This is a genomic window from Pelagicoccus sp. SDUM812002, assembly GCF_031127835.1.
Lineage (GTDB): Bacteria > Verrucomicrobiota > Verrucomicrobiia > Opitutales > Opitutaceae > Pelagicoccus.
Genome location: NZ_JARXHX010000006.1, coordinates 230687 through 286864, shown reverse-complemented (window position 1 = coordinate 286864; position 56178 = coordinate 230687). Strand labels below are relative to the sequence as shown.

At 54.3% G+C, this 56178-nt stretch carries 53 protein-coding genes, 1 tRNA gene and 1 pseudogene (1 of these 55 running past the window's edge); 29 read left to right on the top strand and 26 right to left on the bottom strand.

The genetic code is table 11. The features are described from left to right. The 3 genes in view from QEH53_RS11650 to QEH53_RS11640 are tightly spaced (at most 20 nt apart) and all read right to left on the bottom strand, a layout consistent with a single transcriptional unit that may run on beyond the window. Positions 1-421 carry the 5' portion of a LysM peptidoglycan-binding domain-containing protein gene (locus tag QEH53_RS11650; protein WP_309023367.1) on the bottom strand. Its footprint begins 641 nt before the window's first position, so the window shows 421 of its 1062 coding nt (coding positions 1-421); its start codon is at positions 419-421; the stop codon falls past the left edge of the window. A 10-nt stretch (positions 422-431) separates the two neighbouring features. Then, positions 432-1007, bottom strand: coding sequence for an SET domain-containing protein-lysine N-methyltransferase (locus QEH53_RS11645; protein ID WP_309023366.1), 576 nt, complete (start codon positions 1005-1007; stop codon positions 432-434). Between the two features lie 20 nt (positions 1008-1027). Then, positions 1028-1312 carry a DUF167 domain-containing protein gene (locus QEH53_RS11640; RefSeq protein ID WP_309023365.1) on the bottom strand — a complete coding sequence of 95 codons (285 nt, stop codon included), beginning with the start codon at positions 1310-1312 and terminating at the stop codon, positions 1028-1030. A 72-nt stretch (positions 1313-1384) separates the two neighbouring features. Here QEH53_RS11640 and QEH53_RS11635 point away from each other — a divergent pair, with 72 nt between their 5' ends. Next, a complete protein-coding gene (locus QEH53_RS11635; RefSeq protein ID WP_309023364.1) occupies positions 1385-1879 on the top strand; it encodes a hypothetical protein in 495 nt (164 codons plus the stop codon). Positions 1880-1928: 49 nt separating this feature from the next. Here QEH53_RS11635 and QEH53_RS11630 read toward each other — a convergent pair whose 3' ends face one another. Together QEH53_RS11630 and QEH53_RS11625 are read right to left on the bottom strand one after the other, a co-directional pair. After that, complete coding sequence (locus tag QEH53_RS11630; RefSeq protein WP_309023363.1) at positions 1929-2756, bottom strand: HDOD domain-containing protein; 828 nt, start codon at positions 2754-2756, stop codon at positions 1929-1931. Between the two features lie 187 nt (positions 2757-2943). After that, a complete protein-coding gene (locus QEH53_RS11625; RefSeq protein ID WP_309023362.1) occupies positions 2944-4515 on the bottom strand; it encodes an HDOD domain-containing protein in 1572 nt (523 codons plus the stop codon). A gap of 246 nt (positions 4516-4761) precedes the next feature. Between QEH53_RS11625 and rny the strand changes: the two genes are divergently transcribed. Further along, a complete protein-coding gene (gene rny / locus QEH53_RS11620; protein WP_309023361.1) occupies positions 4762-6297 on the top strand; it encodes a ribonuclease Y in 1536 nt (511 codons plus the stop codon). Between the two features lie 69 nt (positions 6298-6366). On the opposite strand, the gene QEH53_RS11615 is transcribed toward rny, so the two are convergent. Both QEH53_RS11615 and QEH53_RS11610 read right to left on the bottom strand, forming a co-directional pair. After that, entirely contained in the window at positions 6367-6789 is a 423-nt protein-coding gene (locus tag QEH53_RS11615) for a hypothetical protein (RefSeq protein WP_309023360.1), read from the bottom strand. Positions 6790-6806: 17 nt separating this feature from the next. Then, positions 6807-7571: an inositol monophosphatase family protein gene (locus QEH53_RS11610; RefSeq protein WP_309023359.1), complete on the bottom strand. Its 765-nt coding sequence runs from the start codon at positions 7569-7571 to the stop codon at positions 6807-6809. A 96-nt stretch (positions 7572-7667) separates the two neighbouring features. Between QEH53_RS11610 and QEH53_RS11605 the strand changes: the two genes are divergently transcribed. From QEH53_RS11605 to QEH53_RS11595, 3 genes are all read left to right on the top strand, one after another. Continuing rightward, positions 7668-8357 carry a 3'-5' exonuclease gene (locus tag QEH53_RS11605; RefSeq protein WP_309023358.1) on the top strand — a complete coding sequence of 230 codons (690 nt, stop codon included), beginning with the start codon at positions 7668-7670 and terminating at the stop codon, positions 8355-8357. An 88-nt stretch (positions 8358-8445) separates the two neighbouring features. Continuing rightward, complete coding sequence (locus tag QEH53_RS11600; protein WP_309023357.1) at positions 8446-9318, top strand: SMP-30/gluconolactonase/LRE family protein; 873 nt, start codon at positions 8446-8448, stop codon at positions 9316-9318. Positions 9319-9490: 172 nt separating this feature from the next. Continuing rightward, positions 9491-9826 carry a hypothetical protein gene (locus QEH53_RS11595; protein ID WP_309023356.1) on the top strand — a complete coding sequence of 112 codons (336 nt, stop codon included), beginning with the start codon at positions 9491-9493 and terminating at the stop codon, positions 9824-9826. Between the two features lie 66 nt (positions 9827-9892). Here QEH53_RS11595 and QEH53_RS11590 read toward each other — a convergent pair. Further along, positions 9893-9969, bottom strand: a tRNA-Ile gene (locus QEH53_RS11590). A gap of 345 nt (positions 9970-10314) precedes the next feature. Between QEH53_RS11590 and QEH53_RS11585 the strand changes: the two genes are divergently transcribed. From QEH53_RS11585 to QEH53_RS11575, 3 genes are all read left to right on the top strand, one after another. Then, entirely contained in the window at positions 10315-11700 is a 1386-nt protein-coding gene (locus QEH53_RS11585) for an FMN-binding glutamate synthase family protein (protein ID WP_309023355.1), read from the top strand. 587 nt (positions 11701-12287) lie between these two features. Further along, positions 12288-12710: a response regulator gene (locus tag QEH53_RS11580; protein ID WP_309023354.1), complete on the top strand. Its 423-nt coding sequence runs from the start codon at positions 12288-12290 to the stop codon at positions 12708-12710. A gap of 85 nt (positions 12711-12795) precedes the next feature. Beyond that, the gene (locus tag QEH53_RS11575) at positions 12796-17964 is read left to right on the top strand and encodes a chemotaxis protein CheB (protein ID WP_309023353.1); all 5169 of its coding nucleotides are present in this window, start codon (positions 12796-12798) and stop codon (positions 17962-17964) included. A gap of 30 nt (positions 17965-17994) precedes the next feature. Here QEH53_RS11575 and QEH53_RS11570 read toward each other — a convergent pair whose 3' ends face one another. The 3 genes from QEH53_RS11570 to QEH53_RS11560 form a co-directional block, all read right to left on the bottom strand. Then, positions 17995-19116: a hypothetical protein gene (locus QEH53_RS11570; protein WP_309023352.1), complete on the bottom strand. Its 1122-nt coding sequence runs from the start codon at positions 19114-19116 to the stop codon at positions 17995-17997. Positions 19117-19436: 320 nt separating this feature from the next. Continuing rightward, positions 19437-20249, bottom strand: coding sequence for a BON domain-containing protein (locus QEH53_RS11565; protein WP_309023351.1), 813 nt, complete (start codon positions 20247-20249; stop codon positions 19437-19439). 447 nt (positions 20250-20696) lie between these two features. Next, positions 20697-21653, bottom strand: coding sequence for a hypothetical protein (locus tag QEH53_RS11560; RefSeq protein WP_309023350.1), 957 nt, complete (start codon positions 21651-21653; stop codon positions 20697-20699). Positions 21654-22109: 456 nt separating this feature from the next. Between QEH53_RS11560 and QEH53_RS11555 the strand changes: the two genes are divergently transcribed. From QEH53_RS11555 to tal, 5 genes are all read left to right on the top strand, one after another. Next, positions 22110-22502 carry a hypothetical protein gene (locus QEH53_RS11555; protein WP_309023349.1) on the top strand — a complete coding sequence of 131 codons (393 nt, stop codon included), beginning with the start codon at positions 22110-22112 and terminating at the stop codon, positions 22500-22502. A 56-nt stretch (positions 22503-22558) separates the two neighbouring features. Then, positions 22559-23050: an MgtC/SapB family protein gene (locus tag QEH53_RS11550; RefSeq protein ID WP_309023348.1), complete on the top strand. Its 492-nt coding sequence runs from the start codon at positions 22559-22561 to the stop codon at positions 23048-23050. 128 nt (positions 23051-23178) lie between these two features. Continuing rightward, positions 23179-23733, top strand: a complete 555-nt coding sequence (locus QEH53_RS11545) for a type 1 glutamine amidotransferase domain-containing protein (RefSeq protein WP_309023347.1) — start codon at positions 23179-23181, stop codon at positions 23731-23733. 81 nt (positions 23734-23814) lie between these two features. Continuing rightward, positions 23815-24189: a hypothetical protein gene (locus tag QEH53_RS11540; RefSeq protein WP_309023346.1), complete on the top strand. Its 375-nt coding sequence runs from the start codon at positions 23815-23817 to the stop codon at positions 24187-24189. A gap of 1 nt (position 24190) precedes the next feature. Next, complete coding sequence (gene tal / locus QEH53_RS11535; RefSeq protein ID WP_309023345.1) at positions 24191-25348, top strand: transaldolase; 1158 nt, start codon at positions 24191-24193, stop codon at positions 25346-25348. Here the strand turns inward: tal and QEH53_RS11530 are convergent. The 4 genes from QEH53_RS11530 to QEH53_RS11515 form a co-directional block, all read right to left on the bottom strand. After that, positions 25345-26238, bottom strand: coding sequence for an SDR family oxidoreductase (locus tag QEH53_RS11530; RefSeq protein WP_309023344.1), 894 nt, complete (start codon positions 26236-26238; stop codon positions 25345-25347). The genes tal and QEH53_RS11530 overlap by 4 nt on opposite strands. A gap of 91 nt (positions 26239-26329) precedes the next feature. Continuing rightward, positions 26330-26536, bottom strand: a complete 207-nt coding sequence (locus QEH53_RS11525; protein ID WP_309023343.1) for an LPXTG cell wall anchor domain-containing protein — start codon at positions 26534-26536, stop codon at positions 26330-26332. A 20-nt stretch (positions 26537-26556) separates the two neighbouring features. Further along, complete coding sequence (locus QEH53_RS11520) at positions 26557-27003, bottom strand: hypothetical protein (RefSeq protein ID WP_309023342.1); 447 nt, start codon at positions 27001-27003, stop codon at positions 26557-26559. 376 nt (positions 27004-27379) lie between these two features. Next, positions 27380-27838, bottom strand: coding sequence for a CFI-box-CTERM domain-containing protein (locus tag QEH53_RS11515; protein ID WP_309023341.1), 459 nt, complete (start codon positions 27836-27838; stop codon positions 27380-27382). Positions 27839-28081: 243 nt separating this feature from the next. Between QEH53_RS11515 and QEH53_RS11510 the strand changes: the two genes are divergently transcribed. Further along, the gene (locus QEH53_RS11510) at positions 28082-29398 is read left to right on the top strand and encodes an NAD(P)/FAD-dependent oxidoreductase (protein WP_309023340.1); all 1317 of its coding nucleotides are present in this window, start codon (positions 28082-28084) and stop codon (positions 29396-29398) included. Positions 29399-29419: 21 nt separating this feature from the next. Here the strand turns inward: QEH53_RS11510 and QEH53_RS11505 are convergent, their stop codons facing one another. Next, complete coding sequence (locus QEH53_RS11505) at positions 29420-31786, bottom strand: phosphoketolase family protein (protein ID WP_309023339.1); 2367 nt, start codon at positions 31784-31786, stop codon at positions 29420-29422. Between the two features lie 202 nt (positions 31787-31988). Here QEH53_RS11505 and QEH53_RS11500 point away from each other — a divergent pair, with 202 nt between their 5' ends. Both QEH53_RS11500 and QEH53_RS11495 read left to right on the top strand, forming a co-directional pair. Beyond that, entirely contained in the window at positions 31989-33011 is a 1023-nt protein-coding gene (locus tag QEH53_RS11500; protein ID WP_309023338.1) for a TolC family protein, read from the top strand. 60 nt (positions 33012-33071) lie between these two features. After that, a pseudogene (locus QEH53_RS11495) lies at positions 33072-33986 on the top strand (efflux RND transporter permease subunit). Here the strand turns inward: QEH53_RS11495 and QEH53_RS24180 are convergent. Continuing rightward, positions 33983-34381, bottom strand: a complete 399-nt coding sequence (locus QEH53_RS24180) for a DCC1-like thiol-disulfide oxidoreductase family protein (protein ID WP_345785716.1) — start codon at positions 34379-34381, stop codon at positions 33983-33985. The pseudogene QEH53_RS11495 and the gene QEH53_RS24180 sit on opposite strands and share 4 nt — an antisense overlap. Before the next feature lie 82 nt (positions 34382-34463). Here QEH53_RS24180 and QEH53_RS11485 point away from each other — a divergent pair, with 82 nt between their 5' ends. Continuing rightward, positions 34464-34997, top strand: coding sequence for a hypothetical protein (locus QEH53_RS11485; protein ID WP_309023336.1), 534 nt, complete (start codon positions 34464-34466; stop codon positions 34995-34997). Positions 34998-35076: 79 nt separating this feature from the next. After that, positions 35077-35682: a superoxide dismutase family protein gene (locus tag QEH53_RS11480; RefSeq protein WP_309023335.1), complete on the top strand. Its 606-nt coding sequence runs from the start codon at positions 35077-35079 to the stop codon at positions 35680-35682. A gap of 195 nt (positions 35683-35877) precedes the next feature. On the opposite strand, the gene QEH53_RS11475 is transcribed toward QEH53_RS11480, so the two are convergent. Next, a complete protein-coding gene (locus QEH53_RS11475) occupies positions 35878-36366 on the bottom strand; it encodes a ferritin-like domain-containing protein (protein ID WP_309023334.1) in 489 nt (162 codons plus the stop codon). A gap of 376 nt (positions 36367-36742) precedes the next feature. Between QEH53_RS11475 and QEH53_RS11470 the strand changes: the two genes are divergently transcribed. From QEH53_RS11470 to QEH53_RS11450, 5 genes are all read left to right on the top strand, one after another. Beyond that, positions 36743-38500 carry a thiamine pyrophosphate-dependent enzyme gene (locus QEH53_RS11470; protein WP_309023333.1) on the top strand — a complete coding sequence of 586 codons (1758 nt, stop codon included), beginning with the start codon at positions 36743-36745 and terminating at the stop codon, positions 38498-38500. Positions 38501-38600: 100 nt separating this feature from the next. Then, complete coding sequence (locus tag QEH53_RS11465) at positions 38601-39773, top strand: hypothetical protein (RefSeq protein WP_309023332.1); 1173 nt, start codon at positions 38601-38603, stop codon at positions 39771-39773. A 22-nt stretch (positions 39774-39795) separates the two neighbouring features. After that, the gene (locus QEH53_RS11460; RefSeq protein WP_309023331.1) at positions 39796-40851 is read left to right on the top strand and encodes a hypothetical protein; all 1056 of its coding nucleotides are present in this window, start codon (positions 39796-39798) and stop codon (positions 40849-40851) included. Between the two features lie 261 nt (positions 40852-41112). Then, the gene (locus tag QEH53_RS11455) at positions 41113-42918 is read left to right on the top strand and encodes an L-fucose isomerase (protein ID WP_309023330.1); all 1806 of its coding nucleotides are present in this window, start codon (positions 41113-41115) and stop codon (positions 42916-42918) included. Positions 42919-43050: 132 nt separating this feature from the next. After that, complete coding sequence (locus QEH53_RS11450) at positions 43051-43455, top strand: ACT domain-containing protein (protein ID WP_309023329.1); 405 nt, start codon at positions 43051-43053, stop codon at positions 43453-43455. Here QEH53_RS11450 and QEH53_RS11445 read toward each other — a convergent pair. Next, positions 43439-44491 carry a lipid A deacylase LpxR family protein gene (locus QEH53_RS11445; protein ID WP_309023328.1) on the bottom strand — a complete coding sequence of 351 codons (1053 nt, stop codon included), beginning with the start codon at positions 44489-44491 and terminating at the stop codon, positions 43439-43441. The two genes, QEH53_RS11450 and QEH53_RS11445, sit on opposite strands and share 17 nt — an antisense overlap. A 225-nt stretch (positions 44492-44716) precedes the next feature. On the opposite strand from QEH53_RS11445, the gene QEH53_RS11440 reads away from it, so the two are divergent. Further along, on the top strand, positions 44717-44998 hold the full coding sequence (locus QEH53_RS11440; RefSeq protein WP_309023327.1) for a hypothetical protein: 282 nt from the start codon (positions 44717-44719) through the stop codon (positions 44996-44998). 93 nt (positions 44999-45091) lie between these two features. On the opposite strand, the gene QEH53_RS11435 is transcribed toward QEH53_RS11440, so the two are convergent. Together QEH53_RS11435 and QEH53_RS11430 are read right to left on the bottom strand one after the other, a co-directional pair. Then, positions 45092-46519 (bottom strand): alanine/glycine:cation symporter family protein, encoded by a 1428-nt coding sequence (locus tag QEH53_RS11435; protein WP_309023326.1) that lies wholly within the window; start codon positions 46517-46519, stop codon positions 45092-45094. 73 nt (positions 46520-46592) lie between these two features. Beyond that, positions 46593-47042 carry an OsmC family protein gene (locus tag QEH53_RS11430; protein WP_309023325.1) on the bottom strand — a complete coding sequence of 150 codons (450 nt, stop codon included), beginning with the start codon at positions 47040-47042 and terminating at the stop codon, positions 46593-46595. Positions 47043-47153: 111 nt separating this feature from the next. Between QEH53_RS11430 and QEH53_RS11425 the strand changes: the two genes are divergently transcribed. Together QEH53_RS11425 and QEH53_RS11420 are read left to right on the top strand one after the other, a co-directional pair. Beyond that, positions 47154-47639: a UvrB/UvrC motif-containing protein gene (locus tag QEH53_RS11425; protein ID WP_309023324.1), complete on the top strand. Its 486-nt coding sequence runs from the start codon at positions 47154-47156 to the stop codon at positions 47637-47639. 120 nt (positions 47640-47759) lie between these two features. Continuing rightward, positions 47760-48155 carry a response regulator gene (locus tag QEH53_RS11420; protein WP_309023323.1) on the top strand — a complete coding sequence of 132 codons (396 nt, stop codon included), beginning with the start codon at positions 47760-47762 and terminating at the stop codon, positions 48153-48155. 234 nt (positions 48156-48389) lie between these two features. Here the strand turns inward: QEH53_RS11420 and QEH53_RS11415 are convergent, their stop codons facing one another. Then, positions 48390-49634, bottom strand: coding sequence for a class I SAM-dependent RNA methyltransferase (locus tag QEH53_RS11415; protein ID WP_309023322.1), 1245 nt, complete (start codon positions 49632-49634; stop codon positions 48390-48392). A gap of 124 nt (positions 49635-49758) precedes the next feature. Between QEH53_RS11415 and QEH53_RS11410 the strand changes: the two genes are divergently transcribed. The 3 genes from QEH53_RS11410 to yidD all read left to right on the top strand — a co-directional run bounded on the left by QEH53_RS11410 (position 49759) and on the right by yidD (position 51066). Beyond that, entirely contained in the window at positions 49759-50187 is a 429-nt protein-coding gene (locus QEH53_RS11410) for a SufE family protein (RefSeq protein ID WP_309023321.1), read from the top strand. Between the two features lie 62 nt (positions 50188-50249). Beyond that, a complete protein-coding gene (locus tag QEH53_RS11405; protein ID WP_309023320.1) occupies positions 50250-50705 on the top strand; it encodes a bifunctional diaminohydroxyphosphoribosylaminopyrimidine deaminase/5-amino-6-(5-phosphoribosylamino)uracil reductase RibD in 456 nt (151 codons plus the stop codon). A 43-nt stretch (positions 50706-50748) separates the two neighbouring features. Continuing rightward, the gene (yidD, locus tag QEH53_RS24175; protein ID WP_345785715.1) at positions 50749-51066 is read left to right on the top strand and encodes a membrane protein insertion efficiency factor YidD; all 318 of its coding nucleotides are present in this window, start codon (positions 50749-50751) and stop codon (positions 51064-51066) included. A gap of 26 nt (positions 51067-51092) precedes the next feature. Here yidD and dcd read toward each other — a convergent pair whose 3' ends face one another. The 4 genes from dcd to QEH53_RS11385 form a co-directional block, all read right to left on the bottom strand. Further along, positions 51093-51629 carry a dCTP deaminase gene (gene dcd, locus QEH53_RS11400; protein ID WP_309023319.1) on the bottom strand — a complete coding sequence of 179 codons (537 nt, stop codon included), beginning with the start codon at positions 51627-51629 and terminating at the stop codon, positions 51093-51095. A gap of 43 nt (positions 51630-51672) precedes the next feature. Beyond that, positions 51673-53238 (bottom strand): GNAT family N-acetyltransferase, encoded by a 1566-nt coding sequence (locus QEH53_RS11395; RefSeq protein WP_309023318.1) that lies wholly within the window; start codon positions 53236-53238, stop codon positions 51673-51675. 45 nt (positions 53239-53283) lie between these two features. Further along, positions 53284-55116 carry a hypothetical protein gene (locus QEH53_RS11390; protein WP_309023317.1) on the bottom strand — a complete coding sequence of 611 codons (1833 nt, stop codon included), beginning with the start codon at positions 55114-55116 and terminating at the stop codon, positions 53284-53286. A gap of 92 nt (positions 55117-55208) precedes the next feature. Next, the gene (locus QEH53_RS11385; RefSeq protein ID WP_309023316.1) at positions 55209-56174 is read right to left on the bottom strand and encodes an ATP-grasp domain-containing protein; all 966 of its coding nucleotides are present in this window, start codon (positions 56172-56174) and stop codon (positions 55209-55211) included. Positions 56175-56178 lie beyond the last annotated feature (4 nt).

The following is a 56178-nucleotide window of genomic DNA, read 5'->3' as shown; positions in this document are numbered from 1 at the left end:
AGCGGACCTTGTATTCGATAATCGTGGAAGCGACAGGGGCGGTATTGCCTTCGCTTGGTAGAGGGATCTTGATTACCTGCCCGACGCTGATGCGGTTGGCGTTGCCGATGGCGTTGAGGGCTGTGATGGAGCGAAGCGTAACGCCGTGCTCCTTCGCTATGTCGGATAGGTTGTCTCCGGTTCGGATCTTATATTCGGTGAACTGGGGGGCAGGAGCGGGTATGTTGAGCTTTTGGCCGATAGAAAGGGTGTTGGCGTTGCTCAGGTTATTGGCATCTTTGATCTCCTGTACGGAGACCTTGTAGGCTTGGGCAATTTCGGTGAGGGTTTCGCCTCTGCGTACGCTGTGTACCGTCGCGGCCTCGGCAGTCGTAGTGACTGAGAAGAGGAGGAAGGCTGCGTATACAAAAAACTTATACATCACTGAGCGCTTAGGCTTTCTTGTTCTTCAAGCGTTTCTTGAGCTTCTTTAGTTTGCCCCAATCTTCTTTTCGCACGATGTGGCCCACGCAGTTGTCAGAGCCGCAGAGACAGGGGTGGTCCTTCCAATGTTCCAAGGCATAGCCGTAGTCGAAGGTGATCTCCTCGCCTTCCTTGATATCGCGCAGTGAAACGAGCCAGATTTCGCCGTCCACGTTTTGAGCTTCGCAGTTGGGAGAACAGGAGTGGTTAGCGAGGCGGGCGATATTCCAATCGAAGTTTCCGTCGATGTCCGTCTTGTCGTCCAACTCGAAGATGTAGACGGCTCCGACGTCTTCGACGAGCGAGAGGTCGTGCTGGTCGTTGGCCCGAGCGGTGGCAGTTTTCTTTTTCACCAACTCTCCGAGATACTGGATGACGTAATCGTCTTCAGGGATGTTTTGGGCGGCGAAAAGTCCGTGGTTGTGTATAGCGGAGGAGGAGGTGCGAACGTAGGGGAAGTCGGGAGGATTTCCGTCCTTGTCCAATCCGATGTACTTCGGCGCCTTTTTCTTGGAGGGTTTCTTGGATTTGGAATCTTTGCCCATGTGGTCAGAATTTGCGAGGATCAGGGGCGGGGAAGGTTTGCGAATTGGCTAGAGGAGAGGCGCTCGAAGGCAATCAATTTCTGTTTGCTGGTTTCGCCCCGAGCGATGCTTATCTGGTTTTTGGATACGCCGACCTGCTTGGCGAGAAAGGCGATGAGAGCTTTGTTGGCCTTGCCGTCTTGGGCGGGCGACTGGATGCGGATCTTGAGGGTGGACTCGTCTAGCCAGCCGGCGAATTCGCTTGTCGCTGCGTTGGGCACAACCTTGACAGAGAGAGTATGCTGACCTGTAGGGGAACTTGGCATGCTGCGGGCAGTCCTTATTGGGCGCTTGCGTTTAGGCTGCGAAGCAATTCTTAAAGGGGAGAGGGTTTTGATATGTTGAATCAGAAGAACAGAGAACCGAATTTTATCGAGAAGCGGAGAGCTGAGCCAAATTTCATCGAGAAACGGCGTCAGTGGAAGAGCAAGATGGAAAAGCCGCTTTCGCGCCGGACCTTGATGATGGTGCTACCGGCCCTCGTTTTGAGCGTTTTTGTCATGTTGTCAGCTCCCTACTTGAAGTTGATCATGGAGGAGTTTCTCAAGAAGGGTACCGAGATGAGCATGCCGATGGAGCTGAATCTCGAGGAGGTAGAGATGAAGGAAAAGGCGGGGCCGCCGCCTGATCCCGAGGCGGTGTTGCGTGAGGAATATCGCAAAATGCTGGAGGCTGAAGGCTTCGACTGGCGGCAGAAGCCGGAAATCGATGGTCCAGACCTGCGCTTCGCGAAGGAACGGAGCCTGGAGGTAAAGCCCGTCGATGTTGAGTTGCCAAACACGATGACGGAGCTTCGAGCAGCCTCGCAAGGCGCTGAAACTCCGTCAGATTAGTGTGTTTCCAACAAGATCCGGCGTGACGGCCGGGAAAGTTTTTCTGCGATTAGCAGGGGCTATAGTTGCCCAAGAGAATCGAGTCGGCGACGTGTAGGCTATCGCTCACGTCTGTAACGAGGTTCCAGAGCGTTTGCTCGCCTTCGCCGAGAAGGTTGAGCACGAGGAGGTCCGGTCCGAGTGCTTGGTCCGGGAGCTCGTCTACCTCTCGAATGACGCCAGTGATCCACTTCGCGAGATTGAGCAGGCAAGCCATCTTACCGGTGGTCTGGCAATCGAGGGGGGAGTACTGGAAGCGTATCGGGTCGGTGATGGCGCTGGGCATGCCCCAGTCGCTGAGAAGGTTAAAGCAAAGGCCTGATTGATTGAACTTCTGGAGGCGATTGTTCAGCTGGCCGATGTTGGTTCGTTCGTTGCTTTCGTCTGTTCCTGTTTCGAGGACTGCCTCTGCCAGGGAGTGGATCAGGCCGATGGTGTAAGCGCGCTTTTTGTCGATGTGGTGTTTCTCGGCAAGCGTTTCCATGCAGACGGCGCATGTAATGGCGCGTTTCCAGTGCTCGGAAGAGTAGGAGAGCTCGTCGCCCTTGGGAGGGTAAGAGTAAAGGCCCAACAAGTCGTACATGCGTTGGAAGCCGATCGCGGTGATGGCTTCTTCGATGCTGAGATAGCCCTCGGGCTTCTTTTCTGCCATCAGGTTCGCTTCTCGCAGAATACGGGTGGCGAGAAGGGGCTCGAGACGGATGAGGGGAAGGATCTCGTCGGGGTTTACGTTGCCCTCAGCCACGAGGCTGCGGAGGCTTTTTCCGATGCGGGATGCTGGGGCTAGGAGTTCGAACTGTCGCTGCAGGTCGTTGACTGTAGGATTGACTGGGTCCATGCCCAGCTTTTCGCCTCAGATCGGTCCACGTTTAGCGAGGGGTTCTAGTTTCGGTAATCGAGCTCAGCGGCCAACGAATAGCGCTGGATTTCCCGATAGGTGGCCGTGGTGTCTATTCTCTACCGCATTGCCGTGCCTAGCGCTTAGAGGACGGATTCTGAAAATAGCGACGGTCTTGCGTCCTTGGCTAGACTGCGATGACCGTCTGGGAATCGATCAGTCCGTACAGGAGGGAAATGGAGGAGCGGATGGAGCGGAGGTGCTTCAAATCGGTTTCGGATAGGTCGATTTGCCGGCCATTTGAAACCGTGCCGACTATGATGGAACGCAGCTGCTTGTCGAAGTTGACGGGGAGTATGATCAAGGAGCTGGTTTCGCCTGCTGCGTGAATCCACTCAGGGATGACTTTGCTGATCTTGCCAGCGTTGGTGTCCTGGATCAAAATATCTTCTTTGCGTGCGAGGCAGATGGAAAAGATGTCCTGTTTATCAGGACCGAAGATGGGACGGTTTTTGACTTTGCCGAAGAGTCCGCCCGAGCCGTAGCGAGCTGAGAGATTCTTCGGGTCGAATTCTTCCCGTGTGAACACGAGGCAGTTTTCGAGGTTCGCAGCCTCGCTGAAGGCGGTGCAAACCTCGTTGAACATTTCGTCAAGTTTCACTTTGGAACCAGGTACTAGGGCTGCTTCGATCTTCTTCTCGGCCGCAGCGAAGGTCTCGTTTGAGTAGGTCGTTCGTTCTGCCTCGCTCATCTCGAGGAGTGGCTTGTTTTTTAGCTGTGCCTGGATCTTGGCGTGGTCTGGGGGATCGGGAAGATGAGCCGAGTTCAGCCGTGCGCGAAGTTTGACGGAAGTGGGGGAGTTTTTCTCCGAGATCCCCACCGCGCGATTGAGGTCACTGATATTCTGGTCAACTTGTAGAAGAGCTTCGTTGACCGCCTCGATGCTGAGCGGGTAGCTGGCGGCGAATTCGGAGAGAACGCTGCTAAGCGCGTGGTTGAAGTTTTCCGGCGAAACATTTCCGTCGAAAACGACAGATGTGAGGGAAACTGCCAACTCGGACAGGATCAGAGCTTCGTCCTGAGAGGAGTAGGGCGGTCGAGACTTGGTTTCCTTGGATAGTTTCTGCAAGGCAGCCATGATCGACTTGGGCAGGTTGGTTTGCTTAAGGATAGCTTCGCCGAGGGAGAGCGGCGTTATCCCGAACACGAGTTCAAACGCTTGGTCTTCTGTCATGTCGAGTGCGTGCGAGCGGGCCAGCCGGTACTCCTCGAGCTTGAAGGTGGAAAGCAGCAGCCGCCCATAGTTTCGCAGCGAGGCGCAAACGAATAGTAGCTCCGACTCTTCCCCTTTTCCGGGGCTTTGGCTCAGCTGCTTGGCAAGCATGCCGCTGCAGATGCAGCGGGCTGCTGCCTGACGCTGTTCGTAGGAGTTGGCACCGTGGCTCGCGTTTTCCGCCAGCATGAGAGTAATTGCGAGATTCCGGATTTTTTCGAAGCCGACGGTGTGAATGGCGTCTGATATCGTGCTGACGGGCTGTACGCTGGGATTATAGCCGAGAGTGTTCGCTGCACTGATTACTTTTGCCGTTACGGTGGGGTCCCTTCCGATCAAGTCAGAGAGCTCGCTGATCGAGATGCTGAAAGCCTTGGAAGCCAGATTTTGGATTATCTGGATGATCTCGCTGATTGCGGTCGTCTTCTTGTCAGCCAGGGCCGATTCGATATCGATAATGGTTCTACGTGCGAGGGAGGGAGGCATTTAGGTTTTGAAACTACTATCTGAGGGTTCGTTATGGATAAAACAGCCCAGCTCTAGGAGAATAGCAACCCACTCAACTGGGGCGGTCAGCGTTTGGGGCGCTCTTTTACACCTGATTTGCAACAACTTGGATAACAGTGTAGTGGATAAGTTCTAAGGAACTTGTTGTTGCCTTGTTGTTGAAAATTATTTGGCTTCGGAGCGTCAAGAGACCCCTCCTTGGGAGTCTCTCTTTTTTTTCACGAAATGAGCAGTAGCATTTGGATCGGGCTGGCAGCTCTTGGAGCTGGATTCGCCGCAGCGTATTTCACTCTCAGGTGGTCCATGCGTAGGCTGCGGCAACAGGCTCAGGCAGAGGCGGACTCGGAGCTGGATCTAGCGCGCCGCAAAGCTGAGATCGAGGCCCTCGAAAGTCGGGCCAAGGTGGAACGTGAGATCGAAGGTTTACGCAGCGATTTCGAACGAGCCGAGCAACGAGCCGAGCTCGAAATAGAAATGAAGCTCAAGGAAATCCGCTCCCATGAGGAGTCGATTGGCCTGTTGGACCATCAGTTGCAGCTACGCCAGAAGCAGATCGAGAAGGAGCTCGAGGAGCTGAAGCAGAATCGAGACAGCCTTTCCCAAATGTCAGCCAACATGCAGCGCACGATGGCCAATCTCGCTTCGATGGACGTTTCAGAGATCAAGGAATCGCTGCGCGAGCAGGTTCGCCTCGACTGTCGTGACGAGCTCAAGAAACTTCGCAAGGAAGTGCTCGAACGCTCGGAGGCGGAGATCCAGCGCGAGGCTCGTCGGACCATGCTGGCCGCCATGCAACGGATAGCCAGCAAGCCGAACAACGATATCACCGCTGCCATCGTGCAATTGCCGAACGACGAAATGAAGGGCCGCATCATTGGCCGCGAGGGGCGCAATATCAAATGCTTCGAGACAGCCACCGGCACGACTTTGCTTATCGACGAATCGCCTAGCATGGTGATGGTTTCTTCCTTTGATCCGGTTCGCCGGGAAATCGCTAAGACCGCTCTCGAGCGCCTCGTGAAAGATGGCCGTATCCATCCTGCGACGATCGAAGAGTTTGTGGGCGACGCTCGCAATGACGTCGACCAAATCGTCGAAAACGCAGGGGATGCAGCGGTCGAGCACCTGAAGATTTCGCGCCTTCACCCGGAGATTATCACCCTGCTCGGCAAGCTGAAATTCCGCACGTCTTACTCGCAGAACGTCCTCGAGCACTCCGTTGAGGTAGGCTTCTTGGCTTCGATCATAGCCTCGGAACTGGGGCTTGATCCGAACGTCGCCAAACGAGCTGCACTCCTGCACGACATTGGCAAGGCGATCGATGGAGAGTACGAAGGCAGCCACGCCATCGTTGGCGCGGAATTTGTAAGGGCTCGTGGAGAGGACGACATCGTGGTCAACGCGGTCGCAGCCCATCACGAAGAGGTGCCGCCGGAGTCCCTCTATGCTGCTGTCGTCATCTTGGCAGACACCATTTCCGCGGTGCGTCCCGGAGCCCGAGCGGAAACGCTCACTTCTTATATCGATCGTTTGCGGGACTTGGAACAGGTAGCGCTGTCCTTCGATGGGATTCGCTGCGCCTACGCGATCCAAGCTGGACGCGAGGTGAGGGTCATCGTTGATCCAGAGCTGTCTGACGACGAGCATGCTCGGACTTTGGCGAGGGATATCCGCGACAAGATCGAAGCGCAGCTGGAATTTCCGAGCTCGATCCGAGTGACGGTGGTTCGCGAGCAGCGCTTTATTGAAACCGCGAAATAGCGAGTGTCGAACCGCGGCTTCGGCGCGTGCTTTTGCACCGAGTGTCTACAGGCAGGAATATGCGTTTCTCTAGAGCTCGGTTGCCAAGCGGGCGCTGAGATCGGTGATGGCTGCTCCTAGCTTTGCTCCGACTCCCACGTTTCCGTCGTGCCCGGCGATGTGTAGCTTCACGGCTAGGTCCTTCAGGGTCGTGATGGTCTCGATGGCCTTTTCGTTACCCACAGCTTTAGCTTCGAGAGCAGTAAGCGTAGGGGTCATGGCGACTTCGAGGTGATGGAATTCAATGGACTGCCCGGCTGCCGCAGCAGCGACGGATTCGCTGGCGAGCAAGCTCAGGCGGGCAAGCAATTGAGTCTGGTCGTAGGTACCGATGTCTGCGTTTTCCCAGGCCTGAGTCTCGCGTGGGGCAGAGTGGACATCGTCCATGGCAGAGTCGGAGCAGCCTGCGAGTAACAAGGTGGCGGCGAAGGTGGCGGCAGTGAAGGTCTTCATGATGTTAAGGGACGTGTTTATTGGTTGAGTGTTTGGACAACGGACTCGTGCAAGTCTGAATTGCTAGCAATGCAAGAATCTCCTTTAGCCGGATTTCCGCCGAACCAGTCGGTGATCACTGCTCCGGATCCCCGCAAAACGGGTACGAGGGCCATGATGTCCCAAGGGTTGAGAATAGGATCGAGCATGATATCCGCCTTGCCACTCGCTACGAGGAAGTAGCCGAAGCAATCTCCCCAAGTCCGGCAGAACTTTGTCTTGCCGAGAAGCTCTTCGAAATTGGCTCCATTTTGGTAGCGTGGGATGGATTGCGCGTCAGTGGTGAGTACAATTGCCTCATTAAGGGGCACGCCGCTACGAGCTCTGATAGGTTTCGAGTTGCAGTAGGCCGTTTGGTTGTCGCCGGAAATGCGCTTGTGGATGACGGGGTAGTTGATCGTACCGAAGAGCGGCTCGCCGTCTTTGAGCAGGGCGATCATGGTTCCGAAGAGAGGTGTGCCGGCTGTGAAGGTTTTCGTACCGTCTATGGGATCGACAACCCATTGGTAGTCAGCGGATTCGTTGAGGTTTCCGAATTCCTCTCCCATGATGCCGTGCTCCGGGTAGAGCGTCTCGATCGCGTCCCGAATCATCTGTTCGGTTTTGCGGTCGGCCTCGGTGACCGGGGTATCATCGCCCTTGGAAATGACCTCGAGATCTGGCGACTCGAAGTACTCGAGGATGATACGTTCTGTCTCCTTGCAGAGCTTGCCGGTGAAGGCGTCGAATTCTTCGAATTGCATAAGGGAGGCAGATTGCTGGCCCTTTGCGTCCTGTTAAACATAAAAAGCTTCCTAAGGATTCCCTCGTATATCTAGTCCCTTGCAAAGAGCCGCAAAATGGATTTCCTGCCTTCTATGGATCCTTATTGGGACGACATGCCTATCCACGTCATCGATTTCGAAGGCGGACCCCATTGCGGGATTGTGGAGTTTGGCGTGGTCACTTTGAAGGGTTCTCGCATCGAGGAAGTCTCAACGCGACTCTGCCAGCCGAAGGCCAAGATTTCCCGCAAAGAGCAAGCAACCCATGGGATCAGCAATGAAGCGGTAAGTGGCTTGCTCCCTTTCGCTCAAGAATGGGATCGCTTCGCTCACCTGCGCGAAACCGGACCGCTTGCTGCCCACTTCGCATCCGCGGAAAACTCTATGCTGAAAGCAGTGTTTCCTTACGCCCGTCGGAGCGAGAATTGGATGAATCCCGGAAGCAAGGGAAATGACTGGGGGCCTTGGATCGACACCGGGTATTTGTATCGCAACTACGGTGACGACGGTTCCACGCTCAAGCTGGAGGATTTGGTGTTGCGTTGGGAATTGCAGAACGAGCTCGACGAGCTGGCAGCTAAATACTGCCCGCTGGACCGCCGACACTACCACTGCGCCCTTTACGATACGTTGGCGAGTGCCCTGCTGCTGCTGCTTTACTGCAGCGAGTTGCGCGAAGAGAGGGCGACTATTCCACAACTCCTCATCGAGAGTCAGGGTAGTGCCGCCCGCAAGCAGGCTGCTGAGCAACAGCAACTGTTCTGAGTCCAGGCTACTTTACTGTGTCTCGACCTCTTAGGCACGAGCGATAAAAGGGTGGCCAAGCCAGTGTTGCTTTGGATTATCCGCCGCTATGACTGAAGTACAATGTGTCTATCATGATCGCGCTCAGCTGGGCGAAGGCGTCTTCTGGAGCGAACGAGATAAGAAGGTCTTTTGGATCGATATCGAAGGGCATCGCGTTTGCCGCTTCGATCCTGCTACCGGAAAAAACGATTCCGTCTTTGTAGGGCAGCAGGTGGGCACTGTCGTTGAAAACGCTTCTGGCGGCCTCGTGGTAGGCCTGAAGGACGGCGTTTACGCTTTGGACTTCGAGACTGGCGTGTCGGTGAAGTGGTGCGACCCGATGGAAGGAGATCCGGATAATCGACTTAACGATGGAAAAGCGGGTCCAGACGGTCGCTTCTATGTAGGTGGGATGGGGCCGGATGGAGGGCAGTCCCTATACCGTATCGACAATAATACTACAGAATACGAGGTCATTGAGACTGGAGTGACCTGCTCCAATGGTCTTGCGTGGGGACTCGATCACAAGACTTTGTATTATATCGACAGTCCGCAGCGCGTTGTTTGGGCCTACGATTTCGATTTGGAAACTGGAACTGCTTCGAATCGGCGAGTGGTTGTCGATGTACGCGGCGAAGAATGTGTACCGGATGGGATGACAATTGATGCGGAAGGCAAACTATGGGTTGCCTTCTGGGAAGGTTGGGGAGTTCGTCGGTACAATCCGGATACGGGGGAGTTGATGCAGGAAATCAAGCTGCCAGTTGCCCGAGTGACAACCTGTGCATTTGGCGGTGAAAAATTGGATACACTCTACATTACCACAGCAAGTGTAGGCTTCGAAGAATCTGACTGGTTAAGGGAGCCGGAGGCTGGCGGGCTCTTTTGCTGCAAGCCGGGAGTACGTGGGTTGCCAAGCTTTCAGTTCGAGAGAACTTAGCGTCGGTTTGGCTCACGTGGCGCTGAGTAGTTCTCGAAGCGTGATAGGGAGTGGCGCTGGGTGGTGTCGGCCTTTCCTCCACCCTAATCCACTAGTTAAATATCAGGTAGCTTGAATTGCTATTTTCGCGTAAACTTTAGCTGCCTTAAACCGAAGAACCACTTGATCCAAAATGCGCCAACTCGATCCTAAGACAAGCCACCTGAGAGCTCGCTCCCTAGAGCCTCCTTTGACGTCCCCGCCTGACGAAATGTCCTTGCTGGAAGCTTTCGGGCCTCTAGTCCGTGAAGTAGAGGAAAACATCGAGATGTATTTTTCGGATTTAGCATCAGCTTCAGACACGATCTCTGGCGAGTGCTTCGATGACGACACACATGCCAGCTTTTACGTGGCGTCTCGTGAAGTCATCTCTCAGGGACTCAAAACCCAGCTCGAGTTTCTGAAGGACAACGCCCCGCATGCGTTCTCGATCCTAATTCGCAAAGCCGGCCTCAGTTTGCCCTGCTGAATCCCTCGCAAGCTAAGAGGTGGTAGTCGGAAATAGCTGTCTCGTTGACGCTTCTCTCAAAAGAGATGGTAGGCCCGCTCGGACTCGAACCGAGGACCAATGGATTATGAGTCCACTGCTCTAACCAACTGAGCTACAGGCCCACTGAATATAGTGGAAGGTTGGGTTTTTGCTGTTAGAAAGGGCCGTTGTCAACCCCGACGCGAACCTGATTTGCGTCGAAGGATGGGTTCCTTAACGGGCTAGGATTGAGAATAGGCTTAGTGGTGCGGCTCCGATTACGTCCATTGCGGTCACAGCTCGCGGCTTTTGTGTCGAGGAGAGGAGCGGGTCGGGCGATTGGCAGCTCTCGCAAAAGGACTTGGCGCGGATCTTTCTGGGAGGGTCCCATGAGGATCGGTTTCATTACTGTCGGCAGTCTGATTCTGTGTATTACGATTGTAGCCGGATTTTGGGCACGATGGGTATGGATCGCTTCGGTGGTTATAATGCCTTTGTTCGTTTTAGGCGTTTACGACCTGTTTCAGAGGAAGCACACGATCCTGCGAAACTTTCCATTGGTCGGACACTTCCGTTACATGTTCGAGGCGATATCTCCGGAGATTCAGCAGTATTTTATCGAGCGGCACACGGATGGAACTCCCATTTCGAGAAATCATAGGTCGATCGTCTACAAGCGATCAAAAGATAAGAATTCCACGCATCCGTTTGGCACAGAAGGCGATTTGTACTCCTCTAAATACGTCGGCCTAAAGCATTCAATGTATCCGGCTCCAGTCCCAGAGGAAGAACTTCGCGTAACCATTGGCGGACCTGATTGCCGGAAGCCTTACTCCGCCTCTTTGCTAAACATTTCTGCGATGAGTTTTGGCTCGATCAGCTCCGCGGCGGTCCTCGCGATGGGAAAGGGTGCGAAGAAAGGCGGCTTTTACCAAAACACAGGGGAAGGCTCTTTGAGCGACTATCACCTTGAGGCAGGTGGGGATGTCGTGTGGCAAATAGGTACGGCCTATTTTGGCTGCCGTACAGAAACCGGTGGTTTCGACAAGCATGCATTTCGCGAGCGAGCGACTCTAGACGCAGTTAAGATGATCGAGCTAAAGCTTTCGCAAGGTGCGAAGCCCGGGGAAGGGGGTGTCCTGCCGGCAGAGAAGAATAACAAGGAAATCGCCCGGATTCGAATGGTTGAACCAGGAACTCTGGTTCACTCCCCAAGGGGGCATCGAGAGTTTCAGGACGCGGTCGGGATGCTGGATTTCTTAGTGATGTTGCGGGATCTCTCCGGTGGAAAGCCGGTGGGGATAAAGCTTTGTATCGGACGAAAAGACGAGTTTCGGAAGCTGTGCAAGACGATGATAGAGCGGAATGTGACCCCGGACTTTATCACCGTGGACGGAGCGGAAGGTGGCACAGGTGCTGCCCCGTTAGAGTACTCAGATTCGGTCGGTATGCCGATGGAGCCGGGTCTTCGATTCGTACGCGAAACTTTGCGGGAGTACGGGCTGCGGCCGAAGATCAAGCTGATAGCTAGCGGCAAGATTGTGACCGCTTTTGACGCAGTTAGCGCCTTGGCCTATGGAGCGGACCTTTGCAATTCGGCTCGGGCATTCATGTTGGCGACGGGCTGTATCCAAGCCTTGCGGTGTAATACGAATCGCTGCCCGACTGGAATCACTACGATGGATCCCAAGTTAACGGTGGGCCTCGTGGTGGAAGATAAATGCGAGCGAGTGGCCAACTTCCATCGAAATACTCTGAGAGCGGTGCGAGATATGATGGCATCCTGTGGAGTGAGTGAACCGGGCGAGCTCGACGAATCTATCTTTCTTCGCGGTAAAGAATGGCGTCACCTTGGGGGCAGTGGGGTCGGTTGAATCGGTCATGTTCCCTTTGCAAAATAAATTTGTAGCGGTGCAAAGCGCATCGAGCGAGCCCGGCTTTGGCAACAGTCGAGCGGGAGTTACCCGAGTCGTTTTCTGCTCGCGGTAAGATAGCGATAACGATCTGCGTTCATCGTCAATATCACCTGCCCTAATTCCAGTTCTAGCCGACGCATCCCGCTTAGTCTCTTGTGCTGCTTATTCCAGGCGCGGCGAAACCCGATCCGATTCCATGGGGCTTTTCTTTGAGCAGCGATGTCTCGCTCAGCAGTCGACACCCTCAAACCGCGAAGGTCAGGTTTAAGTGATCTATGAATTTAAGCCAGTAACGTCACGATAATATGGATACACTAGTATTTAACGTGAAGTCGGATCGAGTCACTTGCACATTCGTCGACCGGAGCTAAGCCATTGGCACCCCCCACGCGAGATCTGTCGAGCGGCAGACATGTGGGTCGGCAAAGAGCTCGCTAGCTCACTCTTCTCGTGTGCTGACATGCGCTCATTGTCCAAAACTTGGCTTAACTCTTTTTTCATAGATCCTATTGACGTAATTCAAGAGTCTGAGTTTTCTTCAGTCTGTGGAGCGCCTCAACGGGAATCGAGACGGAGAGAAGGATACTATGCTGGAAGAGAAGTCCAAAGGGCGGCGCGTCCTTTTGGTGGAAGATGACAAGAATCAGCGGAGGATGTGTAGCATAGCCTTCAAGCTTAAGTTTCCCCAGCACGAGATGAAGGCTGCTGGCACGGCTCGTGAGGCCCTCGAGATCGCTCGCGAATTCAGGCCGAATGTGATCTTGGTTGATTTTGGTCTCCCAGACATGGATGGCTGCGAGTTGTGCGGGTGTTTGCGTGGCGAAGCGGGCTTAAGCGACTCGATCGTGATCTCGTTGTCGGGGCGTGGCGAACCCGCCGATTTTAGGCGGAGCGAGAACGCCGGCTTTACGCGGCACATGGTGAAACCGCCGGACCTGGACCTGCTTGAGAGCTGGTTTCACGATTGAGGGGGATCGCATCGTTTTATGCGCCGCTCGGCTTTTTTTGGAAAAGCGAGATTGCGAACTCTTTTTCTGACACGTTGACAGGCCAATGAAAAAGTCAGGTCCAACTGAGAAGTCGGCATCGAAACGCGGTGCCAAGGCCAAGGGCGACGGGTCGGCTACGGGAACTCGAAACGATGTTGAGGTGCCGTGCGTGGTCGTTGGGGTTGGCGCTTCCGCAGGCGGTTTGGGCGCGTATCGGGAGTTTTTTGAAGCGACACCTGCTAACTGTGGTATGGCTTTCGTGTTGGTGCACCACATGGACCCAAGATGTGAGAGCTTGATGGCGGAGCTGCTGTCGAAATCCACCCGCATGCCGGTAGTGGTGGCGGAAAACGCGATGCCTATTCATCCGAATCGTGTGTACTTGATTCCCCCCGGCAAGTTCATGAAGGTAGTCGGGAGCGGGCTCTACTTGGAAAAACCGGTGTTGAGTAACGGTATCCGCAAGCCGATCGACCATTTCTTCCGATCTTTAGCCGATCAATGCCGAGACAGGTCGGTAGCGGTGGTATTGTCGGGAACTGGTGACGACGGATCGGTTGGGCTGCAGGAGATCAATGGGCTGGGCGGGATCGTTCTGGTCCAGGAGCCGGAATCTGCAGAGTTCGATGGTATGCCGCTCAACGCCATAGCGACCGGCTTGGTCGACTTCGTGGTTCCGGCGTCGGAGATGCCCGAGGCGATCGCGAAATATAACCAGCACCGCTGGATGCCCAAGGAATCTGGTGAGACGATGGCGGCATTGCCGTACCGTCATCATTACGATGCGATCGTGGACGTGTTGCATGCACGGACTGACTACGATTTTTGCTGCTATAAGCGAGGCACCCTAGGCCGCAGGGTTCAGCGACGAATGGGTTTGCTGCGCCTAAATTCAGTGGAGGATTACCTGAGGTTGCTCCGTGAGGATGAAGGTGAGGGCAAGCAGCTTTTCAAGGACTTGCTGATCAGCGTGACTGCTTTTTTTCGCGAGGGTAGAGCTTGGGATTTTTTGCAGAAAGAGGTGATCTCCAAGATCGTGGCGGACAAAACGGCTGATGAGGTGGTGCGCATCTGGGCAGCGGGTTGCGCCACGGGTGAGGAGGCGTACAGCTTGGGCATGGTGGTGCTGGATGAAATCGCTCGGCAGGAAAAGAAACTGAGTTTGGTTTTGTTTGCGACCGACCTCGACGAGGCTGCGATCGACCGAGCTCGACATGGCGAGTATCCGGGCAGTATTTCCGAAGACGTAAGCCAGGAGCGTTTGACGCGCTACTTCGTAGAGACCGAGCAGGGCAACTACCGGGTTAGGAAAGCCTTGCGAGAGTCGATGGTATTCGCCACGCAAAATGTGATCAGCGATCCGCCGTTTTCGAAACTCGACGTTGTCTCCTGTCGCAACCTACTTATCTACCTCGAGCCCCACGTCCAGAGGGAGCTGTTTAAGACCTTCCATTTTGCCTTGAGAAAGAGAGGCTACCTGTTTCTCGGAACGAGTGAAACGATTGGCAGGCAAGGAAACTTGTTTGAAGAATTATCGAAGACATGGCGGATTTACCGAAAAGTCGGTGTCGGAAAGCCAGTCGCGCTTCGCAATCCCCCCGTTGCCAAAATGAACAAGAATAAAGTCAACCATCCCGCCAAGTCATTCGAGCCTAGGGTGTCGCCTGTGGAAATATCCAAGCGTCTGTTGCTGGACCGTTTCGCGCCGGCCTGCGTGGTGATTAGCCAGACCCACGAGATCCATTACTTCCAAGGTGCGGTGAGGGACTACTTGGACTTCCCCAGCGGAGAGCCGACCCATAATTTGATGTCAATGTGCACGACGGGGCTTCGCAGCGCGCTGCGCAAGGCGGTGCAACAATCCTTGCAGGACGGGAGTGCGGTCGACGGCGTCGCTCCCGAGGTAGCTCGCGGGCGGGAGAAGGTAAGCGTATCGTTCACGGTCGAGCCTTTGATGCAGGAGCGGCTAAAGGGCGGCTTCTTGCTTATCACGTTTCGGGATACGGAGCTGGGTGGAGCAAGGGGATCCTCTTCGGCCAAGGGCAAGGGAAATACAAAAGCCAAGGTGGCGGAAGTCAGCGCGAAACCGGAGAACGGAGCTGACGACCGTTTGGCGGCGCATGCGATTCGCCGGCAGTTGGAGCACGAGCTGCAATCGACGCGTGAGGACTTGCAGAGCACGGTAGAGGAGTTCGAGACCTCGAACGAGGAGCTGAAGGCTTCCAGCGAGGAGGTCATCTCGATGAACGAGGAGTTGCAGTCGACCAACGAGGAGCTGAAGGCCTCCAACGAGGAGGTCTTGTCGATGAACGAGGAGCTGCAGTCGACCAACGATGAGCTGGAGACTTCCCGATCAGCGCTGCAGTCTCTCAACGAGAAATTGAGCGCCGTCAACAGCGAGCTCGAGGCCAAGATGAAGCAGGTCGAGGAAGTTAACAATGACCTCACGAACCTGCTGAGCAGCACGGAGATCGCGACGCTTTTCCTGGATACGGACTTCCGTATCCGCCGCTTCACGCCAGCCACCACGAGTCTGTTGCACGTCATCGACAGCGATATCGGTAGGCCGGTGAGCGATCTGGCTCCAAGCTTCAATGACGAGCAGCTCTACCGGGAAGCACGTCAGGTTCTCGCGAAGCTGACGCCTATCGAGCGCGAAGTTTACCTGTCCCCGAGCTTGGATACAAGAGATGACGACGAGGTGGAGCTGCCGGAAAGCAAGACGGCCTGTTTCATGCGGCGTATTCTGCCGTACCGTACCAGTGACAACCGGATCGATGGAGTGGTCGTCACCTACACGGACATCACGCGCTTACGCAATTCCCACGTCCAGCTCGAGTTACGGGAGAGGCAGGCCGCTACGGTTTCGGAGTTGGGACAAACCGCTCTCAGCGGCACGCCGATCGACAAGCTTTTCCAGTTGGCGGTGGAGGCGTTGCAGACGACTCTAGGCAGCGATTTTTCCAAGGTCCTCGAGTTGCGTTCTGACGAAGGGAAGCTCTTGCTTTCGTACGGCTTAGGGTGGAAGCCCGGCTTGGTGGGTAAGGCGAAGGTCGATGTCGGAGTCGCGTCCCAAGCCGGTTACACCTTGCAGAATAGGGGGCCGGTGTTGGTGAAGGATTTGCCGAAGGAGAAGCGTTTTCAGGGGCCGCAGCTGTTGACCAGCCACGGAGTGAAGAGCGGGGTCAGTATTATCATCGGCAGCTCGGATAAGCCCTGGGGGATCTTGGCAACCCATAGCAAGAGTCCGGATTATTTCACGCTAGACGATGCAACCTTCGTGCAGTCCATCTCCAATATCCTGTGGGAAGCCATCCAGCGCGAGCAATACGAATGGGATTTGGAACATCGATTGGCGGAGATCAGCGCGGTTTACGAAAATGCCCCGGTAGGGTTATGCCTTCTGGATACCGACTTGCGGTTTGTTCGGATCAACAAGCGTCTGGCGGAAATGAACGGCAAGACCGAGGAAGAACACGTCGGTCATCGGTTTCCGGAGCTGTTCCCAGGTATCGCGAGTACCTTGCAGCCGATCTTCCGCGGGGTGCTTGAGAGCGGTATGCCAGTGACTGACCTGGAGGTTGAAGCCAAGATAATTGACGAAAAACCTAGGCTGTTCTTGGCGAGCTATTACCCGCTCTTTTCGGGAGCCGCAATCGTGGGGGTCAATTGCGTGGTGCGTGACATCACGGAGCAGAAGCTGGCCCTACGGGCGATGCGGGAGACTGAACGGCGCTTGAGCCTAGCTCGGGATGCGGCGCGGCTGGGGATTTACGACTTCGATCTCAAGGCGAATCTGATGAAGGTCGACTCCAGAGTGGGCGAGCTGTGGGGCGTGGATTCGAACGCGCTCGTCAGCTACGAGGAATTCGCGAAAGGTATCCAGGACCACGATCACGAGCGCGTGAAACAGGTGGTCAATAAGTCGATCGACCCGCAGACAGGTGGACATTTGGACTTAGAATATGAGTACACGAACGCCAAGGATGGGATCACCCGTTGGTTGTTCGGAACAGGGGAGGTCATATTCTATGGCGGCGAGGCGGTTCGCATGGTCGGGACGGTGCAAGATATAACGGAGCGCAAGCAATCGGAAGAAAGCTTGTTGCGAGCGGATCAGCGTAAGGACGAGTTCCTAGCGGTCCTAGCACACGAACTGCGCAATCCGATGGCAGCTCTCTCGACGGGGCTGAACGTGATGAAGCTTGCACATGACGATGAGGAGACGATTACGGAGACGCGCGAGATCATGGAAAACCAAGTCCGGCAATTGACGAACTTGGTAAATGACTTGATGGACGTAGCGCGCTTCACACGAAACAAACTCGAGCTGCGCAAGGAGGTCGTCTCCCTAGCGGATATCATTCGAGATGCGGTCGATACTGTGTATCCACAAATCCAAGACGAGGACCACGAATTGGTCGTGAAGTTACCGAGGAGGGCAGTGCACGTCGATGCCGACCGTAGTCGGATGTGCCAAGTGATCGCGAACCTGTTGACGAACGCAGCCAAGTTCACCCCGAAAGCGGGAAAAATCGAAATTTTGGTACGAAACGTACGGGGAAGTAAGGTTTCCATTTCTATCAAGGATAGCGGTATCGGTCTTTCCGAGGAGGAACAGGCTGTCATCTTCGATATGTTCACTCAAACGGGTTCCAACTCCGGAGTTCAAGCGGCGGGCTTGGGGATCGGGTTGACGCTCGTCAAAGGCTTGGTGGAGAAGCATGGCGGCGCGGTTTCGGTCACCAGCGACGGAAAAGATAAGGGCTCTACCTTTGTTTTGACTTTGCCGCGCACGGAGCGTCTGCCAGCAGCGTCGCAGCTGCCAGACGGTACCTCAGGACGGAAGGATGGCACTCCGCTCAAAGTCCTAATCGCAGACGACAACGAAGCGGCCTTGCGAACTCTCGCTAGTGTATTCACTTTAAAAGGACACGTCGTGAAAGTAGCGGAAGACGGAGAAATCGCCGTGGAGCAAGCCGCGAAATTCCGCCCAGACTTGGTAGTCATGGACATCGGAATGCCTAAGCTGGAAGGGCACGAAGCCATACGACAGATGAAGCGCCGTAAATGGGCGCAGCACTGCCAATTCGTAGCCTTGTCGGGCTGGGGTCAAGAGAAGGACAAGGAGAAAGCATTGGCGGCAGGATTTGACCGGCACCTCACCAAGCCTGCTTCGATAGATGAACTAGAAGAGGCCCTTTCCACCGCAGTGGAAAGGACCTCAAAATAGCATTTAGGAGTTTTGAGGGCGCGTCAGGCCTTAGCCTTGTTTCACCTTCTCGCCTGCTACGCTGATTGACTTGGCGACCAGCACGCTGCGATTCTCGATGCTCTCTTTCGAGCCTTCAACGCGTATGTTGTCGCCCTCGCTGAGGTCGAGATCGCTTAGGCTCGTATCGGCACCGATGTCGACAGTGGCGGCGTCTCCGTTCTGGAGGCGCAACTTTATGAACGTGCGTTCTCCTTCTTCGGTACTGAGACGTTTCTTTTCGTAGTCCTCCACGGTTCCGGACAGGACAATATAGTCGTCCTGCTGGCTTTGATTCGAGCTTGACTCGTCCTGGGCCGTTTGGCCGCTATCCGCTCGCTTTGCATCCTGCAGCTTTTGCTCCTCCGAGAAGGTCAAAGCACGTTCCAGATTGATGGAGCTACCGTCGTCTGTTTCGAGTTCGGTGGCTATGAAGACGTTTTGCCCGTTTATTTGGCCCCTGTTTCCCATGAGAGTGATATCGTCTCCTTTCTTAAGATCTGCGAGTATTAACGAGGAGTAGCCGAGATCGATGATGGCGCTTTTGCCATTGTCCAGTTTGATGCGAGCCAAGGAGTGGTTCATGTCGAACCCTCCGGAGTAGCGGAGATTCATCTTGCTAAAGGCTTCCACCGTGCCGCTGACTTTTTTCAGGGATTTCCCATCATTTTTTTGGGCATCGGAAGAGAGAGCGTTGTTGGAAGCGTTCTGATCGGCGCTTGGAGTTGCGGCGCTCATGTCCTCTTCGTCGAAGCTCATTTTGTAGCTGAAGGCTTCGTTGTAGGTTCCGTATTCCGCGACCCAGTTGTCTTCCTTTTCGCTCCAGACGTAATGCACGCCGTAGTTGTAGTCGGGAGTGAGCGCGTCGGTAGACCGGATGTCTGAGGTCCAAGGGGCGGTGTTCCAGTAGTCGCTGCCGTAGTCTAGGTCATAGTCGAGCGCGTCATTCTCGTAGTCGATCGAGCTGTCGTCGTCGAACCAGTCGGAGGGATCATACCATTCTTCGGCGTGATAGCCTTTTTCGGGATCCCATTCAACGGCCTGTCCGAAACTTGGGTTTGGGATTAAAAACGCTAGAGGCATTCCGATCGCTATGATGCGGTTTAGTCGTTTCGTGTTTAGTTCCTTAGTCATGTTAGGTTCAGGTTGGTGTTTTCTCTATTGAGGACGGATTTGCTTGTCCGCCAGCGATTGATAATAACAACTTTTGCACGGTACGTGCCAACGGTGTTTAAAGAGGGAATTGGGGGTATGGAGTGAATGGAAACTGCGCTTTGCATAAGGGTAGTTGTAGAACGCATTCAGCGAGCGAAGATGTTTTGTCGTAAGCTAAGCACGTGCCTTATACTATAAAATGAAGCTAGCCGAGTTTGGCGGAACTCGGCTAGCGGGGGGGCGGAGCCGCGAACGGCTCCTTAAACTGTATAAGCTTTTTGGAAGCTCTGTATGGCTATTTAGTAGCTACTTACATTGATCGAGTTAACAATCTTGAGGTCGCTGTGTTGCTCTGCGAGATCGGCGGCATGCTCTTTGGCGTCTTCGCTACGCACGGTTCCGCGGAGGACGATTCGGTTGTCTTCTTTTTCAACCATGATGCCAGAGAGATCCTTCTTGTTCTTGTCAGACTGGAAGGCGTTGCGGATCATCGATGTGTCGTCATCGAAGGACTGCTTTGCGCTGTAGGTGTTGTCGTCTTCCATATCGATTGGATCTTGCTCGGCAAGGGCCACGATCTGCTGCTTGCTAGCTGCGAGAGTGTATCTTTCTTCAGCTGCATCCCATGTCAGGCTGTTAGCTGGTACCGCCACGATATCGTCGCCGATGCCAAACACACCCCCTACTGAGATAAAAGCGGTCGCTTGTCCACGTTGACCCCACTGTGCGCTCATCGCGTTCTGAGAGTCTTTCATATCCTTGTTTTGGCCATACTGCGAGGAGGACTGCTTCGATTCCATGTCATTGTCGGAGCCCATCAGATCCGAGTCGGAATGAGACTTGCCCAAGGTGAGCCCGGCGATGCTGATGTCCGCGACGTCCCCAATCTTTTCCCCGCTGCTATCGTAAACGGATGCTCCGATCAGGTCCTTAGCGGTAGTCTGGCGGTCCAGTGAATCCTGGGTGACGCGTCGGATGTCCATTTCGCTTAGGGTGCTGCTTTGGGAGTGCTTGTAGCCATCTTTATCTTTGGTTTCGCTTTTGGCGTAGGCGCCAGTAGTTGCGAGACAAAGTGCGGCGAGAGTTGCGGGTACTAATCGTAAGGTATTCATTATCAATAGATTTTTTTAAGGTTTCAGAGTATATAGGTTACTATTTGTATATTCAATCGACTGCCGTGCAGTGATTGAGGCTCCTTATTGCTTTGCTCGTGCCAACTTTCCTACGGCGTTTCTAAATATTATGAAAACAGGGTGCTTTGAGGCGTCCTGCCGAGGGGATGCAGGGTTTTCACTCTCTATAAAGAGATATCTAGAACAGCTAAATATAGTAGAAGCCTACCTTTAGAATATCGATATGAGTCTACGTAAGGCGGGCAAATTGCAGTATATTCCGTGCTAGATCTGTGCGTTTTGAGTGAGCACAGCCGCTGGAACTCCACGAGTCGACAGGGCTGTCTGCTATTTCAACTCTGTTGCCGCGAAGCAAAGCTATGGATTTGCGGATCCCAGATTGAGACCACCCCGCCTTAAGTTAAAATGGGTGAACTGTGGACACTTTTAGAGATGTCCTGGCGCCTCGAATAAGATCTTCTTGAGTGTGGGCTCCCAGAGACTCGGGTCGAGTTGCTTGATGAGACGGTAGAGCCGCTTCAGCTCGTAAGCGTCCTCGAACGCGTCGGCCCAAGCGCCGGGATTGTGAGGTTGAGAAAGGTCTGCCAGAAAAGCGGCTGCCTGGGAGGTCGACAGCTCCCAAGGGCTACCTTGCAAGGCGGCCTGGACGGCGGTTTCGGAAAGCGGCAGGTCGAGAAAAGCGAGAGCTCGTAAGGCCTCTAGGGGAGTAAAGATAGGACCGGTACCGAAAGCGGTCGCGTGGAGCCGATTGAGGTCCTGCAGACGCACCTCTAATTCATCTTGCGAACTCAGGTAGCGAAGGCGTCTAGCGGAGCGTGAATTCCGAGTGAATCCGGCGGCGTGTGTTTGGAGTAGGGCGTGCAGCGGGTCGAACCGGGCACTTTGAGCGTGCCAGTCGCGCCGTTGCAATAGAGCCTTCCGTTGCAGGGCGTGGCCTGACTCATGGGCCACCGCGTGTCCGTTGGCGATGCTGGCGATGCTGATGGCGTCTTTTCGTGGATCGTAACGGCCGATGAGCGTGCTGCCCAATTTTTGGTTTCGTTCAGCCGGAACTTCGCAGAGGGCGGAAGGGAGGTCTGTGTTTCGGTAGTCTGCGAAAAAGGAGTATTCGGCCCGGTTCTTGGTCTGCCAGTCCATGGTTGAATTCAGGAAGTCGGCGAGCGGGGCGCTAGTGCCGTATGCCGCACCCAAGACTTGCTGGTAGCAGACGTGTCCTGTTTGGGCTGCCTCGTCGCGCAAGGCGTGGCACTTTTCGGTATAGGATAAGAGGCGATCTTCGCTCAGGCTATCGGCGAAAAGGGACGTCGAGAAGGCTAGGGACGAGAGAAGAAGTAACCTAAGGAGTGAAAAGGCAATCAGGGCTGAAGTGGTTACGTTTCGCATGCGGATAGTATCGGAATATACGGAACTGCTTGACCGCTATGAAACGTAAAAAAGCCCGCTAGCGGGCATGGGCGGACTTTGAAAATTTATTAGCAACGACGCCCTGCCATGGTGGTGCAGCATGCAGCGTTTGTATTGCGCGGCCTTGAGCTAAAGGTGCAGCACGCACGCAGCCCAGTGCGGCTCCGTCTATTGCGCAATGCAGCCACGACTGTGGCAACTTACAACCATTCGAGGCGGCTTCGAGGCGATCTAGACCGAGAGAGCTTTTTTTTCTGATTTTGGATTTGGCCGCTAATATAAGGTAAATAACGACTTCCGGAGAAAGCCCGAAAAAGGGGGCCGTCGCTTGCTTATATTGGCGCGAAATTTGTAGTAACGACGCTCCTTGTATGAGGGACCGCACGAATGGCGACGGCCCAGATTATCCAACTCCAATTATAAAACGAAACGAACATGCTAAACCCCCGCTCGACGACTTGTGCAAATATTGAGGTAGAGACTGAGAGATGTATCACCTTCGGCGGGGTTGAGGAGGATCTTACCGCTTCACACATTCGGAGTTTGTCGGATTGCGTCGATTGGATCTTGAAGATTGCCAAGTCGGTCGAGGAGGAGTTGTGGTTGCCGTTCGCATTGCGAGGAGCTATATTCGAGGGTGTTTCCTCGCTTTGCCGTTTGGCGGAGACGGGGAGGTTGAGTCGGGATAAGGCCATCGCAATTGTCGAGCAGTTGGAGGTCTGCTGCCTGTTTTACGAGGATCTGTCTGGACGCTCGAGGACCTTGGAGCTCATCGCGGAGCTTGGCAGTGTGATCGGTTTGCAGAGGGAATGGACTTTTTCGCGCTAGCGACTGGGTGAACTGCAGAGACTCGAGAAAAGCCTGAGATAGGCATTGGGTGTCGGATGATGGAAACGATTACGGAGGTGGCGCCGATAAAGGAGCAGCTCCTGCTCTTGCTGAAGGTCCTAGGCGCCATGGGATTAGGCGGTGTCATTGGCTTCGAACGGGAGGTGAGCGATCGACCAGCGGGTCTACGCACCCACATGTTGGTGGCGGGAGCTTCGGCATTTTTAATTCACTTAGGTGAGTATGTGGTAGAGTTCTACGCTAGGGAGGGGCTTAACGACCTCGTGGAAGCCGACCCGTTTCGCACGGTGGGAGCCGTGGTAACTGGAATAGCCTTTCTGGGAGCAGGAACCATCGTTCAGAAGGAGCACAAGATGACGGTGCACGGATTGACAACAGCGGCGTCGCTCTTGTTTTGCGGAACGATAGGGATCGCGTCAGCTGTGAATCTCTGGGTGGTAGCGGTGGCGCTGACGGTATTCACCATTCTCGTTCTGCGTTCGTTACATCGAGTTGAGCGCTGGATCGCGGCGAAGTCTGAGAACTAATTGAACTGGGTGTAGGTGACTTCCTGCTGTTCTGTGGCATAGCATCTGCAGAGGTATTAGCTGTAGACAGTGGCCTGTCGTAGGCTGCTGGTGGATACGTATAACCAAGAACCGAGGAGACCGAAAACATGGTGGAATTATCAGGAGTTAAAGTAGCTATCTTAGTAGCGGATGGCTTTGAGCAAGTGGAGTTAGTAGAACCTAAATCTGCTTTAGAAAAAGCGGGAGCTAAAACCGAAATCCTCTCCTTGGAGGAAGGGGAAGTGCAGGGGGTGAATCATGACGAAAAAGCGGATCGCTTCCCGGTTGATAAAGTTTTGTCCGGAGCGAGCGAAGCAAGTTACGCAGCCTTACTTTTGCCCGGTGGCGTTTTGAACCCCGACACACTGCGGGGGCAGCCGGAAGCCCTGAATTTCGCGAGACAGTTTTTTAAAAATGATAAGCCGGTCTATGCAATTTGTCATGGTCCTCAATTATTGATCAGCGCTAACCTCGTGAAGGGCCGCCGAATGACAGCCTACCACACATTGGAGGCCGATTTGAAAAACGCTGGAGCTCAGTGGGTGGACGACTCCGTCGTCGTCGACGGTAATCTTATAACGAGTAGGAACCCTGACGACTTGCCTGACTTTTGCCGGGCGATTGTGGAGCACCTAGCAGAGTGCATGTCAGCGTACCGATAGAACTCCAACGGCGTGAGGGGCCGCTGGCGTTTAGCCGTTTAGTGCGCCCTTTGCAGTGCAAACTTTTGGGAGGGGGTTGTGATGAAAGATGACATTGGAAAGGAAATCGAAATAGACCTCGAAAACGGGGAGTGTATTCAGATAAAGGGTACGAAATTAGGGGAGCCTGAAAAGGCTTTAATCGTGGAGAGAGCCCTTGAGCTTGCGGCTTTGAAAAGTCGTCGAGGGGCTCCGGAATCGGAGGACTTCGAGGACGCCGCCCGCGACCTCAGTGCCGACGCGAAGGTGGTGGACAGGGGTGACGCGACAAGGCTCGAACTTTCGAAGTCAAGCGAAGCAGCCGACTCCGCCCAGGTATTAAATCAAGAATCGTCGGACGACGAAGAGAACACAGCCCGGAGCGCTCAGCGAGAGAGCGAGTCGAATCGGGATATAACCAAAGCAAAAGATAAGTGAAATGATAAATCAGCAAGCAGTGAATACAGAAAAGTTGCTTCGTCTGCACGAGTGTGGACAAAGCGTGTGGTTGGACAACCTTACGCGGGAGATGCTTCACAACGGCGAGTTGAAGGCCCGAATCGAAGACGGGGGACTCCGCGGGATCACCAGTAACCCGAAAACATTTTCCGACTCGGTGCTTTCGGGCACTCTGTACGACGAAGATATCGAGCGCCTTGTCCATGAGGGAGAGGACGACGAGTCTATCTACGAGTCGCTCATGATAGATGATGTGCAGCAAGCCTGTGACGCTTTCGAAGCGCTTTATCGCGATTCCGAGGGTTCGGATGGATATGTCAGTATCGAAGTGGACCCGCGATTGGCTCAGGATGAGCAAGGGACATTGCAGGAGGCCCGCAAGCTCTGGAAAAAAGTGAATCGGCCGAACGCCATGGTCAAGATCCCTGCTACAGAAGCATGTCTGCCGGCGATAGAAGAAGCGCTCTACGAAGGAATCAATGTTAACATTACGTTGATTTTCTCAGTGGCTCGCTATCGTGACGTAGCCGCCTGCTACCTGCGAGCCGTCCGTCGTCGAGATAAGGAGGGGCTCGAGCTCCATGCTTTAGCTTCGGTAGCCAGTTTCTTCTTAAGTCGAATCGACTCTAAGGTAGATGGTTATCTTGACGCAGCTTCGGTCTCGCCGGGAGAAAAGGAGCTCGCTGCTTCTCTGAAAGGTAAGGCGGCGATTGCTCAAGCTCGAGCCGCTTACGCGGACTACTGTTCCACCTGCGAGAGCTTAAGGTGGCAGGAGTCTTTGCAGAAAAAGGGGGCTCTTCCCCAACGCCTTCTTTGGGCGAGCACTTCTGTGAAAGATGAAATGTATCCAGATACTCTCTACGTAGACTCGCTCGTCGGTGAAGGAACTGTTAATACAATGCCCGAGGGGACCATGGAGGCGTTTTCGGATCGTGGTACGGTTTCAAAAAATGCAATTGAAAGCGCAGGCGAGGATCCGGAGGAGCTAGCAGAAAAACTGGCAAACCTTGGTATCGATATGGAGGCGGTCGCTGTGGAGCTTGAGAAAGAGGGGATCGATAAGTTTATCGAACCCTTCGAGGAAGGACTCCGTTCGATCAGCCGCCAAACGAAGCAAGCACGCGGCGATGCAGTCTAGAGCTGCTTTCGCCCGCCGGTGACTCCATAGATTTCGGAGGTGACGTAGCTAGAGTCCTCCGAGGCGAGAAAAACGTACACGGGTGCCAGCTCAGCAGGCTGGGCTGGCCTTCCGAAGAGCGTGTTCTTCCCGAAGGATTCGACGGCCTCCTTCGGCATGGTGGCAGGGATAAGGGGAGTCCAAACGGGACCTGGGGCTACCGCATTCACGCGCACCCCTTTTTCGATTGCCTCTTGGGCAAGTGATAAAGTGAAGTTGGCGATCGCCGCTTTCGTGGCGGCGTATGGAGCCAATGAAGCACTGGGAGAGAATGCTTGGATGGATGTGGTATTAATTATTGAGCTACCGTACCTCATCTGGCCCAAGGCACTGCGTGAGAGGTAGAAAAACGACTCGATGTTTGTCTTGAAGACGTGTCGCAGTTCGTCCTCAGGAATGTCCTTCAAGGAAGAGTAGGTCCGTTGGAAGGCAGCGTTGTTGACGAGTATGTCAATTCGCCCGAAGTGTTCTATCACTTGCTCAATTACAGCCTCGCAGTTTTCGCGATCACTTTGGTCAGAGCGAAGTGGGAGAGCTTTGCGTCCACTCTCGACAATAAGTCGCTCGGTTTCCTTCGCATCCGCCTCCTCTTCTAGGTAAGTGAACGCTACGTCCGCACCTTCCCGTGCGTAAGCGAGGGCCACCGCGCGTCCGATCCCGCTGTCGGCTCCTGTGATGAGAGCTACGCGATCAACCAACTTATCGCAGCCTCGATAGCTTTGTTCGCCGTGGTCCGCTTTCGGTTGCATCATTTCCTCGGTCCCAGGAGCATCCTGTTTCGGCGTGGAAAACTCGGGTCGCGAGTATTTTTTGTTTGGATCGTCAGGTATGGGAGAATCTTGTGTTTGCATAAGGGTGTGTTTGACCGTCCCGCTAATGGTAGGATGTCGGTTATATAGAGATGCGGCACTGAGAATGATCAGGCCTTATTAGGTGACAGTGTTATCGTTCGTTGACGAACGTTCGTCCTTTATCGGGTGCTTGCTTCGAGTCAGAGTCCGTAAGTCTGCCGCCCTCGTTCTGAGGCCGCTCCCTCGTGACTCCTTGCTTGAGAGACGTATGGTCGCGAGGCTTTTTTCTTCGCGTGAAGAAGATGGCGATCACCGCAGCAATCGCCAGGAATCCTAAGACTAATATCCAAGTATACATGGTGATATGGGGTGAACTTATTATTTGGACTGATCTAAGTCAGCGCGTCCGACGGCCGTTGCGTAATTCTTAACCGTTTCGTAAGCATCGTCACGTAATGCGATCCAATTGTCTGGAGTAGCCTCTTGTAGCGCTGAAACTTTTGTCTCTGCCTCTTCCTTGAGTTCTTCGATATTCTCCGGAGGCGGATCGTCTACTGTCTCGCCTAGATTCTCCAATGTGAGGGTGAGGGCGGATATTTCGTTGTTGAGTTTTTGCTCAGTGAACTCCGAGGTCTCGTCCTCTGCTTGACCTGGTTGCGGAGCAGTCGCTGCTGCGACGTCTGTGTCGGCAGTATCGTCAGTTGAATTAGCTGATGTCTCGTCAGCTGTGACAGACCGATAGATTAGGTTCGCTGTAACCGCGATAAATGCAGCCGCTGCAACTGGAATGATGATTCGATGTGTATAACGTTTTAGAGCGTTCACTTTATTTGGTTGTTAGTTGTTTCTTTGATTTACCGTAGCTAAAACAATGCCGATGTGGTGTCGGTTTCGGTATGTCGTTATGTATAAATGGAATTAGAGAGATTAGCGGCTCTCGCCTGAATCGAGATTAGTGCAAATTGCGGAAGCGGGAGTTGTATTGTGCACGAGTAAGATGGCGCTGATTTAGCTATTGAATGGACTATGCAAAATTCTGAGAAAATGGTGAAGAACCGGCTATTTCCCCTGCTGTTGGGTTTGATGGCCTTAGTCGTTATCTATTATATCGCTCATCAACTGTTGATTGCACGGAACGAGCCAGATCACGTAGAGCCGGCTCCTGTCCAGGAACGACCGTGAGGCAGGTTAGAGCCGTCGCCTACCGGCCAAGCAAACGTATCTCGAGTTGGCGGCTGATTTTGCTGAGCATTCTGCGGACGGTTTTACGGAGTCTCGGACGTGTGCTCAGCGCATCACCAAGTCTTGGACCGACTGCGTAGTATACTTTGACGAATAGACGGCCCGGTCGGTACGGCAGCAGGTAAGCATTGCGGAAGTCTCGCAGGACTTGGACTTCGTGTGCGTGAGGGTCTTGAAATGCGGCTGTGGCCACGAAGCAATTGCTGTTCTTTTTGTCAGCGTGGATCGTGGGTGCTGGTTCTGCACCGCTACCGCCGCAGACGGGGCAAGTACCGTCCGCGTAGCTCGCGGCGGGTGTCGCGCTCGCGGGAGCAGTTGAAGTTGCGGATGCCTTACCGGTGCCGTTGCAGTTGCTGCAGGGAGTGGGTGTCTCGATAGGGTCGTCGCTTTTTATCGGTTCATCGCTTTGGTTGCTCATGCAATACACATTGCATGTTCAGCGCCACGCGAGGAGTGACTGATTGCGACCTGAGCGAGTTGCAGGTTGCAAGTAGAAGGGTGCTGCTTGCATCCAATACCATCTTCAGATTTGCGCCTTCCGTCTCTAGGACTAGCAAAATTCCAAATTGGTCCGAATCGTGCGGGAACTGAAGCGGGGCACAATTGTACCCGTCGATTGAAGCAATATGCAGCTAGAGTTACCCACCACTGGAACAAAGATATGAAGAATAATAGAAAACAGATTTTGGTTTTAGGCGGTGGATTTGGCGGTCTCGAGTTTGTGAAGAATTTCGATAGCTCGCTGGCGGACGTAACGCTGGTAGACAAGCAGAACCATCACCTTTTTCAGCCCCTGTTATATCAAGTCGCTACAGCTAGCTTGGCCGCGCCTGACATCGCTGAGCCACTACGCACTCAATTCTCCAAAAACAAAAACGTGCGGGTTCTGATGGACGAGGTGACCGGTATCGATCTGAACCGCGAGTGGGTTACGACGCCGCACCAGAGCTTGTCGTACGACTATCTGGTGATCGCCATGGGGGGCCGGACGAATTATTTCGGAAACGACGACTGGGCCAAGCATGCGTCAGGATTGAAAACGCTTTCGGATGCCCACCGCATTCGCAACGAAGTCTTGGGCGCGTTTGAAATGGCGGAGAATCTTGCGGAAGACAGCGAGGAAAGACGACGATTGATGACCTCTGTCGTGGTAGGGGGCGGTCCGACGGGTGTGGAGATGGCGGGGACGCTCAGTGAGCTGGCCCATCGCTATTTCAAACGCGACTTCCGCCAGATCGATCCTAAGCAGGCCCGCGTCATTCTGGTGGATGCAGCCGACCGGATCTTGCCGATGTACAGCGAAAGCCTCTCCCGCAAGGCGGTGAAGCAGCTCGAGGAATTGGGCGTAGAGGTTCTAACGGGTCAGCAGGTGGAGAGCATCGAGGCACGCAAGGTGGTTTTGAAAAATCAGGAGATCGAAGCAGAGAATATCATCTGGACAGCGGGTGTATCCGCTAATTCGATCACGGATAATCTGGACGTTGATAAAGCGAAAGGCGGCCGGCTAAAGGTACTTCAGGATTGTAGTTTGCCAGAGTATGGGAATGCATTTGCGATTGGAGACATAGCAGCTCTTGAAGATGCCGACGGGCAACAGGTACCCGGCGTGGCGCCAGCTGCGATGCAGATGGCGAAGCATGTCGCGAAGATCATAGAGGAGGAAATCCGCAGAGGGAGCCACGGGGATCGGGAAAAAGAGCGCAAGGCTTTTGTCTACAAGGACAAAGGCCAGATGGCTACGATTGGTCGTAGCCGAGCGGTGGCATCAGTAGGAGGCAGAGAGTTTTCCGGCTTTCCCGCATGGTTTGCTTGGCTAGCGATTCACCTCGTCATGCTCGTCGGGATGCGAAATCGTTTCACAGTATTCACGAAGTGGATATATGCATATGTTCGCAACAAACCCGGGGCTCGCATTATCTGGCGAACGGTACCTTCGAAGGTGAAGGCCAAACGCGAGAAACAAGGATTCGTATTGTAGGGAGCTCCCGGTGAAAGTTGGTTAGGGCTTGAAGCTCTCTACTTCGGGCATGTCTACTCCATGCTCGCGGATGTAGTTGTGGTGACGGGCTAGATGAAGGTCGGCGAATCCGGCCACACGGCCAGCGTCAGTGGAATCGGTAATGAACTTTGCCGCCCCTTTAAGCAGACTGTAGCGGTCGAGTTGGTTTTGCACAAGCATGTCAAAGGGCGTAGTCGTGCCGCCTTCTTCGCGGTATCCGCGAACTTCGAATCGGTGGTTGTTGCGCCTCTCGTGCAGGAGACGGTGAATTAGCCAAGGGTATCCATGGAATGCGAAAATTACTGGGACTTCGCTGGGAAAGCAGTCTTCGAAGTCAGCTTCCGATTTACCGTGCGGATGTTGATCCGAATCTTGGATACAGAGAAGATCCACAATGTTGACGACGCTGAAGCGAAGGTCAGGAGCGTGTACTTTGAGCAGCTCGGCGGTGGCTATGGTTTCGAGCGTGGGTACATCGCCGGCGCACGCCAACACGAGCTGTGGCTCTTGCTTAGTCTTTAGAGATCCAGCCCATGGCAGGACACTCATGCCGTGATCGCAATGAGTGGCCGCTTGCTCGTGATCGAACCAACTGGGCGTATCTTTCTTCCCCGTCACGATGACGTTGATGTAGTTGCGACTCCTCAGGCAATGGTCGGCGACGCTCAGCAGGGTGTTGGTATCGGGTGGCAGATAAACCCGGGCCATGTCGGCCTTCTTGTTGATGACATGGTCGAGAAAGCCGGGGTCTTGGTGGGTGAATCCGTTGTGGTCTTGCTGCCACACGTGGGACGAAAGGTGGTAGTTGAGCGAGGCGACCGGCTTTCGCCAGCTCGTTTCTTTGCATACCTTTATCCACTTTGCGTATTGGTTGAGCATGGAGTCCACGAGGTGGATGAAGGCCTCGTAGCTCGAGAAAAGTCCGTGACGTCCAGTGAGCAAGTAGCCTTCCAACCAGCCTTGGCAGAGGTGCTCGCTGAGGACTTCCATCACTCGTCCGCCGGGTCCAAGATCGGTATCTCCTTCTTCGGGCTGGTGCATCCAGATGCGGTTGGTTACCTCAAAGACAGCTCCGAGCCGGTTAGATTTTGTTTCGTCGGGCGAGACGATTCTGAAATTGTCAGGGTTTTTCGATACAATGTCGCGCAAATATTTGCCGAGTGTGCCGGACGGGTTGGACTCTTTCGAACCGGGCTCGGTGATGGTGTGCGCGTAGCCGCTCCAGGGTGGCAGGTCGAGCTCTCGCAGAATTGCTCCGCCGTTACTATGCGGAGATAGGCTCATAGCCAAGTCTGCTGATGGGACGTTCTCCTGAACCTCTTGAGAGGGTTTGCCGTCGGGGTCGAAAAGTGTTTCGGGCTGATAGCCGGCGAGCCAATCTGCTAGCATGGTGAGCTGGGAAGAGCCCTTGCCCGCTTTCGCAAGAGGGACTTGGTGAGACCGAAAGGAACCCTCGACCGGATTGCCGTCTAGCTCCTCCGGGCCGGTCCATCCCTTGGGTGTGCGCAGGATGATGAGCGGCCAAATAGGTCGTTGAGTTTGACGAATCTTGCGGGCTCGATCTTGGATTTCGGAAATCGTCTGGTAGCACTGTTCCAATACTTTGGCCATCTTGGCGTGCATCTCTTCCGGCTCGTTCCCTTCAACATAAAGCGGCTCGTAACCGTATCCTTTAAACAATTGATCTAGCTCATCTTTGCTGAGCGCTGAGAAGAGAGTGGGGCTGGCGATTTTGTATTCGTTGAGGTGGAGGATGGGCAGGACAGCCCCGTCTATTTGCGGATTGAGGAACTTGTTTGCATGCCAGGCCGCTGCGGTAGGGCCAGTTTCCGCTTCGCCGTCGCCGACGACGCAAGCAGCCACCAGTTTCGGATTGTCCAGGACTGCGCCAAAGGCATGCCCCAGAGCATACCCCAACTCGCCACCTTCATGAATCGACCCCGGCGTGTAGGGCGACACATGGCTCGAAGCACCGCCAGGCCAAGAGAATTGCGTGACCAACTTTTCAATGCCTGAGGAATTGTAAGGGTAATCAGGATACGTCTGAGCATACGACTTGTCGAGAAAGGCACAGGCGTTGATAGCGGCACCGCCGTGACCCGGGCCAGCTATAAACAGCGTTTCGCGTTCGGTACGCTTGATGATGCGATTGAGGTGGCTGTAGACGAAGGTCAAGCCAGGGCAGGTGCCCCAATGTCCAAGCAAGCGCGGCTTGATGTGGTGGCTGGCGAGCGGCTCGCGCAATAGCGTGTTGCCGCGCAGAAACACTTGAGCCGCTGAGAGGTAGTTGGCGGCTCTCCAATAGGCATCTACGGCCCCGAGACCGGCAAGTTGGGAGCTTGTAGCGTTGGTTTCGAGTTGTGGCATACCCGGAAATTGCAAGTTTCGAGCCAAGCTTTAGAAGGTGTCGGCTCTGCTTGCGGTTAGTGCGTCGCTCATCGTTTGAAGCGAACAGCCTACGGCTGGCATAGCTTTTGCACTACGTGCGGGCAGATGAACAGGCTCCCTCCCAAAAGCTCTTTGCGGTGCATTTTGCTGTGCTCGTTGTGCAGGTCGCATTGGTGGGCTGTTGGAGCAATGTTTTTTAGCCGGGTGTCGTTCGGGAAGCGATTTTTCGAGCGGACCGCTAGCGGAGGTTCCCGAGCAATTTGGAAGCGTAGAGCAGGGACTGCAAACGGTCGAACGCGAGGAGTGGTTCTCATTTTTCGACGACCCGGAGTTGCTCGAACTCGTGGACCGCGCGATGGAGAACAATCCCGGTCTCGGTTCTGCTCGGGCCCGCATGCTGCAGGCGCAGGTTCGGGCTGGACTGGCCGGTTCAGCTCTCTGGCCCACGGTCGAGGCCTCCATTGAGGCCAGTCGACGACACGCTCCTTTAAGGATGGGCATCGGGCCCACCGCTGGCGAACAGGGTATCCAGACAATAGATACTTATCGAGCGAGCCTTGCGGCCTCTTACGAGGTGGACTTGTGGGGGCGTCTGCGAGACGAGGATGCCGCTGCCCGAATCGCGGCGGAAGCGGCCCGAGAGCAGCTCTTCGCCGCTCGCATGACGGTAGCGGCCAACTTGACGGGAGCTTGGTTAGATGTGCTCTTGTCGCGCCAACGTGCGGAAGTGCTCGCCGAGCAGGTCGATCTTTCACGCACCCTATTGGAGCTGACGGAGGAACAGCTAGCCAACGGACAAGGCTCCGCCTTGAACGTGGCCCGGCAGGAGCAGCAGTATTTAAGCGTGCTGGAACTCAAGGAGCGTGAAGAAGCTCGATTGGTGGAAGCGGAGGTTCGGGTCTCGATTTTGGCTGGCGAGGCGCCGCAAGAGTTGGACGTTTCGCTGCGCAGGGTTGGTTTTCCCGAGCTGCCGCCGATTCCCGATCCTGGAGTACCGGCGGACCTGATATACCGTCGTCCCGACCTGCAGGCAGCATATGGGGGGATTGCGAGCCCAGGAGCGGCGCGTTGCAGCGGCCCTAGCGGAACGCTTGCCGGGGCTTCGCTTGCAAGCGAGCCTATTTGGCGAGGCTTTGGAGTGGGACGAATTGTTCGAAGACTTGTTTTGGCAGTTGGCGGCGAGCTTGTCCGAAGAGTTGTTTGACGGTGGTCGGGAGGCGAACCGAATCGAGGAGCAACGAGCGCTCGCGTCACGGAAACGGATTTGGCGCGGCAGATTCGTGGGGCCTATTTCGGCGCTGAAGCGGTGCGCACCCAGCGAGGAAAGGATGAGCTACGGGTCAATGTTAGGCGGCCGGCGAGCGAGACGCAGCATTTGGGCGATCTGTACGGGATGGTTATACGAACGCCGAAAGGAGGCGAAATCCCTTCGCAAGAGGCAGCGCGTATTCAGTACAGCACTTCATACACGAGCCTTGAACGCGAGCAAGGAAGACGGGCGGTGAAGGTGACCGGAAGTATTGACCGTACGGTGACATCGGCCGGAAAAGTGACTCGATCGATCCGGACTGATTTTTTGCCAGGGTTGAGGGAGCGGTATTCGGGTCTCGGTTTCGAGCTTTCGGGCGAACAGCAAGACCGGCAGGAGGCTCTCGGCTCGCTGGGTAACAACATGCTGCTCGCTCTGTTGGCGATGTACTCGATGATGGCGATCATCTTTCGCAGTTATGCCCAGCCTCTTTTGATCATGGCGGCGATTCCCTTCGGCTTCGTGGGGGCTTTGTTCGGGCACCTGTTAATGGGCTTCGACTGAAGCTTAATCAGCATGTTCGGACTCGTGGCACTAGCAGGCGTAGTGGTGAACGATTCGCTAGTATTGATCGCTACCATCAATGAGCGACGAAAGAAAAATGTCGAAGGGGACGTTCGAGAGTTAGTGGTTGAAGGTACGATTCGCCGCTTTCGGCCAGTGTTGCTAACCTCGCTTACCACATTTTTTGGTCTGGCGCCGATGATCTTCGAAACTTCGTTGCAGGCGCGATTCCTGATCCCCATGGCGCTGAGTCTGGGGTTTGGAGTGCTCTTCGTAACGGTGATTGCCCTGATAATCGTTCCGGCCTTTTATTGTATTCTGGAAGACGGAAAACAGGGATGGCAGCGGATACGTTCGGACCGTTAGGCTTTTTTCGGGAGCAACGCCCCGAGAAGCTCTGAAAAGACGGAGCGATGACGCGCTACGAATGCGTAAACGGTTTCGCTGATGGCGGCAAATGTATGGGATTTGGAATACAGGCGGTCGAGGAAGCGAAGGCGCGTGGAGGCTAGGGATCGATAGACTGCGGATGCCCCGCCGAGGTGGTTGCCGCCAGGCTCCAACAGGTAAACACGCCGGGCGAATTGCTCGCTGGATACGGAGTCGAGTTGCATGCTGCATTCTTGGTAGGGGCAATCGTCGACGTTCTGCTTGACCAATCGTCGCCACAAGAGGACGCAACGTTTACAGAAATCGCAGTCGCCGTCCCAAACGAGAAGAGGGCGCTCCAGTGGAAGTACGTCTGTTTTCCGCGATCGCACGGTTAAGGCTCAGGCATGAAGTGTGCCATTCCTCAAAGACCTCGTGCGTGGTTGGCGCTGAAACTGCGAATGAGAGCTTCAGATGAAGAATCAGGAACAATCAAAGGTGGGAATCGCTTTATACAGTGAGTTATTGCGGCGAGAACTGGCGGCGGTGGAGGTCTATCGCTTAGCAGACGCTTTGCTCGATAGCGATCTGGGCGGGCCTAACTACGATGACCTGAGACAACGGCACCAAGAGCAAGTCGACAGCCTGATCGCGCTAATTCGGAGTTTGGGGGGCGAACCGTGTAGTTCCGAGGTAAGTTGGGATCGACCGCACACCGCGGTGTTATGCGCAGCTACGCTTTATGGCTTCGAGGTCCCCGAGTTGGAATTGCGGGAGTTAGAAGGTGAGATAGTGCGGGCGTACCGGATCGCGGTGAGTGTGGATAGCCTCGAGACCTCGTTGGCTGAGTCATTGTCGACGATGTTGCTTCCGTCTGCTTGTGAGACGCTCGAATTGCTAAAGTCGAGCTCGGCTACCCATCTGGGCGAGCTCGAGAGTAAAGAAGCAGACGAGATGGGGAGCCGCAGCGAGCGTTCCAGCAGATCCATGGAGGAAGGAGCGGCATAGTTTTATTAAGTGAGTGAATTATTGTAGCTAGTAATTGAATACAAATAAAAGATATAAAACATCCAACCACCTGTTATCAATGAAACACACCAACATATTTCGTAATAGATTATTCGCAAAGGGGGCAGCGGTACTGGCAGCTCTCGGAGTCCTGCTGTCTGCCGGCTGTTCTAACCAAGTGGTAGAGCCCGACCCAGATGCGGCCAGCAGTACTGAACCATTGCGTATCGCCGAAGCTCGACTGTCCCCAACTCAAGGAAACAATGTCGAGGGCGTTGTGACCTTTGTCGAGGAAGCCGACGGAATTCGTGTATTCGCGGATATTCGAAATCTATCCACGAGTGGCAGGCACGGGTTTCACGTTCACGAGAACGGGGATTGCTCGGCGCCAGATGGTACCTCAGCGGGCGGCCATTTTAATCCGACGAACGAGCCGCACGCTGGCCCAATGGCGGATAAGCGCCATGTCGGCGACTTAGGGAATTTAGACTCGACCGACACAGGTGACGCTACGCTCGAGCGCGTTGATGAGTATCTCAGTTTTGACGGCGAAAAATCCATCATTGGTAAAGCGGTAATCATTCACGCAGGTGCGGACGATTTTGAGTCTCAACCTTCTGGGGCAGCTGGGCCACGAATCGCCTGTGGAGTGATCGAGTGGGTGCAGCAAAATGCGCCCCAGTAGCCCATGATGGCGTCGTCTGTTCGCAATTTTTCGAGATTAGCAGCATATTCGTGTCTAACCCGGGTAGGAGGGTTGGGCGAGACGCGAAGAATCTGTTAGTCCCATTGAGAAGGAAGCTAGGACACGACTGTATGAAGAAGTCTGTCTCCAGTATCTGGAGACAGGCTTCGTTTGTTAGGTATTGTCGGCGTTGGCTTAGTGATGGGCAGCCAAGTTAACCTCACCTATCGCGGCGCGACTGAGAGTCTCGTCAGCGGCCTTCTCCTCCTCGAGTGACTCGTGCAGAAGTACGTATGCCTTGTCATGTCCCATTTGCTTAGCCCAGGTGCAGAGACAGCCATAGGTAGCGATCTCGTAGTGTTCGATCTTTTGGCCGGCGCAAACGATCGCCGCGTCGATGGCGGAGGAGCCTTCGAACTCACTTAGCAGCTCTTCCGCTTCCTTGATGAGTCCTTTGGTCGCTTGGCAGGTGTTGCGCGTTTGCTTTTCGTTGATCAGTTCGAAGACCTCGTCAAGCCGCTTGATTTGAGTTTTAGTCTCGCCCAAGTGTTGCTCGAGTCCCGCTTTCAAATCACTTGATTGGGCTTTCTCGATTTTTTTCGGTAGGGCTTCCACGATGCGAAGTTCTGCGTCGTACATGTCGCGGAGTTGATCCACGAAGAGTTTGTGCAATTCAGTATTCATAGGTTATGTATAATTTATTTTTGTTACGATATATATGCCCCTTTCCTCTGAATGGTGAGGGGGCTGGCTAGGAATTGCAAAGGTTGTGCCTACCGGCGGGCTCGCGCGCCGCAGCAGAGGTAGGTTTTACATTTCGGAGCGAATTTCTCTAAAAGTATTCTCCAATAGCGGGTCGTTTTGCATAACAATTTTTGCAGATTGCATATAGAGGGCTCCGTTTTCTATTGTAATTGAATACGTATATTCGTGCCGAACATGACTGCGCCTGTAGGAGCAGTTTCCGTTTTTCGCCGCGGACCGTCCGTTGGCAGTAAACCTGCAACGAGTTAGCCACGCTCTAGTAGAAAAATGTTCAACGAAAGAAAAAGGCATGGGTATGAGTAAAACGACCGCTGCAGATGTAATGATTGATTGTTTGATCGAGTGGGGGGTCGATACCGTTTTCGGCATTCCTGGGGATGGAATCAATGGGTTGATGGAGTCGCTCAGGACGCGAACAGACAAGATACGGTTTGTGCAGGCGAGGCACGAGGAAGGTGCCGCCTTCATGGCGGTCGGCTATGCGAAGTATACGGGTCGATTGGGAGTGTGTTTAGCGACCTCCGGGCCTGGTGGATTGCATCTGTTGAATGGACTATATGATGCTAAGCTTGATGGCGCTCCCGTACTCGCGATCACGGGGCATCATTTTCACGACTTGATTGATCAGCACTCCCAGCAAGATGTGAACCTAGATCGGGTTTTTATGGACGTGGCCGTTTATAATACCCGTGTAATGGGGCCAAAGCATGTTGAGGGAGTGACACACTTGGCATGTCGCAACGCGTTGGCGAGCCGAGGAGTATCCCACATTAACTTCCCCGTCGACTTTCAGTCGATGCCTTTACGCGCTGACAATCCATCCCAGCGAAACGTGGATCGTTATTATTTAGCAAAGGCAGGAAAGAGGAGCGAGATCCCTGCTGAATCCCTGCTTCGCGAAGCGGCCTCCATTTTGAATAAAGGCAAGAAAGTGGTTATCTTAGCGGGTCAAGGTGCCCTAGGAGCAACTGACGAATTAATCGATACCGCAGAGAAGCTCGGTGCCCCGATCGTCAAGGCGCTGCTAGGGAAGGCATGCGTGCCGGATGGCAACCCCATGGTTATGGGCGGCATCGGGTTACTGGGCACGCTCCCTTCAGAGGAGGTTATGCAGAAATGCGATACGCTACTGATGGTTGGGACCTCGTTTCCGTACATGGAGTACTTGCCAAAGGCGAGTCAGGCTAAATGCGTGCAGATCGATATAGATGCCGCTCGCATCGGACTCAGATTCCCTGCAGACGTCGGTTTACTTGGAGACAGTTCGCGAACCTTGGAGGCGCTCCTGCCGATGCTGGTAGAAAAGAAAGAACGCTCTTTTTTGGAAAAGGCTCAAAAGTCTCGCGAAGAGTGGTGGTCGCTCATGAAAGGGCGAGGAGAGCGTCAGGACCTCCCTATGAAGCCACAGGTGGTAGCTTGGGAGCTTGGCAAGCGGTTGGCGGAAGACGCGATCGTGAGCTCCGATTCCGGGACGATAACATCTTGGTGGGCACGCCAGATTCCTGCGAAACGCGGACAGAAATTCTCGTTGTCAGGTACCCTAGCGTCGATGGCTAACGGTTTGCCTTACACGATCGCAGCGCAATTGGCGTATCCAGATCGTCAATGCGTAGCTTTCGTGGGTGATGGCGGGTTCTCGATGTTGATGGCAGAGTTCGCGACTGCGGTACGCTACAAGCTTCCTATTAAGATCGTCGTAATTTCGAACAGCACATTAGGTCAAATCAAGTGGGAGCAAATGGTTTTTCTGGGCAATCCAGAGTACGGCTGCGATCTTCATCCTATCGATTTCTGCAAGTTTGCTGAAGCCTGTGGCGGACGTGGTTACAGAATAGAAGACCCAAAGGACTGTGGATCGATTCTCGATGAGGCGCTTGCGGTGGATGGACCGGTGCTAATAGATGCGATTGTCGACAAGCAGGAACCTCCATTGCCGGCTAAAATCGAGTACGAGCAAGCTAAGCATTTCGCCGTGTCGATGGCCCGCGGAGAGAAGTATCGTTCCAGTATTATTAAGACTGTAGCTAAGAACAGAATTAAGGAAATGGTATGAGGGACGCCCGTTTGCAAGGGCTCCGCTAATCTCATTTTGCGTAGAGTCAGACCTGCTGGTTTCCCCATCAGGACTGTTAGTTATTATAACCCAGAATATTATGAGTGTTTTAAAAAGTGAAAAAGACCGAATTGTTGCCGAATATCTACAGCTTAACGCGAAACCGAACGAAGGTTGCCTTACGATCGCCTTCGCTACCGAAGGTGGCGGAAAGAACTATCAGTTGCATTCGAAGCGATTGAGCAACTTGCTTCGAGAGAATGCTACCGAATGGGAGCGAGAGGGGCGGTTTGTATCGGTTCGCGATGGTATAATCGAGCAAGGGGAGAAGCTGGTAGAAGACGGTGACCGCTGGAGCGGCGATTACGAAGGTGTTTGTATACACCTTTCGGATGCGGATTCTACTCTTTTCAAATTGCAGAATCCTCCGAAGGAGGGCGTATGGGCAGGAACTCGCTTCCGTCTGCGACCAGCAGCCCAGAATCTAGAGAGCCAAAAAGAGATGCTCGCTTTGAGCTTGAGCTTCAAGAACCCGAAGTTGTTCCGTTTCGATGGACAGGAAGCTGCCTTGTATGGCGAGGTAGAGCTACCCGATAGCGTGTACGATTTTTCAGAAGACGGAGCGGTGGATCAAGGGCACCGAGCTCACGTGCGGAAGGTTGGGGGAGGCTCGGAGCCCCAAATGTCCCAACAGGGAGTATCTCATGAACAGTCGCCGCGCGATCTTAACGAGCCCATCTTTCTCCGAGAATTGAAACACGCGCTCGAAGACCTGGAAGAGTCGCGACTGCTACCGTTAGTAGTGATAGGTGACGAATCTATCGTTCCAGCATTTCGCAAAACTTATAAGCACCAACAGGGCGAACTTTTCACGGTGATGGGAGAGCAGTCGCATTCAGATGAATCCGATGTAGCCAGAATTTGCAGAAGAATTTGCAACGAGGATCTAGAGGCTTCTAGCAGCACCGTTGTCGACAAGCTCAAATCTGCCGACACCGAGAGCGAACTCTACAGCAACAATGTGAAGGAAATCGTACTCGCTGCGGAAAAGGCTCGCGTGTCTGACTGCGTCCTTTCGCGAGATGCTGAAATATGGTTGCGCAAGGGAGGTTTGATGGACTTGGAGAGTGCTGAACCTTCTGACGAGCTCGAAGTATTCGAAGCTTTGGATTATATCTTTTCGGAGTTAGTCCAGAAGGGCGCGAATGTCGCTGTGGTTGAAGATGACGAAGTCCCCGGAGGGAAGAAACTTGCCGCACTCTTTCGATGGTAGCATTTAAGGTGCAGAATGAACGGTGAGCTCTTTGTTCGAAGGATCGCTAGCGACGAGCGTGCTCGGGTTTGCGATCTGCGCTGTTGCCATTGGCTATCTAGGTACGCTGCTCGCCACCACTGCAGATCAGCTCGCTGACCGAACGGGAGTTGGCGAGGCTTTGATGGGAGGCATGGTTCTGGGTGCCGTGACCTCTATATCGGGAAGTGTTCTTTCGGTCAGCGCGGCGTACAGCGGACAGGCTCATCTAGCGTTGGGAAATGCCTTGGGCGGGATTGGCGCCCAGATGCTGTTTTTAGTAGTAGCCGATACCTGTTACAGGCGGGCTAACTTGGAGCACGCCGCAGCCTCGGTCGAGAATATCATGCAAGGAGGGCTCCTTGTTTGCATGTTGGCCGTGTTGCTTATGGCCTCCTACTCTCCGCCTTGGACCTTATGGGGAGTGCATCCCGCTACACCCTTACTTTTTGTGGCCTATTTCGGGGGTATGGTTCTCGTCAACCGTTCCAAGACGGAGCCGATGTGGAAGCCTGTGAGCACGGCGGAGACGAGGGTTGACGAGCCCGAACATGATAACGAAGAGTTGGGGTTACTGAGACTTTGGATACGCTTTCTAATATTGGGGTTGGCTCTCGGTATTGCAGGCTGGGTCCTGCAAAAGGCGGCTTCTAGTATAGTTGAGCTGTCGGGACTCGATGTATTTATCATGGGGATACTTCTCACTTCTGTGGCAACGTCATTGCCAGAGTTGGTGACGTCGATCGCCGCGGTTCGACGGGGTGCCTTGACCCTAGCGGTGAGCGGCATTTTGGGGGGCAATGCGTATGATTCGCTGTTCGCGGCCTTCTCTGATATCGCCTATCGAGATGGCTCGATTTACCATAAGATGACGCCGACGCTTAGCTTCTGGATCGCCATCAACATTGCGATGAGCGGTGTCTTGATCATGGGATTACTGCTGCGTGAACGCAAAGGGATGGTGCGGATAGGATTTGAGAGCGTAAGCGTCGGAGTCCTCTATGTGATAGGCGTCCTCGTCTTGGTATTCGGTGTCGGCGAAATTAGTGTAGCGAAGTAACCCGCAACCGGGGACCAATGGACTATGAACCCTCTGTGTAATTGCCCGTGGCAATGAGATGTCGGCTTACGCCTCGGCCCCCGGCATTGCCAGTGGTACTGAAATCGGGAGTAGGACAATCGGGAAAGCGCCTTTGTTTGGGCCTTTTGTCATCTTGAGTTGGTGGGCATAGGTGTGTCACATTCGACGCGTGAGAGTCGCGAAAGGCTTTGCTTGTCGGTCGCGTTCTCCCAACCCCACACCTATTTAAACCTCGTTACTATGTCAGAAGTGAACTCATCTCCCAGCCCTTGGAAGGGCTCGCTCCCCAAGATCGGTATTCGTCCAACGATCGATGGTCGTCTCGGCGGCGTTCGCGAATCGCTCGAAGCTCAGACGATGGAGCAAGCTGCCTCGGTGGTCGACTTGCTGTCGAAGGTGCTACGCTATCCGAACGGATCGCCTGTCGAATGTGTGGTAGCGGATAGCTGCATCGGTGGGGTCGCGGAAGCGACCGCCGCGGCGGAAAAGTTTCGCAAGGAAGGCGTCACGGTCACGATCACGGTGACGCCTTGTTGGTGCTACGGTTCCGAGACTATGGATATGGATCCGCACAACGTGAAAGCGATTTGGGGCTTCAACGGTACGGAGCGTCCTGGTGCGGTCTACCTCGCCGCAGCATTGGCTGGGCACACTCAGAAAGGGCTTCCCGCGTTTGGTATCTATGGAAAGGATGTGCAGCCTGCAGGGACTAAGGAGATCCCCACCGACGTGGCCGAGAAGCTGTTAAACTTCGCTCGCTGCGGCTTGGCGGTCGGCTTGATGAGAGGGCGGTCCTACCTTTCCATGGGCGGCACTTCCATGGGGATCGCTGGCTCCATGGTGGATAATCCCATGTGGGAAAAGTATCTCGGCATGCGAGTGGAGGCGATCGACTTAACTGAATTCGTGGGCCGTTTGAAGAAGAGCCAGTTCGACCAAGGCGAATTCGATAGAGCGAAGGCGTGGGTGGCGGAAAACTGCCCAGAAGGAAAGGACTACAATTCCGAGGAAACGAAGCGCTCTCGCGATGCGTTGGATGAAGAGTGGGATGTATCCATAAAGATGGCACTGATAGCTCGTGACCTGATGGTAGGGAATCCAAAGCTGGCGGAGATGGGCTTGGGCGAGCAAGCGCAGGGGCATGGAGCGATCGCGGCTGGTTTTCAAGGGCAGCGCCAGTGGACTGACCATTTCCCCAACGGGGATTTCCTGGAGGCTATTCTCAACACCTCATTCGACTGGAACGGCAAACGAGCTCCTTATATCGTGGCTACGGAAAATGATGCTTTAAACGGAGCTGGGATGCTTTTTGGCCACCTCTTAACCAACTCGGCCCAGATCTTTGCGGACCTTCGGACCTACTGGAGCAAGGAAGCTATCGCCGAAGCAAGCGGCGAGAACCTGTCCGATGATCTGGTAGAGGATGGAATCTTGCACTTGATCAACTCTGGCCCCGCTGCTCTTGACGGGACGGGGCAGCAGTCAGATGCGGAAGGTAAGCCGACCATGAAGCCGTATTGGGATATTGAGGACAGCGAGGTAGATGCCTGTCTGAAGGCGACCACTTGGCACCCGTCGGTAACGGAGTACTTCCCAGAAGGAGGTTGGAGCACCCGCTACAAGACGCGTGGCGGTATGGCTTCCACGATGGTTCGACTGAACCTGGTCGACGCCTTGGGCCCCGTTTTGCAGGTAGCGGAAGGTTATAGTATCGAACTGCCCGACAGGATTCACGAGGCACTCGATGATCGTACTAACCCGACTTGGCCGACGACCTGGTTTGCCCCTACCCTGACGGGAGAAGGTGCGTTTCGAAGCGCGTATGAAGTGATGAATAGCTGGGGCGCGAACCATTGCGTGCTAACCTGCGGTCACGTGGGGCATCTTTATATCACCTTGGCCTCGATGTTGCGCATTCCGGTCTACATGCACAATGTATCCGAGGAACGGATATTTCGTCCAAGCTCTTGGCGGTCCTTTGGAACGGCAGACCTGGAAGGCGCAGACTTCCGAGCTTGTCAGACTTACGGACCGCTCTACCGCTAAGGCCAGAGTTATCTGGAAAAGCCATTGGCGGCTTGGGATTGTAAGGACTGCTCGGGCTTGGAGCTTGGTTTTGGGGACTTGCGGCTTTAGCTTATTGCTCTGGGTCGTGGTTTCGGTGACCCGATAATGACGGTGAAGGCAGAAAAGGATTTGTTGAAGCTTTTGGAGAATGTTGAGCCCGTTTTATTGGATGGCGACTTTGTCTTCCTGAGTTTCGAGCAGGCCGTTTACGGAGAACGGTTAGACTTGAGTCCTATCGTATCGGTGAGAGAGCGGGAAGGGCTCACGCTGGTGGTTCCGAGAGAGAAGGCGGACGCGAATAACCTCGTGTACGAGTCGGTTTTTCGATCGATCACCTTAAGTGTTTATTCGAGCTTGGAGGCGGTCGGATTGACCGCGGTGGTAGCTGGCGTCCTAGCGGAAAAAGGGATTAGCGCGAACGTGGTGGCGGGCTTCCACCACGACCATGTATTTGTACAAAGCGAGAGAGCAAAAGAAGCGGTAGCCGCGATCGCGTCGCTCAGAAGGTCCGAGTGATGGTGAGTCCCCCGAATTCGTGCGGCTCGTCTTGCCCTGGGAATTCTGCGGATCGAACGGTGTAGAGGTAGCTGAGGGACCATCTTCTCGAGAGGAGGGTTAGCCCAGCGTAGTAGTCTCCGACCTGGTGTTCGAGCTCGAGGCCATGACTGTCAGCCCAAGTATTTCCTTCGATGAAAAGGTTTCGCCCCACGTAGCGACCTTCGGCTCCGAGGGTCAGAAAAAATCCGAAGTCAGGCTTCCCAATTTGAAGGCGAGCGTCTTCTGGTCCCGATGGAAATACTCCGGTATTCGCTGGACGGATACGAGGGGACGATATTGCGGCCTGCCTATTGTAACCGAATCGGAGGTTTGCTCCTAGGAGGGCGTGGGTATAGATGTTGCCGACGCTCGCTCCGAATGAGGTGTTGAAATCTGTGCCCCAACCCGTCGAGTCGTTTGGCAATTCGATGAGACGAGTGTCGCGTTGCCACGTCAGGATGCCGCCGATTTCGTTCTTCAGTTGGTTGTCCCAGCCTAGGGCTTCTTGGGAACCGATCTTTTCGTGAACCCAATTTTGGATGTCCTCGGCATAGGAGTCGGGGCCGACCACGCCAGCGGTGATTTCAAAGGTGTCAGTATGGTTTTTTTTGGTTTCGCGTAGAGCGAGGCTGAGGTAGGTCCAACCCGCATAGGGGCGTTCGTCGACCAAGAGTTCGGTGGCTTCCTTGTTCGACGGCGTGAATATCTTTTGACCTAGGGAGATGGTAGCCCCGAATGTATATGGAGTGGGCCTCTCTTTCCGAAGCTTGGAGACGCTTTTGGCCCACTTGGGAAGATGAGGGATGTCTTCGTAAGTCTCAGCTTTGGCGAAGTCCCAGGAAAGTTTGGTACCGTTGGTGTAGTTTTGATCGGTGCCGGAAAAGGAGTCGTTTTCGATAGCGATTCCGAAGGTTACGGCCTTGTTTTCGGCGTTTTGCGCGGCGGTTTGAGCAATGAGGCAAATGGCTACGCCGGTGCATATTGTAGCTCGTTTGAAGGACTCTTTCGATTTCATGTGGCAGGGGGTATTCAGTTTCCATGCCATCTGCTCTAGAGTGGGTAGAGCATTCGATAAGCGGTGCTTTACGCATTCTTTCCTCTTTGGCCTTTGCGATTTGCACGTATTCTGTGTCGAAATGCAGCTGCTTCCCTGCTCGGCTCGAAGTGTTGCCTCACACGAGTATCAGCCCTAACGAAAATCGTTTACAGGAATCGAATGGAACGGTGATTTGTGCAGGGTATGGAAAAGGGACGCTACGAACCGAATGACGATGGCTACATCAATGATCATGTGCGCGAAGCGGCGAAGTCGATTGGCAAGGCGATACACGTGTATTGCGAAGGCCACTACGCCCACAGCAATGCGCGGGACATCCCAGTGTCTCATGCCCTGGTGGAGATCATGGAGCTGCTAAAGGGGTTGGACGAAGAGACTGCGGAAAAGGCGAACCGCATGCATGATCCCAAGTTGTTCAAAGTTCACAAGCCGACCCAGAAATCGAAGACGCGCTGGAATATTTAGTTTCAGTTTCCGGCTACAGGGTTTCAGTCCCGGAGGGACAATGGGTGCTCGGTGAATCTGCAGCGCGGACGGCGTGGAAGCCCTCCCTTCTCCTTACTTTTTCCAGAATGTGGCCAGAGGGAGTTTGGCAGCCTCGGGGTCGAAAGAGGGGTCTTTGCCGGCTTTTTGCTGAGTTTCGAAGTCCTTGAGGCAGCGGAAGACTTGGGGGCTGAGGAGAAGGATGGCGATGATGTTGACCCATGCCATGAGGCCGACGCCGACGTCGCCCATGGCCCAAGCGAGGGTGGCAGACTTGATGGATCCGTAATAGATGAGACCGAGGAAGAGAACGCGCACGATTTGGGTGGCACGTTGGCGGGCAGGGCCGGATTTGATGAGATAGACGAGGTTGGACTCGGTGTAGTAGTAGTAGGCGAGCAAGGTAGTGAAAGCGAAGAAGAGCAGGGCAATGGCGATGAAGGCGGACCCGAAGCCCGGAAGAAGACTGTCGACAGCGTTTTGGGTGTAGATGGGACCGGCGGGGAAGCCTTCGAGGTTTTCGATGATAGGTGTTCCATCGCCGTCGAAAACGTTGAAGGAGTCCGTTATGAGAATCATGATGGCGGTCGCGGTGCAGACGAACCAAGTGTCCACGTAGACTGAGAAGGCTTGCACGAGTCCTTGCTTGGCTGGGTGGTTCACCTCTGCGGTGGCGGCGGCAATGGGGGCGGTACCTTGACCCGCTTCGTTTGAATAGATGCCGCGTTTGACGCCCCACTGGATAGCGGCGCCGAGGAGTCCGCCGAAAGCAGGGTCGAGCCCGAAAGCGTTGCGAAAGATTGTTGCGAAGACGGCGGGGATTTCTGAGGCGTTGGCTAAGATGACGATGAGGGCGATGATGATGTAACCAAGCGCCATGAAGGGGACCGCGAACTGGGCGACGTGGCCGATACGGTGAACGCCTCCGAAGATGATGACGGCGAGGAGAACGACGATAACGAGCCCGGTGATATAGGGGGAGAGTCCAAATGCGTTTTCGATTGCGGCGCCGATGGAGTTTGACTGCACACTGGGAAGTAGGAGTCCGGTGGCGAGAATCGTAGAGAGGGCGAATACGATGGCGTACCATTTTACCCCGAGGCCTTTTTCGATGTAGTAGGCGGGACCGCCGCGGTATTCGCCGTCGATTTCCTTTTTGTACATCTGGGCAAGAGTGGCTTCTGCGAAGGCGGAGCCAGCGCCGAGGAAGGCGATGATCCACATCCAGAAGACGGCGCCAGGGCCGCCCATGGCGATGGCGGAGGCGACGCCCACAATATTGCCGGTGCCGACGCGACCGGAGACGGCGAGGGCGAAGGCTTGAAAGGAGGAGAGGCCAGCGGCTGATTCCTTGCCCGAAAATAGAAAACGCACCATGGAGCCGATGAGGCGAACTTGGAGGAATCGGGTAGCTATCGAGAAGTAGAGCCCAGTGACGAGACAGAGGCCTACGAGCCAGTTGGACCAGATGTATTTGTTGAGGAAGTCTACAATTTCGGACACTGCTTTTTAGGTGGTAGGTATTTAGGCTTAGGAAGGGAAAAGGGAGGAGAAGAAGAGGCGGGAAGATCCGGACTTAGGGGAGGTGGGTGACGATTTCGCAAGTGACGGAGTTTGCGAGGAAGCACTCTTCATGAGCTTTGTGGTGCAGTCGCTCTAGCATCTTGGGACTGGGAGCTGAGCCGTCGGCAAATACGATTTCTGGATAGAGGTCGACGCGGGTGATGACTAGCTTGCCGGAATCGTTTTTGGCGAGGTGACCGACGGCACGGTCGGTGTAGCTTTCGACGGTGATCTTGCTCATGGCGGCGATAGCAAGGAAGGTTAGCATGTGGCAGCTGGAGAGGGAGGCGACGAAGGCTTGCTCGGGGTCGACGCATGCAGCGTCTCCGAGGTAGTCTGTTGCGGCGGAGGCGCTTACGATAGTGCCTTGGCCGAAGTCCCAAGTGTGGTTGCGGGAGTAACTCTTGTAATCGAAGGCGGATTCTCCGCGTTTCCAGGCGAGGGTGGCGATGTGTTCTGACATGCAGGGACTGTGGCGAGCGGCTGCAGATGTGTGAAGGGTGAAAAAATCTATCTTTTCGCTGCGGCTCTGCAGGTTTTAGGCCGAAGTATAGGGGAAGGCCATTTTGACCAAATGAGTGAATCGCGACCCAAAAACTGCTCACACTGCAACGCTCCCACCTCCATCCACCTGACGAAGGTAGTCGACGGTGAGGCCGTGAAGTTGGGCGTTTGTTCTAATTGCCCGAAGGCGAAGGCTTACAAACAAGGCGCGGCATGGGATCTGATAGATGCTGAAAACGGAGGCAAGGTGCCGAGATCGCCAAAGGAAAGCGAACGAGCCTGTCCTGGCTGTGGCTTAACGCCTGCAGACTTTAAAGAGCATGGCCGGCTCGGATGCTCGAAATGTTACGAGACCTTCGAAGGAAAGCTCGAGCCAGTGATCAATAAGTTGCATCGCGGCAGTAGCCACATAGGCAAAGTGCCTCGAGGTAAGAAGCGAGACGTGACGCCTGAGGAAATTGCGGACTTAAAACGTCGCCTCGACGAGTATGTGAGTCGCGAAGAGTACGAGATGGCAGCGACAGTCAGAGACCAAATCAAGGCCCTAGGCGAGTGAGGTCCATGCCTCATTTATTCAAAGAGGCGTTAAATTTAAGGTCTACCTGAGAATGTCCTCTTCTTACCTCGAAACCAACTGCTTTTTGCCGATCTAAGCCAACAGACCACATTACATCCTATGGCCGACTCAAAGAAAATTATCCTATTGGAAGACGATAAGGCCTCGGCTCGCCTCCTTTCCGCATTTTTGGAATCGAAGGGCTACGAGGTTCAGGAAAGTTACGAAGGACGCTTCGCCATCGAACTCGCTCTGCGTGAGCCCCCTGATCTGATGATCGTTGATGTCTTGCTACCCGATATGCACGGATCCGAAGCGGTGAAGAAGCTGACAGCCATAGATCGTATGCATGATTTGAAGGTACTGTTTTTGACCTCTTTGCTCAGCAAGTCTGGCGACTCTGGCAAGGTGACCCGATTAAAGGTCGCGGGAAAAGAGTATCCAGCTCTCGCGAAGCCATTCAAGCCAGCGAGTTTGGAAGAAGTAATCTCCAGCATACTCGCTGGAGATAACTAGGTCGGCTCGCCTCTAAAATTTGAATACGCGGCACACCACTAGAAGGGTGCCGTTTTTTTGTGACCTGAGGGATGAACGAGTCTCTACAGGTCGGCTTGGGCGTGCATTTGCTGAGCGATTCAGCGAAGGATCAAGTGACTAAACGTCGCTATTGAGCAACGTCGATTCGGTCCTAGATGAATGCCTTGAAGCTATTACTCGGTAAATACCGAGTTCTAGGTAGTCGCTGAATCCTTACACTCTCTTTAAAACGACCACGCATTCGAGGTGGCGCGTTTGTGGAAAGAGGTCGAACGGCTGGATTTCCTCTATCTCGTAGCCCCCTCCGAGTAGTACTTGCAGGTCACGCATCTGGGTGGCGGGGTTGCAGGATACGTAGATCACGGAACGCGGCCCGAAGGCGATGAGCTGGGTGAGGAAGTCTTCGCTGGAACCCTTTCGCGGCGGGTCGATTACGACAGCCGACTCGTCGCCGGGAAATTCGATTTGTTCGAAGATGGAGGCCGCATCGCCCAGCACGAAGGCGGCATTTTCGATCTGGTTGTCCTCTGCGTTGCGCTTGGCGTACTCGATCGACTGTTCGGAGACTTCGACACCGACAACCTGCTTGAAGTCTTGGGCGGCAGTGAGGGTGAAGAGGCCGGAGCCGCAATAGGCGTCGACGAGGTACTTCGCTCCTGCGTCGCGCGCTTTGTCGCGCACGTAGCTTGTGAAGACTGGCAGGATGGAGGGGTTGTTCTGGAAGAACTCACCGGCGATGAAGGAGAAGGTAATATCGCCGACTCTCTCGCGAATAGTTTCTTTCGGGTCGGTGGTGACACCGTCGAGGTGTTCGCGAATGAGCAAAGTGCCGCCTTTCTTGAAAGGTTTCGTTTCCTGGCGGGCGTAGGTTTCGGCGCGAACTGCGGTGAGGGTTTCGTTCATCGCGTCGCTGATGAGGGGGCATTGCTCCACCTCTACGTGTCGGCTGCGGGTGCCAGCCTTTAGGAAGCCGATGGTCATGGGGCGGCCCTTGCGGGGAACCTCGAAGTGAGGGGTAAGCTTGGAGCGGTAGCCATACTGCTTGGGCGAGGCGATGGCTGGCAGGACGGGGTGCTCGATGCGGACCATGTGCCAGAGGAGCTCTTTTACTTGTTTGGTTTTCCACTCAAGCTGGGACGAGTATTCGAAATGCTGATACTGGCAACCGCCACATTCGGTGAAGACTGGGCAAGGTGGTATGATGCGTTGGGGCGATGGCTTGATGACCTCGACGAGATCGGCTTCGGAGAAGTTCTTGTCGTTGCGATAGACGCGAGCTCGCACCCGCTCTCCCGGCAGTGCGAATCGGACCATAACCACCCAGTCGTCGATGCGGCCGAGGCCTTGCCCCATGTTGGTGAGCGTTTCGATGTCGAGCTCGATCTCCTCGTGGTAGCCGTAGGGCTCCGGGCGGAAGTTTCGTGGCGCGTTTGACATTGGGTTTTTCTTTTCGCTCATGGTCTTGGAAGTGGTGCAGAGGGGAGGAGACTTAGATTGGCGAGGATTTCGAGGTTTTTATTCGAATGTCTCTTGGGAATCGGCGCTGGACATGCAGCTCGGAGTTGGTGTGTTGCTAGTATAAATGAGTATTGAAGCGAAAAGGGACGCGTTAGTGGAAGAGCTGGCTCCGTTCGAGGACCACTTCGAACGGTTTGCCTACATCGTAGACCGGGCCAAGGCGAACACTCCGCTGGCGGACGAGTACAAGATCGATGCCTTCTTGATAGAGGGCTGCTTGTCGCAACTTTGGGTCTATCCGGAGTTCAAGGATGGAAAGTGCTATTTTCACACGGACTCTGACGCGGCCATCACCAAAGGCACCTCGACCCTGCTTTGTGGGCTCTACAGCGGGGAAACGCCGGAGGCGGTCATAGATCTAGAGCCCGACTTCTTGGCAGAGGTCGGAATAACGCAGCACCTTTCTCCCAATCGACGCAATGGGCTGACCAATGTTCGCAAGCGAATTAAGGCATATGCTGAGCTTTGCTTGAAAAACGCTGAAAACCAGTAAGTTGCACTTAAGGCTGGGACTTGTGCGACGGTTTATCGTTGGGAGTCTGAGCTGTCTTGGTTATGGAACGGAAGCACAACGACGAGAGTTTCATGAGAGCTGCGGTTTGCGAGGCAGTGCGAGGCGATCCTGTGAAAACGAGCCCGAATCCACGAGTGGGGGCGGTGATCGTAGAGAACGGTGAGATCGTGGCAAAGGGCCACTTTGAGAAAGATGGCGGGCCGCATGCGGAGCGTCATGCTTTCGAAGCGCTCGGTCGTAAACCTGCGAAAGGAGCGGTCCTTTATGTGACGCTGGAGCCGTGCTCCACGAAAGGTCGCACTGGGGCGTGCACGGATGCGATCTTGAAGTCCGGGATCAGGCGGGTGGTGGTCGGAGCTTCGGATCCGACTCCTGAGCACCGCGGAAATGCGACCCGCGTCTTAGAGGCGGCAGGTGTTGAGGTGTCGGTAGGTGTCTTGGATGCCGAGTGCTCGGCTCTGAACCCAGGATATCAGGGTCACTCGACGGCTAAGTGAATTGTTTTCCCATTTGGGGTCGAGATGTCTTAGCTTTGCGGGAATGGGTGTCTTTCGACAGTTAGGCCGCGGGGTCGCTGAGGTATTCGTTTTTCTGGTACGATTGTACCAGTGGACGCTGTCGCCAGTGAAAAATGCCTTCTTGGGTGCTGGTGCAGCGTGCCGCTTCAGGCCGACCTGCTCGCACTACGCGATCGAGTGTCTGAGAACGCTACCCTTGCTGAGAGCCTTGCGGTTGTTGATGTGGCGAATCTTACGCTGCAACCCTTGGGGGGGGCAGGGTTGGGATCCGGTGCCGAAAATGGTCTATCGGGAAGGCCCGAAGGGCGATCCAGTGCGAAGCTTGAAGGACTTTTTGTGAGAGATCGCGACCAGAGGAGCCAAAAGCTAGAACTGGTTCTTCCACATCATCGACTCCATAGGGAGCGGGCTGCGGGAGTTGTACTTAGCGGAGGCTTTCTTGTTGTAGTAGTTCTCAACGTCTCCTTCGACGTGAAAATAGATGAGTTGTCCAATGGGCATGCCTGCATAGACTTTTACAGGCTGAGCCACGGAGATCTCGAGCGTCCAGTGGTTACAGAAGCCGACGTCGCCTTTGCCAGCGGTGGCGTGGATGTCGATGCCGAGGCGGCCGACGCTGCTTTTGCCTTCGAGGAAGGGCACGTGGGCATGGGTCTCTGTATACTCAAAGGTGGACCCGAGGTAAACAGTGCCGGGACGGAGGACGAAACCTTCCTCCGGAATTTCGAAATGGGCGATTTTGTTGTGCTCGCGGGCGTCTAGGATCTCGGCGGTGTAAGTGGCCAAGTACTTGCTGAGGTGGACGTCGTAGCTGTTGGTGCCGAGTGCGGCTCGGTCGAAGGGTTCGACCACGATTTCACCCTTTTCCATGCCTTCCAGAATCGCTTTGTCAGAGAGTATCATATTGGGGGTGATACCAGTCCGAATTTTTCGGGAAGTGGCAACTCTAAACCGGGAGGCCCATGGGGCCGTTTTCGGGTGGATTCGACTTGTGCTGGTCGCCAGGGAGGTTGCTGATGAACTGGAAGAGATCCTTGCGGCGATCGAGCATGGGAGTGACGCTGCCCGAGGCGCGGCTGCGGTAGAGGTCATTGATGTCGAGATCGGAGACGAGCATCATCTCCACGTTGGAGTCGGCTTCGGCTTGGATACCATCGCGGGCGAACTCGTGATCACTCGGGCTGAAGACGGCGGCCTTGCCGTAGTGGATGTCCATAGCGGGTACGCTGGGGAGGTTGCCAATGATACCTGCGGTGACGACGTAAACTTGATTTTCGATGGCTCGCGCTTGGCTGCAGTAGCGGACGCGGAGGAAGCCGTGGCGATTGTCGGTGCAGTAGGGCACGAAAATGATTTCGGCGCCTTGGTCGGCAAGGTAGCGGGCTGCTTCGGGGAACTCGGAGTCGTAGCAAATGAGGATGCCGATACGAGCCTTGGGCGTGCTGATGACGCGGAGGTCGTTTCCGCCACTGATGCCCCAGTACTTCTTTTCGGCCGGAGTGATATGGAGCTTAGGCTGGAGAGTGTAGCTGCCATCGGGGGCGAAAATCGGGCAAACATTTTGCAGGGACCCGTCTATGTCCATAGGATGGCTGCCGGCGACGATGTAGATGCCATATTCTTGGGCGAGCCGGCCCATCAGTTCCATGAAGGGTTGGGTCAACTCGGAGAGCCTGCGGATACCTTCGACGGAAGGGAGTTTCTTGAGGGCTTTCTGGGAAAGAAGCTGTACGGAGAAGAACTCCGGAAAGACAACGAAGTCTGAGCGGTAGTCGGCAGCGGTTTCGACGAAGTATTCCACTTGGTCGGCGAAGTCCTCGAAGCTGTTGATGCCGCGAACTTGGTATTGCACGCAGGAGACACGCACTTTGCGGCCGTCCTTTTCGACGGGTTGGTAGTCAGGGTTGATCCACTCGAGGAAGGTCGCAAAGTTTTTGCTGAGCGGATCTTGTATGTAGTTCTTGATGACACCTCTGACGATGAAGCCTTCTCGTAGTTGAAAATTAAGCACAAGATCGCTTGCCTTCCCGTTCTCTACTTCTACTACGTAGTTTTCAGGACTCATCGAGTCGGCGTGTTCGTGGTAGCCATGAATACGGCCTCCTGCGATTATTCGGCGCAGGTTCAAGCGTTTGCAAAGGTCTCGGCGCGCTTGATAGAGCAGGTGTCCGACTCCCTTGCCTCGTGCTTCTGGATGCACATAGACGTCGGCTCCATAGAGGCTATCGCCCTCGGGGTTGTGATTATGGAAGTAGCCGCCGTCGGTGATCCCTGCGTAGGTGTGTTGGCGATAAGAATCAACGCCAAGGTCGACTATCAAGCTGGATACGGCTCCGAGGATTCGGTCTTCCTCAACGGCGACGAGCTGACCCTGAGGGAAGAGTCGGACGTGATTAGCGAGCTGTGAAACGGTCCAAACAACGTTCTCCTCCGCCATCTGCGGAAAACACGTTTTGTTAAGCTCAACTAAGGTTTCAAGGTCTTCGACTCTTGCTTCGCGAACAGTTACCATGCGGGCAAAGCTTGTTTGCGGGCTTTGCTGTTTGCAAGCGCTGTCTTAGTTCAAGGAGACGGGCACGTAAGGATGTTTCAGTGCATCTTGCACGTTTTGAAGGGCAGCTTTGAGATCGTCGATCTCGCGTTCCTTCTCAAGCATATGCCCGGAAAGCGTCTTGTTTAGTTTGCGTAGGGCGTGCGGAGAATTGGAGTCAACCTGTTCGCCGAGGTGGAAAATCTTAGAGAAGATATTGCTGCTCTTTTCCTCGTCTCCAGTCGCACGATCGTGGATACGAATTTGGGCGATGGTCTCGGCTTGTTTTCGCGATAGTTCGTGGAGCTCATGTTCGCACTGCTCGATTTGGGCCTCGACGTGCGTACGTTGCTCTTCAATGGAGGCGAGTTTTTCCAACCAAAGTGTACTCGCTTTTTTGAATACAACTCCTACACCCGGGTGTTTGAGATCGAGGGCTGCTTTTCGCAGGTCGGGGAGGAAACGCTTCGTGATGCAATACTGATTTCCTTGATGGTTGAAAATCGTTTTCGAGTCAGTGACGAAGGGGAGAATCTTGTCCGCTTGATCCTTGAACAGGGCGGAGCAGAGAGGCTCGTCTATCCACTCGAGGCCGCAGAGCAACAGGAGCTTGGAGCGATCGGTTCGCGAAGGAACGTTTCGGATAATGCGTCCCATCGGGTGCCAAGCTTTGGCGTAGGCTTGGAATTTCGGTATCTCAGCGAAACGGGAAATGGCCTCGCAGCGGAGCGCCTCGTTAACGTTCAAGGCTTTCCCGTTTGAGCTGAGCGCGATGAGCGGGGTCTGCAGTCCTTTTGCCCAGTCGAAAACGGCCTCCGCGGCGGCTCCGAAGATGATGGCAATCTCATCGATCTGAACGATTTGCGGGAGACTAATGGCAGCGATCTTGAGTTGATCCACTTTTCCGAGTACGTCTAGAAACTGCTGAGCCGGGCCTAGCTTTAAAGCGGCAGCCTGCTTCGCGGCATCATGTAATTCTCCCGGGTAGCCGAGGCTTCGATGCTGCAGGTAGCTCGCGCGTTTGGGGTCTGCACCAAAAGCTTGGGCTGTTCTTAACGCATCTTGCGTACTAAGGGGACCGAGCCGAAAATTTTCAGTGAGGTTTGACCAGTTTCCCCAGCTTTCGAGTGGATACGCGAAATTTAGGGGATCGGTGGATTCGAGGATTAGGATGAGACTTCGACGGTAGGCTCCAGCCGTGGCTGTTGGAAACACATAGTCCCGTAGCCAATCCATGATGGTTACGGAGAGGCGATGGTAGTGCTCGATGTATATAATCGTGAGATCGGTACCAAGCGCCTTTAAGGGGAGGGCGTCGAGAAAAGCTTCGGCGTGATTGCTCGCCTTGCTCTCGCCGAGACCCACGTTGATCTCGAAATCGTCTCTGACCTTTTCCGTGCGTCCCACTGACGATGCCGCCGCTTGGTTGATGTAAGCTTTCTTTTGCTTGGCTATGCTGCTGCGGGTAATCAGTATCGAATCGTCGGATACGATAGGGTTTACCTTTCCTCTCTGCACGCTTTCCAATTGTTCGGAAATCTTAGTTTCCTTGGCAGGATTAGCTGGGTAGCGGAGCGTTTTTGCGCACGCTCTAATAAAATCTGGGATATCGTCCAGCGGCTCGTTACGTGTCGGCTGTATCCATAAAACCTTTTCCTTTTTCATTCTCTCGCTTTCGCGAAATTCAGAGAGGAAAGACGACTTGCCGGCACCGGTCTCACCCCAGACGTTGAACACTCGCTTGTCGCCAGCCTCCACCCCTTGCAAGGGCAGGACCTTGGCGAACTGTTCCAACTCGACGCTTCTGGGAATGAAGTGAGGTTTGGGCGATTCTGTTTCAGGTTGAGGTTCCTTGGGCATGTTGTGAGTTTCGGGAAATGATAGTTTTATAAAGTAGCTATCTCAAACGGGAAAGTGACAAATAATTGGTGAAAGTGTGCCATTTTACGGTCTCAAAGACTGAACATCGCCTCTCTGTACCTCATCATGAGCAAGTTTTCGGTCCATTGGACAAACGGTGCGACTTCCTTGTTGTCGATGTGTTCCTGGCAAAGCCACTCGATGTAGTGGCCTTTGGCGGCGTCGCAGAGCGGGTAACCTCCGCCGATGCGGGGGTTAATTTCGATAACTGAAATTTGGTTGGCAGTCTCGTCGACGAAGGCCTGTATGTTTATGATACCGCTAGCGCCGGGAAGTTGCTCGGCGATTTGCACACAGGCTTCAATCAGCTTTTGGTGACGGCGGGTTTTGGCCTGTACGACCTCGCCCGCCTCAACGATGATTCGCTCGTGGGGAATGGCGCAAAGGGCACGGCCTGTTTTCGATAGGTAGACGTTAACGGTATATTCGGTTCCTTCGGCTTTCTCTTGAAGCAGCCAATCAGCTGGCAGCTCTTTTAATTCTCGTTGGCTTGAAATTATAGTCGCCCCGTTCGACGATGATCCGCGTTCGGGTTTCGCGATGAGGGGAAATTCGATTTGGTTATCAAATTCGCTCCTCAGGCAACTTGTTGGAGTGGGAATTCCGATTGACCTTAGGAAATGGTATGTATCCAGCTTGTGGATGCAAGAGGTTAGCGTTTTAGGTTCTGACAGGGATACGACTGTACCATTTTGAGAAAGGGAAGGGACGAGCTTGGATAGTTCGAGCAATTCTGAATGGCGTGTTGGTATAATGAGCCGTATCTTAGCTTCGAAGCAGAGCTTTTTGAGCTCGTCCGCCCAGTAGGGCGATTTGTGTTCGGGAAGTTGAGTGAAATGGTCGGCGATGGCGAAGGTTGGCACTTGAGAGCTCGTATCCGAAATATGGAGTTCTAAGCCTCTGCGTTTGGCGGCCTGCTTGGCGATGTTTGCGATTGCGACTTTGCTTCCTCCGGATAGCAGGAGTATGTTTCTAGGAGCTGTTTGCGAGTCGGGCATCGTT

Excerpts from the sequence above, each read along its gene's own strand:
- QEH53_RS11645 (WP_309023366.1), bottom strand. The coding sequence starts at position 1,007 with ATGGGCAAAGATTCCAAATCCAAGAAACCCTCCAAGAAAAAGGCGCCG.
- QEH53_RS11640 (WP_309023365.1), bottom strand. The coding sequence starts at position 1,312 with ATGCCAAGTTCCCCTACAGGTCAGCATACTCTCTCTGTCAAGGTTGTG.
- QEH53_RS11635 (WP_309023364.1), top strand. The coding sequence starts at position 1,385 with ATGTTGAATCAGAAGAACAGAGAACCGAATTTTATCGAGAAGCGGAGA.
- QEH53_RS11630 (WP_309023363.1), bottom strand. The coding sequence starts at position 2,756 with ATGGACCCAGTCAATCCTACAGTCAACGACCTGCAGCGACAGTTCGAA.
- QEH53_RS11625 (WP_309023362.1), bottom strand. The coding sequence starts at position 4,515 with ATGCCTCCCTCCCTCGCACGTAGAACCATTATCGATATCGAATCGGCC.
- rny (WP_309023361.1), top strand. The coding sequence starts at position 4,762 with ATGAGCAGTAGCATTTGGATCGGGCTGGCAGCTCTTGGAGCTGGATTC.
- QEH53_RS11615 (WP_309023360.1), bottom strand. The coding sequence starts at position 6,789 with ATGAAGACCTTCACTGCCGCCACCTTCGCCGCCACCTTGTTACTCGCA.
- QEH53_RS11610 (WP_309023359.1), bottom strand. The coding sequence starts at position 7,571 with ATGCAATTCGAAGAATTCGACGCCTTCACCGGCAAGCTCTGCAAGGAG.
- QEH53_RS11605 (WP_309023358.1), top strand. The coding sequence starts at position 7,668 with ATGGATTTCCTGCCTTCTATGGATCCTTATTGGGACGACATGCCTATC.
- QEH53_RS11600 (WP_309023357.1), top strand. The coding sequence starts at position 8,446 with ATGACTGAAGTACAATGTGTCTATCATGATCGCGCTCAGCTGGGCGAA.
- QEH53_RS11595 (WP_309023356.1), top strand. The coding sequence starts at position 9,491 with ATGCGCCAACTCGATCCTAAGACAAGCCACCTGAGAGCTCGCTCCCTA.
- QEH53_RS11585 (WP_309023355.1), top strand. The coding sequence starts at position 10,315 with ATGCCTTTGTTCGTTTTAGGCGTTTACGACCTGTTTCAGAGGAAGCAC.
- QEH53_RS11575 (WP_309023353.1), top strand. The coding sequence starts at position 12,796 with ATGAAAAAGTCAGGTCCAACTGAGAAGTCGGCATCGAAACGCGGTGCC.
- QEH53_RS11570 (WP_309023352.1), bottom strand. The coding sequence starts at position 19,116 with ATGACTAAGGAACTAAACACGAAACGACTAAACCGCATCATAGCGATC.
- QEH53_RS11565 (WP_309023351.1), bottom strand. The coding sequence starts at position 20,249 with ATGAATACCTTACGATTAGTACCCGCAACTCTCGCCGCACTTTGTCTC.
- QEH53_RS11560 (WP_309023350.1), bottom strand. The coding sequence starts at position 21,653 with ATGCGAAACGTAACCACTTCAGCCCTGATTGCCTTTTCACTCCTTAGG.
- QEH53_RS11555 (WP_309023349.1), top strand. The coding sequence starts at position 22,110 with ATGCTAAACCCCCGCTCGACGACTTGTGCAAATATTGAGGTAGAGACT.
- QEH53_RS11550 (WP_309023348.1), top strand. The coding sequence starts at position 22,559 with ATGATGGAAACGATTACGGAGGTGGCGCCGATAAAGGAGCAGCTCCTG.
- QEH53_RS11545 (WP_309023347.1), top strand. The coding sequence starts at position 23,179 with ATGGTGGAATTATCAGGAGTTAAAGTAGCTATCTTAGTAGCGGATGGC.
- QEH53_RS11540 (WP_309023346.1), top strand. The coding sequence starts at position 23,815 with ATGAAAGATGACATTGGAAAGGAAATCGAAATAGACCTCGAAAACGGG.
- tal (WP_309023345.1), top strand. The coding sequence starts at position 24,191 with ATGATAAATCAGCAAGCAGTGAATACAGAAAAGTTGCTTCGTCTGCAC.
- QEH53_RS11530 (WP_309023344.1), bottom strand. The coding sequence starts at position 26,238 with ATGCAAACACAAGATTCTCCCATACCTGACGATCCAAACAAAAAATAC.
- QEH53_RS11525 (WP_309023343.1), bottom strand. The coding sequence starts at position 26,536 with ATGTATACTTGGATATTAGTCTTAGGATTCCTGGCGATTGCTGCGGTG.
- QEH53_RS11515 (WP_309023341.1), bottom strand. The coding sequence starts at position 27,838 with ATGAGCAACCAAAGCGATGAACCGATAAAAAGCGACGACCCTATCGAG.
- QEH53_RS11510 (WP_309023340.1), top strand. The coding sequence starts at position 28,082 with ATGAAGAATAATAGAAAACAGATTTTGGTTTTAGGCGGTGGATTTGGC.
- QEH53_RS11505 (WP_309023339.1), bottom strand. The coding sequence starts at position 31,786 with ATGCCACAACTCGAAACCAACGCTACAAGCTCCCAACTTGCCGGTCTC.
- QEH53_RS11485 (WP_309023336.1), top strand. The coding sequence starts at position 34,464 with ATGAAGAATCAGGAACAATCAAAGGTGGGAATCGCTTTATACAGTGAG.
- QEH53_RS11480 (WP_309023335.1), top strand. The coding sequence starts at position 35,077 with ATGAAACACACCAACATATTTCGTAATAGATTATTCGCAAAGGGGGCA.
- QEH53_RS11475 (WP_309023334.1), bottom strand. The coding sequence starts at position 36,366 with ATGAATACTGAATTGCACAAACTCTTCGTGGATCAACTCCGCGACATG.
- QEH53_RS11470 (WP_309023333.1), top strand. The coding sequence starts at position 36,743 with ATGAGTAAAACGACCGCTGCAGATGTAATGATTGATTGTTTGATCGAG.
- QEH53_RS11465 (WP_309023332.1), top strand. The coding sequence starts at position 38,601 with ATGAGTGTTTTAAAAAGTGAAAAAGACCGAATTGTTGCCGAATATCTA.
- QEH53_RS11455 (WP_309023330.1), top strand. The coding sequence starts at position 41,113 with ATGTCAGAAGTGAACTCATCTCCCAGCCCTTGGAAGGGCTCGCTCCCC.
- QEH53_RS11445 (WP_309023328.1), bottom strand. The coding sequence starts at position 44,491 with ATGAAATCGAAAGAGTCCTTCAAACGAGCTACAATATGCACCGGCGTA.
- QEH53_RS11440 (WP_309023327.1), top strand. The coding sequence starts at position 44,717 with ATGGAAAAGGGACGCTACGAACCGAATGACGATGGCTACATCAATGAT.
- QEH53_RS11430 (WP_309023325.1), bottom strand. The coding sequence starts at position 47,042 with ATGTCAGAACACATCGCCACCCTCGCCTGGAAACGCGGAGAATCCGCC.
- QEH53_RS11425 (WP_309023324.1), top strand. The coding sequence starts at position 47,154 with ATGAGTGAATCGCGACCCAAAAACTGCTCACACTGCAACGCTCCCACC.
- QEH53_RS11420 (WP_309023323.1), top strand. The coding sequence starts at position 47,760 with ATGGCCGACTCAAAGAAAATTATCCTATTGGAAGACGATAAGGCCTCG.
- QEH53_RS11415 (WP_309023322.1), bottom strand. The coding sequence starts at position 49,634 with ATGAGCGAAAAGAAAAACCCAATGTCAAACGCGCCACGAAACTTCCGC.
- QEH53_RS11410 (WP_309023321.1), top strand. The coding sequence starts at position 49,759 with ATGAGTATTGAAGCGAAAAGGGACGCGTTAGTGGAAGAGCTGGCTCCG.
- QEH53_RS11405 (WP_309023320.1), top strand. The coding sequence starts at position 50,250 with ATGGAACGGAAGCACAACGACGAGAGTTTCATGAGAGCTGCGGTTTGC.
- yidD (WP_345785715.1), top strand. The coding sequence starts at position 50,749 with ATGGGTGTCTTTCGACAGTTAGGCCGCGGGGTCGCTGAGGTATTCGTT.
- dcd (WP_309023319.1), bottom strand. The coding sequence starts at position 51,629 with ATGATACTCTCTGACAAAGCGATTCTGGAAGGCATGGAAAAGGGTGAA.
- QEH53_RS11395 (WP_309023318.1), bottom strand. The coding sequence starts at position 53,238 with ATGGTAACTGTTCGCGAAGCAAGAGTCGAAGACCTTGAAACCTTAGTT.
- QEH53_RS11390 (WP_309023317.1), bottom strand. The coding sequence starts at position 55,116 with ATGCCCAAGGAACCTCAACCTGAAACAGAATCGCCCAAACCTCACTTC.
- QEH53_RS11385 (WP_309023316.1), bottom strand. The coding sequence starts at position 56,174 with ATGCCCGACTCGCAAACAGCTCCTAGAAACATACTCCTGCTATCCGGA.